Source organism: Chryseobacterium sp. SORGH_AS_0447, from assembly GCF_030818695.1.
GTDB lineage: Bacteria > Bacteroidota > Bacteroidia > Flavobacteriales > Weeksellaceae > Chryseobacterium.
Genome location: NZ_JAUTAR010000001.1, coordinates 4,322,790 through 4,374,394 on the forward strand (window position 1 = coordinate 4,322,790; position 51,605 = coordinate 4,374,394).

General features: G+C 37.8%; 64 protein-coding genes and 2 pseudogenes (1 of these 66 only partly in view). 13 read left to right on the plus strand and 53 right to left on the minus strand.

All coding sequences use genetic code 11. The annotated features are described in order from the left end of the window. The 6 genes from QE422_RS19665 to QE422_RS19690 all read right to left on the minus strand — a co-directional run. Positions 1–438: the 5' portion of a DUF58 domain-containing protein gene (locus QE422_RS19665; RefSeq protein ID WP_307462122.1), read on the minus strand. Its footprint begins 885 nt before the window's first position; the window shows 438 of its 1,323 coding nt (coding positions 1–438); it begins with the start codon at positions 436–438; the stop codon falls past the left edge of the window. 50 nt (positions 439–488) lie between these two features. Further along, positions 489–1,520 (minus strand): MoxR family ATPase, encoded by a 1,032-nt coding sequence (locus tag QE422_RS19670; RefSeq protein ID WP_307462125.1) that lies wholly within the window; start codon positions 1,518–1,520, stop codon positions 489–491. 145 nt (positions 1,521–1,665) lie between these two features. Beyond that, on the minus strand, positions 1,666–2,823 hold the full coding sequence (locus tag QE422_RS19675) for a hypothetical protein (protein WP_307462128.1): 1,158 nt from the start codon (positions 2,821–2,823) through the stop codon (positions 1,666–1,668). A gap of 11 nt (positions 2,824–2,834) precedes the next feature. Then, positions 2,835–3,635 (minus strand): DUF4129 domain-containing protein, encoded by an 801-nt coding sequence (locus QE422_RS19680; protein ID WP_307462131.1) that lies wholly within the window; start codon positions 3,633–3,635, stop codon positions 2,835–2,837. Next, a complete protein-coding gene (locus tag QE422_RS19685; protein WP_307462133.1) occupies positions 3,628–4,587 on the minus strand; it encodes a DUF4013 domain-containing protein in 960 nt (319 codons plus the stop codon). The genes QE422_RS19680 and QE422_RS19685 overlap by 8 nt, the downstream gene beginning before the upstream one ends. Beyond that, positions 4,574–5,557, minus strand: a complete 984-nt coding sequence (locus tag QE422_RS19690) for a stage II sporulation protein M (RefSeq protein WP_307462136.1) — start codon at positions 5,555–5,557, stop codon at positions 4,574–4,576. Before QE422_RS19690 ends, QE422_RS19685 begins: the two co-directional genes overlap by 14 nt. A gap of 27 nt (positions 5,558–5,584) precedes the next feature. Between QE422_RS19690 and QE422_RS19695 the strand changes: the two genes are divergently transcribed. Further along, positions 5,585–6,334, plus strand: a complete 750-nt coding sequence (locus QE422_RS19695) for an RDD family protein (protein WP_307462139.1) — start codon at positions 5,585–5,587, stop codon at positions 6,332–6,334. A 198-nt stretch (positions 6,335–6,532) separates the two neighbouring features. Beyond that, on the plus strand, positions 6,533–6,823 hold the full coding sequence (locus QE422_RS19700) for a GNAT family N-acetyltransferase (protein WP_307462141.1): 291 nt from the start codon (positions 6,533–6,535) through the stop codon (positions 6,821–6,823). Here the strand turns inward: QE422_RS19700 and QE422_RS19705 are convergent. The 5 genes and pseudogenes from QE422_RS19705 to smpB all read right to left on the minus strand — a co-directional run bounded on the left by QE422_RS19705 (position 6,812) and on the right by smpB (position 11,520). Further along, a complete protein-coding gene (locus QE422_RS19705) occupies positions 6,812–7,783 on the minus strand; it encodes a glycosyltransferase family protein (RefSeq protein WP_307462143.1) in 972 nt (323 codons plus the stop codon). The two genes, QE422_RS19700 and QE422_RS19705, sit on opposite strands and share 12 nt — an antisense overlap. Beyond that, on the minus strand, positions 7,780–8,607 hold the full coding sequence (locus QE422_RS19710) for a UDP-2,3-diacylglucosamine diphosphatase (protein WP_307462145.1): 828 nt from the start codon (positions 8,605–8,607) through the stop codon (positions 7,780–7,782). The genes QE422_RS19705 and QE422_RS19710 overlap by 4 nt, the downstream gene beginning before the upstream one ends. 57 nt (positions 8,608–8,664) lie before the next feature. After that, positions 8,665–9,405: a YebC/PmpR family DNA-binding transcriptional regulator gene (locus tag QE422_RS19715; RefSeq protein ID WP_307462147.1), complete on the minus strand. Its 741-nt coding sequence runs from the start codon at positions 9,403–9,405 to the stop codon at positions 8,665–8,667. 93 nt (positions 9,406–9,498) lie between these two features. Next, positions 9,499–10,984: pseudogene (locus QE422_RS19720) on the minus strand (OmpA family protein). A 77-nt stretch (positions 10,985–11,061) separates the two neighbouring features. Then, complete coding sequence (gene smpB, locus QE422_RS19725; protein WP_294301811.1) at positions 11,062–11,520, minus strand: SsrA-binding protein SmpB; 459 nt, start codon at positions 11,518–11,520, stop codon at positions 11,062–11,064. Between the two features lie 190 nt (positions 11,521–11,710). Between smpB and QE422_RS19730 the strand changes: the two genes are divergently transcribed. The 6 genes from QE422_RS19730 to QE422_RS19755 all read left to right on the plus strand — a co-directional run bounded on the left by QE422_RS19730 (position 11,711) and on the right by QE422_RS19755 (position 18,322). Beyond that, complete coding sequence (locus tag QE422_RS19730) at positions 11,711–13,333, plus strand: ABC-F family ATP-binding cassette domain-containing protein (protein WP_294286245.1); 1,623 nt, start codon at positions 11,711–11,713, stop codon at positions 13,331–13,333. 79 nt (positions 13,334–13,412) lie between these two features. Continuing rightward, positions 13,413–14,786 (plus strand): alpha-amylase family glycosyl hydrolase, encoded by a 1,374-nt coding sequence (locus QE422_RS19735; RefSeq protein ID WP_307462151.1) that lies wholly within the window; start codon positions 13,413–13,415, stop codon positions 14,784–14,786. A 66-nt stretch (positions 14,787–14,852) separates the two neighbouring features. Beyond that, positions 14,853–16,565 (plus strand): single-stranded-DNA-specific exonuclease RecJ, encoded by a 1,713-nt coding sequence (recJ, locus tag QE422_RS19740; protein ID WP_307462155.1) that lies wholly within the window; start codon positions 14,853–14,855, stop codon positions 16,563–16,565. An 18-nt stretch (positions 16,566–16,583) separates the two neighbouring features. Continuing rightward, positions 16,584–17,168: a nicotinate (nicotinamide) nucleotide adenylyltransferase gene (gene nadD / locus QE422_RS19745; protein ID WP_307462158.1), complete on the plus strand. Its 585-nt coding sequence runs from the start codon at positions 16,584–16,586 to the stop codon at positions 17,166–17,168. A 5-nt stretch (positions 17,169–17,173) separates the two neighbouring features. After that, on the plus strand, positions 17,174–17,977 hold the full coding sequence (locus QE422_RS19750) for a hypothetical protein (protein WP_307462161.1): 804 nt from the start codon (positions 17,174–17,176) through the stop codon (positions 17,975–17,977). Between the two features lie 6 nt (positions 17,978–17,983). After that, positions 17,984–18,322, plus strand: a complete 339-nt coding sequence (locus tag QE422_RS19755) for a DUF3817 domain-containing protein (protein ID WP_307462163.1) — start codon at positions 17,984–17,986, stop codon at positions 18,320–18,322. A gap of 48 nt (positions 18,323–18,370) precedes the next feature. Here QE422_RS19755 and QE422_RS19760 read toward each other — a convergent pair whose 3' ends face one another. Beyond that, positions 18,371–20,158 (minus strand): hypothetical protein, encoded by a 1,788-nt coding sequence (locus QE422_RS19760; protein ID WP_307462165.1) that lies wholly within the window; start codon positions 20,156–20,158, stop codon positions 18,371–18,373. A 326-nt stretch (positions 20,159–20,484) separates the two neighbouring features. Here QE422_RS19760 and QE422_RS19765 point away from each other — a divergent pair, with 326 nt between their 5' ends. Further along, the gene (locus QE422_RS19765; RefSeq protein ID WP_307462169.1) at positions 20,485–22,764 is read left to right on the plus strand and encodes a TonB-dependent receptor domain-containing protein; all 2,280 of its coding nucleotides are present in this window, start codon (positions 20,485–20,487) and stop codon (positions 22,762–22,764) included. 97 nt (positions 22,765–22,861) lie between these two features. After that, complete coding sequence (locus tag QE422_RS19770; RefSeq protein ID WP_307462172.1) at positions 22,862–23,713, plus strand: alpha/beta hydrolase; 852 nt, start codon at positions 22,862–22,864, stop codon at positions 23,711–23,713. A gap of 198 nt (positions 23,714–23,911) precedes the next feature. Here the strand turns inward: QE422_RS19770 and QE422_RS19775 are convergent, their stop codons facing one another. The 3 genes from QE422_RS19775 to QE422_RS19785 all read right to left on the minus strand — a co-directional run bounded on the left by QE422_RS19775 (position 23,912) and on the right by QE422_RS19785 (position 27,919). Beyond that, positions 23,912–25,669, minus strand: coding sequence for a discoidin domain-containing protein (locus tag QE422_RS19775; protein ID WP_307462175.1), 1,758 nt, complete (start codon positions 25,667–25,669; stop codon positions 23,912–23,914). 279 nt (positions 25,670–25,948) lie between these two features. After that, entirely contained in the window at positions 25,949–26,872 is a 924-nt protein-coding gene (ctlX, locus tag QE422_RS19780; protein ID WP_307462177.1) for a citrulline utilization hydrolase CtlX, read from the minus strand. Between the two features lie 132 nt (positions 26,873–27,004). Beyond that, the gene (locus QE422_RS19785; RefSeq protein WP_307462179.1) at positions 27,005–27,919 is read right to left on the minus strand and encodes a dimethylarginine dimethylaminohydrolase family protein; all 915 of its coding nucleotides are present in this window, start codon (positions 27,917–27,919) and stop codon (positions 27,005–27,007) included. A 293-nt stretch (positions 27,920–28,212) separates the two neighbouring features. Here QE422_RS19785 and QE422_RS19790 point away from each other — a divergent pair, with 293 nt between their 5' ends. Beyond that, positions 28,213–28,374 (plus strand): hypothetical protein, encoded by a 162-nt coding sequence (locus QE422_RS19790; protein ID WP_307462181.1) that lies wholly within the window; start codon positions 28,213–28,215, stop codon positions 28,372–28,374. 96 nt (positions 28,375–28,470) lie between these two features. Here the strand turns inward: QE422_RS19790 and QE422_RS19795 are convergent, their stop codons facing one another. From QE422_RS19795 to QE422_RS19840, 10 genes are all read right to left on the minus strand, one after another. Then, positions 28,471–29,757, minus strand: coding sequence for a citrate synthase (locus QE422_RS19795; protein ID WP_307462183.1), 1,287 nt, complete (start codon positions 29,755–29,757; stop codon positions 28,471–28,473). Between the two features lie 86 nt (positions 29,758–29,843). Next, entirely contained in the window at positions 29,844–31,136 is a 1,293-nt protein-coding gene (gene eno, locus QE422_RS19800) for a phosphopyruvate hydratase (protein ID WP_307462186.1), read from the minus strand. A gap of 191 nt (positions 31,137–31,327) precedes the next feature. Beyond that, entirely contained in the window at positions 31,328–32,554 is a 1,227-nt protein-coding gene (locus QE422_RS19805) for a hypothetical protein (RefSeq protein ID WP_307462187.1), read from the minus strand. Further along, a complete protein-coding gene (locus QE422_RS19810; RefSeq protein ID WP_307462189.1) occupies positions 32,460–32,777 on the minus strand; it encodes a hypothetical protein in 318 nt (105 codons plus the stop codon). The genes QE422_RS19805 and QE422_RS19810 overlap by 95 nt, the downstream gene beginning before the upstream one ends. A gap of 12 nt (positions 32,778–32,789) precedes the next feature. Further along, positions 32,790–33,122 carry a hypothetical protein gene (locus QE422_RS19815; protein WP_307462191.1) on the minus strand — a complete coding sequence of 111 codons (333 nt, stop codon included), beginning with the start codon at positions 33,120–33,122 and terminating at the stop codon, positions 32,790–32,792. 132 nt (positions 33,123–33,254) lie between these two features. Continuing rightward, a complete protein-coding gene (locus QE422_RS19820) occupies positions 33,255–34,055 on the minus strand; it encodes a sensor histidine kinase (protein ID WP_307462194.1) in 801 nt (266 codons plus the stop codon). After that, complete coding sequence (locus QE422_RS19825; RefSeq protein WP_307462197.1) at positions 34,015–34,419, minus strand: hypothetical protein; 405 nt, start codon at positions 34,417–34,419, stop codon at positions 34,015–34,017. Before QE422_RS19825 ends, QE422_RS19820 begins: the two co-directional genes overlap by 41 nt. Positions 34,420–34,676: 257 nt before the next feature. After that, entirely contained in the window at positions 34,677–35,435 is a 759-nt protein-coding gene (locus QE422_RS19830) for a hypothetical protein (RefSeq protein ID WP_307462199.1), read from the minus strand. Between the two features lie 6 nt (positions 35,436–35,441). Beyond that, on the minus strand, positions 35,442–36,074 hold the full coding sequence (locus QE422_RS19835) for a response regulator (protein WP_307462201.1): 633 nt from the start codon (positions 36,072–36,074) through the stop codon (positions 35,442–35,444). 56 nt (positions 36,075–36,130) lie between these two features. Then, positions 36,131–36,337, minus strand: coding sequence for a hypothetical protein (locus tag QE422_RS19840; RefSeq protein ID WP_307462203.1), 207 nt, complete (start codon positions 36,335–36,337; stop codon positions 36,131–36,133). A 223-nt stretch (positions 36,338–36,560) separates the two neighbouring features. On the opposite strand from QE422_RS19840, the gene QE422_RS19845 reads away from it, so the two are divergent. Then, positions 36,561–36,995 carry a hypothetical protein gene (locus QE422_RS19845; protein ID WP_307462205.1) on the plus strand — a complete coding sequence of 145 codons (435 nt, stop codon included), beginning with the start codon at positions 36,561–36,563 and terminating at the stop codon, positions 36,993–36,995. A 55-nt stretch (positions 36,996–37,050) separates the two neighbouring features. Here the strand turns inward: QE422_RS19845 and rplQ are convergent, their stop codons facing one another. The 28 genes from rplQ to rplC all read right to left on the minus strand — a co-directional run bounded on the left by rplQ (position 37,051) and on the right by rplC (position 50,867). Beyond that, complete coding sequence (gene rplQ / locus QE422_RS19850; RefSeq protein ID WP_294301717.1) at positions 37,051–37,575, minus strand: 50S ribosomal protein L17; 525 nt, start codon at positions 37,573–37,575, stop codon at positions 37,051–37,053. Between the two features lie 6 nt (positions 37,576–37,581). Continuing rightward, the gene (locus QE422_RS19855) at positions 37,582–38,577 is read right to left on the minus strand and encodes a DNA-directed RNA polymerase subunit alpha (protein WP_307462209.1); all 996 of its coding nucleotides are present in this window, start codon (positions 38,575–38,577) and stop codon (positions 37,582–37,584) included. A gap of 33 nt (positions 38,578–38,610) precedes the next feature. Beyond that, positions 38,611–39,219: a 30S ribosomal protein S4 gene (gene rpsD / locus QE422_RS19860; RefSeq protein ID WP_027381319.1), complete on the minus strand. Its 609-nt coding sequence runs from the start codon at positions 39,217–39,219 to the stop codon at positions 38,611–38,613. A gap of 19 nt (positions 39,220–39,238) precedes the next feature. Beyond that, positions 39,239–39,628 (minus strand): 30S ribosomal protein S11, encoded by a 390-nt coding sequence (gene rpsK / locus QE422_RS19865; RefSeq protein WP_034694697.1) that lies wholly within the window; start codon positions 39,626–39,628, stop codon positions 39,239–39,241. 12 nt (positions 39,629–39,640) lie between these two features. Beyond that, positions 39,641–40,018, minus strand: a complete 378-nt coding sequence (gene rpsM / locus QE422_RS19870) for a 30S ribosomal protein S13 (protein WP_076444023.1) — start codon at positions 40,016–40,018, stop codon at positions 39,641–39,643. A 9-nt stretch (positions 40,019–40,027) separates the two neighbouring features. Further along, positions 40,028–40,144 (minus strand): 50S ribosomal protein L36, encoded by a 117-nt coding sequence (gene rpmJ, locus QE422_RS19875; protein ID WP_007839480.1) that lies wholly within the window; start codon positions 40,142–40,144, stop codon positions 40,028–40,030. A gap of 68 nt (positions 40,145–40,212) precedes the next feature. Beyond that, positions 40,213–40,428: a translation initiation factor IF-1 gene (gene infA / locus QE422_RS19880; RefSeq protein WP_055861802.1), complete on the minus strand. Its 216-nt coding sequence runs from the start codon at positions 40,426–40,428 to the stop codon at positions 40,213–40,215. Between the two features lie 3 nt (positions 40,429–40,431). After that, on the minus strand, positions 40,432–41,811 hold the full coding sequence (gene secY / locus QE422_RS19885; RefSeq protein ID WP_146939925.1) for a preprotein translocase subunit SecY: 1,380 nt from the start codon (positions 41,809–41,811) through the stop codon (positions 40,432–40,434). A gap of 9 nt (positions 41,812–41,820) precedes the next feature. Then, the gene (gene rplO, locus QE422_RS19890) at positions 41,821–42,270 is read right to left on the minus strand and encodes a 50S ribosomal protein L15 (protein ID WP_307462223.1); all 450 of its coding nucleotides are present in this window, start codon (positions 42,268–42,270) and stop codon (positions 41,821–41,823) included. Positions 42,271–42,289: 19 nt separating this feature from the next. After that, entirely contained in the window at positions 42,290–42,466 is a 177-nt protein-coding gene (rpmD, locus tag QE422_RS19895; RefSeq protein ID WP_007839493.1) for a 50S ribosomal protein L30, read from the minus strand. Positions 42,467–42,477: 11 nt separating this feature from the next. Further along, positions 42,478–42,999, minus strand: coding sequence for a 30S ribosomal protein S5 (gene rpsE, locus QE422_RS19900; RefSeq protein ID WP_149246717.1), 522 nt, complete (start codon positions 42,997–42,999; stop codon positions 42,478–42,480). A 19-nt stretch (positions 43,000–43,018) separates the two neighbouring features. Continuing rightward, the gene (gene rplR / locus QE422_RS19905; RefSeq protein WP_029297764.1) at positions 43,019–43,372 is read right to left on the minus strand and encodes a 50S ribosomal protein L18; all 354 of its coding nucleotides are present in this window, start codon (positions 43,370–43,372) and stop codon (positions 43,019–43,021) included. Positions 43,373–43,387: 15 nt separating this feature from the next. Then, positions 43,388–43,933, minus strand: a complete 546-nt coding sequence (gene rplF, locus QE422_RS19910; RefSeq protein WP_307462228.1) for a 50S ribosomal protein L6 — start codon at positions 43,931–43,933, stop codon at positions 43,388–43,390. Between the two features lie 17 nt (positions 43,934–43,950). Then, positions 43,951–44,349 (minus strand): 30S ribosomal protein S8, encoded by a 399-nt coding sequence (rpsH, locus tag QE422_RS19915; protein ID WP_002983236.1) that lies wholly within the window; start codon positions 44,347–44,349, stop codon positions 43,951–43,953. 144 nt (positions 44,350–44,493) lie between these two features. Beyond that, entirely contained in the window at positions 44,494–44,763 is a 270-nt protein-coding gene (gene rpsN, locus QE422_RS19920; RefSeq protein ID WP_027387207.1) for a 30S ribosomal protein S14, read from the minus strand. Positions 44,764–44,766: 3 nt separating this feature from the next. Beyond that, positions 44,767–45,318, minus strand: a complete 552-nt coding sequence (gene rplE / locus QE422_RS19925) for a 50S ribosomal protein L5 (RefSeq protein WP_307462232.1) — start codon at positions 45,316–45,318, stop codon at positions 44,767–44,769. Positions 45,319–45,331: 13 nt separating this feature from the next. Next, positions 45,332–45,658: a 50S ribosomal protein L24 gene (gene rplX / locus QE422_RS19930; RefSeq protein WP_307462234.1), complete on the minus strand. Its 327-nt coding sequence runs from the start codon at positions 45,656–45,658 to the stop codon at positions 45,332–45,334. A gap of 19 nt (positions 45,659–45,677) precedes the next feature. Then, positions 45,678–46,046, minus strand: a complete 369-nt coding sequence (gene rplN / locus QE422_RS19935) for a 50S ribosomal protein L14 (RefSeq protein ID WP_007839504.1) — start codon at positions 46,044–46,046, stop codon at positions 45,678–45,680. Between the two features lie 2 nt (positions 46,047–46,048). Beyond that, entirely contained in the window at positions 46,049–46,303 is a 255-nt protein-coding gene (gene rpsQ / locus QE422_RS19940) for a 30S ribosomal protein S17 (RefSeq protein WP_027387210.1), read from the minus strand. Positions 46,304–46,315: 12 nt separating this feature from the next. After that, on the minus strand, positions 46,316–46,501 hold the full coding sequence (rpmC, locus tag QE422_RS19945; protein WP_115973411.1) for a 50S ribosomal protein L29: 186 nt from the start codon (positions 46,499–46,501) through the stop codon (positions 46,316–46,318). Between the two features lie 12 nt (positions 46,502–46,513). Beyond that, entirely contained in the window at positions 46,514–46,939 is a 426-nt protein-coding gene (gene rplP, locus QE422_RS19950) for a 50S ribosomal protein L16 (protein WP_292009953.1), read from the minus strand. A gap of 99 nt (positions 46,940–47,038) precedes the next feature. Then, a complete protein-coding gene (gene rpsC / locus QE422_RS19955) occupies positions 47,039–47,794 on the minus strand; it encodes a 30S ribosomal protein S3 (RefSeq protein ID WP_072883925.1) in 756 nt (251 codons plus the stop codon). Positions 47,795–47,801: 7 nt separating this feature from the next. Beyond that, complete coding sequence (gene rplV, locus QE422_RS19960) at positions 47,802–48,200, minus strand: 50S ribosomal protein L22 (RefSeq protein ID WP_055987504.1); 399 nt, start codon at positions 48,198–48,200, stop codon at positions 47,802–47,804. A 2-nt stretch (positions 48,201–48,202) separates the two neighbouring features. After that, positions 48,203–48,481: a 30S ribosomal protein S19 gene (rpsS, locus tag QE422_RS19965; protein WP_002983209.1), complete on the minus strand. Its 279-nt coding sequence runs from the start codon at positions 48,479–48,481 to the stop codon at positions 48,203–48,205. A 2-nt stretch (positions 48,482–48,483) separates the two neighbouring features. Next, positions 48,484–49,305 carry a 50S ribosomal protein L2 gene (gene rplB / locus QE422_RS19970; RefSeq protein WP_034678013.1) on the minus strand — a complete coding sequence of 274 codons (822 nt, stop codon included), beginning with the start codon at positions 49,303–49,305 and terminating at the stop codon, positions 48,484–48,486. A 21-nt stretch (positions 49,306–49,326) separates the two neighbouring features. Then, entirely contained in the window at positions 49,327–49,617 is a 291-nt protein-coding gene (rplW, locus tag QE422_RS19975) for a 50S ribosomal protein L23 (protein WP_042720941.1), read from the minus strand. 3 nt (positions 49,618–49,620) lie between these two features. Next, complete coding sequence (gene rplD / locus QE422_RS19980; RefSeq protein ID WP_307462252.1) at positions 49,621–50,250, minus strand: 50S ribosomal protein L4; 630 nt, start codon at positions 50,248–50,250, stop codon at positions 49,621–49,623. After that, positions 50,241–50,867 carry a 50S ribosomal protein L3 gene (gene rplC / locus QE422_RS19985; protein WP_042720943.1) on the minus strand — a complete coding sequence of 209 codons (627 nt, stop codon included), beginning with the start codon at positions 50,865–50,867 and terminating at the stop codon, positions 50,241–50,243. Before rplC ends, rplD begins: the two co-directional genes overlap by 10 nt. 450 nt (positions 50,868–51,317) lie before the next feature. Here rplC and QE422_RS19990 point away from each other — a divergent pair. Beyond that, positions 51,318–51,605, plus strand: a pseudogene (locus tag QE422_RS19990) (hypothetical protein); the annotation flags it as partial.

A 51,605-nucleotide genomic window follows, 5' to 3' on the forward strand; every position in this document is an offset into this window, starting at 1 on the left:
GCCTAAAGGTGACGAAACATAAATATGCAAGCTTCCGAAATTGTATTCCCCTCTTTCTTTGGGTTCGAGAATATACTGGAAGAAAGTATTTTTACCCGGTTCGATCCGTTTCTTAATCAAAAAATCCCTCTTCTGAAACTGGAACGGAATTTCATCAATCACATTGGCATGGATAGGAAAGCTATAATTATTTTTAATATCGATTTTTACCGGATTTTCATCGCCATTCGATAATTTTTCAGGCAGAATTCTCTGGGCCGAAATCCCCTTTTTCTGATTGAATATAAGAAGCCAGTCTACCATTGCCGCCAGAAAGCACAACAGCAGAAGAATATGAGCAGCCACCATAACGACCGGAAAGAAAAATGCAAAAACATACAGTATCCCCACTGCAATGAGTGCGAAGAAAAAGCGTGTATTGATATATAAGTTCTTCATAAACTATATGCTTAATTTAAGTTGCCGGCCAAAGACCTGCAACCGTTTTTTTACCTTGGAATTTCTATTCCTTCCAAAATCTGCCGGATGATTTCATCAGCCGTCAGACCTTCCATTTCTCTCTCAGGCGAGACGATCACTCTATGCCTCAATACGGCATAACTTGCTTCTTTGATGTCTTCCGGTGTTACAAAGTCTCTTCCTCTTAAGGCGGCGAATGCTTTAGAGGCCGTTAATAAAGCGAGACTTGCCCTTGGAGAAGCTCCCAGATACAGGAACTGGTTTTCCCTTGTATTGATAATGATCTTCGCAATATACTCCATCAGCTGGGCTTCCACAATGATTTCTTTTACCAGCTGCTGGTAAGTCTTTAACTGCTGAGCGGTGATTACCTTGTTCACCACTTCGGTCTTATCTTCCTGTTTACTTTCATGCTGATTCCGGATGATCGCAATTTCCTGCTCAAGATTCGGATAACCAACATTGATCTTGAATAAAAAACGGTCGAGCTGTGCTTCAGGAAGCCGGTAGGTCCCTTCATGCTCGATCGGGTTTTGGGTGGCGACTACCAGGAATGGTTCTTCCATTGTATAGCGCATTCCGTCCATCGTGATCTGCCTCTCTTCCATTACTTCAAACAAAGCGGCCTGGGTTTTGGCCGGTGAACGGTTGATCTCATCAATCAGAATGAAATTTGAGAAAATCGGGCCTTTTTTAAATTCAAACTCGGAATTTTTGACACTGAAAACGGAGGTTCCTAAAATATCGGAAGGCATAAGATCCGGCGTAAACTGAATCCTGCTGAATCCTACATCAATTGTTTTGGCCAAAAGCTTTGCCGTAATGGTTTTGGCAACTCCCGGAACCCCTTCGATCAGGACGTGTCCATTAGACAGAAGCGCGGCTAAAAGATGCTCAATCATGCTTTCCTGACCGACAATAACTTTGGCGATTTCGGATTTTACTTTTTCAAGGCTCACGCGAAGCTCAAGCATATCAATCCGCGAATGAAACGGCTCTTCTTTTTTATCCAGATTAATGAAGCTTTGAGGCTCTGTATTCGGGTTATCTAAGTTTTCCATATGTATCATTTTTTAAATGCAATTTTCAATATAGCAATTTACCAATGTATCAATGTACCTAGTTTAACAATCATCTTAAACTATTATACTTTATATTGTTACATTATTAAACTGTTACATTGCTACATTATCATGTTGTTATGTTTTAAATTATTTCATCAAGTAATTTATTCATTCTGGCAAGATCTTCTTTCATGACCTGCGCGTAGGGATCCTGTGCTTTTTTAATCAGGATAATGGCTTCATCAATCGTTTCCAAAGGCTTCCCGGTTTTCAGGTGCAGTTTTTTAGCAAATTCCTCTTCGAGATTCTGCGTATCAATCAGGAGATCCATTCTCACTTTATTCAGGAAATACTGGGCTTTCTTAGCCATCATATCGTGAAAATCGCCTTCCTGTAAATACAGATTCCCAATGCTTTTTACAAAATCTACCGAAGTATTTTTCAATGGCTCGATAATCGGAACAATGCGCTGTTTTCTTTTCGCATTAAAGAAAATAAACAGGAGCAATCCGCCCAAAAGAACCCACCATGCATATTTCAATGCAGGATTTGATAAAATGAACCTCAGAAAAAACCTTGACTCTGTTGAATTGCTTTCGTCAAACCATACTGTTTCCCTGTTGTCCAGATAGGAAAAAACATCCTGCGCATATTTTACATTTCCTTTCTTCAAAAGATAATAGTTGGTGATGAAAAGGGGTTCACAGTGAACATAAAAGTGGCCTCTTCCGTAATTTACCTTAATAAAATTAGCCTGATCGGTATTGTTTTTTTCAACGGTTTTTCCAAGCACTTCCGTTCCCGGCCGAATGAAGGTGAATCCCCGTCCGGATGGAAACTTATCCAGTTTTATAAAATCATTCCGGTATTTTTTGTCGGTAAGCTTCAATACATTCTCCTCCTCGAAAGAGATTTTAGAATCGTAATACCCGATGCTGTCGGAAACCTCTTTCGGAATATCACTGACAATCAACATAGCGTCCGAACCATTGGAAACCTGTTCAAAAACCTGGTTCCAGGATTCCCCGTCTACTTCATGCTCGATAATGAGAATATTGTGCGGCTTTTTCGTTTTGTTCTGGTTATAATAATCGTAAGGCGTCTGGTCGCTCTTTGTTATTTTATTTTTGAAAAGATCCCTGGCTTCATTGTTAAAAACAAAGAGTCCGAACGGTGATTTCTGGTAGGTTTTGAAATTTTTCCGCCAGTCTGTGCTTTCCGTTTTATTGACCTCAAACAATGCCAGAATAATCACCACTACGATGAAGATTACAGCATATATTTTAAAAGTTTTGTTCATGATCAGGATAATTACGGTTTAAATGACTGGTACTGGTCCTTGAATTTCATATAGCTCGCTTCATCGATGGTAAATTCTCCGTACCATACATAATCGAAAATATAGGAAAGATCGTAGAACTGGTTTTTCAGATGGGGAACTTTCAGTTCTGCCAGATAATCTTTATTTGTTTTTTCAGGGTTCCAGGTGATTAATTTTTTATCACTCAGTTTTTTCAGGATAAATAAGAACTGATACCGTACCGCCGAACGGAAATCACCAGATTTCTCAAACTTCAGGATGCTCTCCGGAAAATTGATCTCGTGAATGTTTTCATGCAGCTCTTCCTCTCTGATGTCTACTTTCCTGTTTTTCTTGCCAAACAGTGAAAATCCACCGTTTGCAATTAAATATTTAACAATAAAATACAATAGGAAACCGACAAGCAGAATGGCAAAAAACCGGATTAAAACACCAGCTACGTTTCCTGTTTTCGTAAAAATGGTTTTTCCGAAAATACTATCCAGCAGCCGGCCGATTTTATCCATTAGTTTTTCCCAGAAAGACATCCGGGGCTTTACTGTCGTATAATCGAAATCTTTCCCGTTATAACGGGATGGCACATTAGGTTTAAAATTTTTAGGATATACTGTATTTTCACTGACCGGATTTTTCTGCAGAACAGAATCCGCACGGTACATATTTCGGTAATGTCCGGTATCGATAGAATCAACATATACTTCTGCTGACGTCGGAGGCGGGCCACTTTCCGTCTGAGCAGAGGTATGCCCAACGGTGAAAAAAATCAGTAATAAAAAAGTCAGCTTATTCATTATTCCCGATGGTTTCTATTTCTGCCAGTTCCACTTTCTGGTGCAGATCAGTACGGCTATCATAATACATCAGTCCTGAATTTATGTATAAAACATTCATCAGCAAAGTAGAAACAAGTGACGAGATGCCATAAATAACAAAGAATACCATCCCGAAATTTCCAGCCATAGGATTCTGCTCAAAATTTCCGTCAGGAGCAGTTGTACTTAGCTTTACGATATAAATAATCATTGGTACAGCCGTAAAAATACTGCTTACAACATAAAACAGGAGCCCCATGATAAGGGTAGAACCCCAGTATTTCCAGTAGGGTGAACTTTCGCGTCCATTTGGGTATGAAAACTGTGAACGGATGGCATAGCTTAAGCTTTCGAAAAAGCCTCTCTTTCCGTTAAAATAATCATAGCATAGAAAAGTGACCGTATTAAACAGATTGGGCAGCAAAAAAAGCATTAAGGCAATACCAATAATTAGGAAAACAAGGATATAGGTAATCCCGAAAAGCACAGTTGCACCTGGCATTACCAATAAGGTTAAACCTGCATAAAGTATAAAGACTTTTCTGATATTGCTTTTAAAATCAGTTAAAATGTCATCTGTTTTTATAACAGTTTTCCCTTCTGCGATTCTTTTCATGTAAAAAACGGGAAAAAGAAGATTGATCGTCATTAACGCCGTTGAAAGAATAAACAGAAAAATTCCCAACCCCACAAACATTCCCAAGTTATCGGTTAAATACTGTTCCAGATAATAGCTCTGCCCGCTGATATTCGAGCCGACAAGTGCCCCGAAAAATTCTCTGAAACCTAAGACGATCACAATAACCATCAGGATCAGGAGCAATCCGTTCAGGAGAATAAAGTTTTTAAAATAATTTTTTCCGTATTGTTTAAAGAAAGCAAAACTGTCACTGATAAAAGTTCCGAAATCTCTTTTTTTATAAAGCTGCATGATGAATCTGGTTATTAGTTTTTTTATTGACGATAGCAGGATATACGAAATAATAAAATCCGATGATCACCAGTGAGCCGAAAATAATAATTAAATTCAGAAACAGGGGCATGGTAAGCGCGTGACGGGTTACATATCCTTCGATGATGCCTGCACAGATGGTAAAAGGAACCGTACTTAAAAATATTTTAAATGAATCCCTAAATCCGTTTTTAAAAGAATTGAACCTTGAATACGTTCTCGGGAATAAAATTGAAGTGCCTAAAATCAGCCCGCACATCGCCTCTACCACCATCGAAAAAATTTCGAAGACCCCATGAAGCCAGATTCCCCTTGCACTGTCTTTCAAAGCTCCGTAATCATAAAAAAAGTATTGAAATGAGCCGAGCATTACGCTATTGGACAGCAATGCGTATAATGTTCCTACTCCTCCGATGATTCCGTAAATATAAAGCTTTGCACCGACGCCGATATTGTTGAAAATAATCCCGATCGTACTTCCCCAAGTTGAGCCGCTCTGATATACCCCAACGGCATTTCCGCTCTTGATATTTTCGATGGTCTGATTGACATAGTCTTCCCCTAAAATGATTTTAGCGAAATCTTTATCGTAAACGGCCGAGAGTATGCCGATCAAGGTAAATAAGGTAAAAAACAGAAAAGCATATCCCAGATACCTCCTGTACTGAAAAACCAACAAAGGGACTTCCGTTTTAAAAAAATAAACCAGCCTGTTTTCCTCTACTCTTTTGGTTTTGTAAATTTTCTGGAAAATCTGAGCCGAAAGATGGTTCAGATAAACGGTGGTATTGCTTTTGGGATAATAGGTCTGCGCAAAAGAAAGGTCATTCACCAGGTTGATGTACAGCGAAGAGAGGTCATCGGGATTTTTTTTAATTTTCCCCTGGATAACCTGTTCGATTCCCAACCATTTTTCTTTATTTTGTTTAATGAAATAAACTTCTCTCATAATTGTAAGGCTAAAATAATAAAAATTATGTCTCAAATTGCCATTAATACCTCACAAAATGTAAATATTAATTTCAACACAGCCAGTGTCGGAGACCGGATGATTGCATTTATTCTCGACCTTCTCATCCAGGTAGCTTATACCATTGCAATTTTTTACATTTTCTTCAATATTCTGGATTTGGGGTATCTGCTGAATGGCCTGGATCCCTGGTCTATAAGGGCTGTATATGTGATCCTTCTTTTTCCTACCTTCGTTTATCCTTTGGTGTTGGAAAACTTAATGGAAGGACAGACGCCGGGAAAAAAAATTATGAAGATTCGGGTGGTTAAAATCGACGGTTACCAAGCGGGATTCGGCGATTATATGATTCGCTGGATATTCCGGATTATTGACACCACATTTATGGGAGTGGTGGGATTGATCGCTATGATTGTATCCAAAAACAACCAGCGGCTGGGTGATATTGCAGCCGGCACAGCAGTTATTTCATTGAAAAACAGCATTAATATTTCCCATACGATTCTGGAAAACATTAAAGAGGATTATATTCCTACTTTCCCGCAGGTTATTGCCCTTAGCGACAATGATATGAGGATTATCAAAGACAATTATATAAAAGCCATCCGCGTAGACGACCGACAGATTATCAGCAGGCTTTCCGACAAGATTAAAAGTATCCTGAAACTTGAAGTAGACCCTACTAAAATGACGGAAAGACAATTTATCGGAGTGGTGATTAAAGATTATAATTATTATACCGGCAAGGACAGCTAGAAAGGAATGGTGAATTTTTTATCTTTTATAAAATTCCATTGATCAACATCATTTAAAAGCAATGTTATTCTTTAAAGGACCTGATAGTGTATTGTCGTATATAAAAATTGACAGCGAAGCTGATCCACAATTCACCATCGACTCTTCACCTTTAGCCATACGGTGTGGTTTTTGTACTTTTAAGACTAAAATTTCATTATGCGATTCGAGAATAACAAATCAGGAAACGGTGGGGTAATTACGTTAAATAACGAAATTAAAGAAGTCGGAAGATTAACATATACTATTTTCCCGCAGGATCATAAACTGGTGATCTCATTTGTTCTGGTCCACCGGGAGTTTGAGGGCCGGGGAATGGGAAAATACCTGGTTGAGGAAGCGATTAAGTTTGCCAGAGAAAATAACTGGAAGGTGTATCCGCATTGTTCCTATGCAAGATCGGTGATGATGCGTATGCGTGATGTCGAGGACGTATTTCTACAACGTTAAAACTTCATTGACCAAGATCTCTTCAATGTCATTTGGATAATCTACTCTGAGATGCTGATCAGAAGCGACCCAACTTCGGATTTCTTCCACTTTCAGAATCTTGGAATTCGGAATTCCCATTTTATCAAGAGCGCAGGCATTACATTCCTGTTCATATTGATTGTGAATCGGGATGACAAATAATTTTTTATCCATGAAAAGAGCTTCTGCAGGGCTTTCGAAACCGGCATTACAGAGAATTCCCTCACAACTTTCAAAAGCTTTTAAATATTGAATTTCGTCAATCGGGAAGATTTCAACGTTTTTCTCTTTAAACTGAAGTCTCGAATATTTAGAAAATACCTTCCATTCTACCGGAATTTGTTTTAGTACCTTCGTAATATTTTCATCTGAAAAACTGGGAAGATATACCAGATAGAAGCCTTTCTTTTCCGGATGAAGATTTCTGATTTTTTGACGGATAACCGGCTTTTTGATTTGTGGATGATAATTCTCAAAATGAAAACCGATTCTTTTCTTACTGGGAACATAATATTTTAGAACTAATTCTCCAAAAAAGTCTTTCTTGTCAGGCTTGGGTGTTTCTTTAAATAACATCGAAGCCTGATGACTCAGTTCGATCATCGGAATGTTTTTTAGTTTGCATGCCCAGCCGGTTAAAGGTTCATAATCATTGATAATTAAATCATATTTCGAAAGATCGATTTCCTGAATATTACGAGCCGCTTCCAAAAATTTATTATCCGTAAACGTTTTGCGGTAGGATAAACCGCCTGTTTTGTTATAAAGCAGAGAAATACCTTTATATTGGAAATTAACGTCAAAATCAGCTTTTAACTGCGACTGGTGCCCGCTAATGAGGGTATCTACTGCTGCATATTTTTTTAAGATCGGAACGATTTCCTGTGCACGAGCGACATGCCCGTTACCGGTTCCTTGGAAAGCATATAGGATTTTCATGTTGTGAAATTGGTTACAATTTTTAGAAGGTCAGTATGGTCTATGTCCTGAATTTCTTCAGCTCCATCGTCTTTTAGCAGATGTTTGTGATCCTCATAATAAAAAATCTTCCATTCATTTTCATTGTATTCCAGTGCCGATAGATTTTCGATCCAGTCTCCGGAATTCATATAGATACACGAACCTTTCTTATTAACAACTTCCCGAATTTGCGGCTGATGAATATGGCCGCAAATTACATAATCATAATGATTGTCGATAGCCAGTTCAGAAGCAGTCAGCTCGAAATCTCCGATATATTTCACCGCTTTTTTCACGTTATTCTTGATCTTTTTCGAAAAGGAATATTTTTCTTTACCCATCTTTTCTAAACACCAGTTAACAATATTGTTGATAACGATAAGCAGATCATATCCTTTACCGCCTAGCTTAGCAATCCATTTCGAATGCTGTACAGAAGCGTCAAAGACATCACCATGGAAGATCCATGTTTTTTTATCGTTAATGTTAAGACAGATTTTATTGCAGACTTTCAGCTTACCCAGTTCGAAGTCGGTAAACTTCCGGAACATTTCGTCGTGATTTCCGGTGATGTAGAATACATCGGTATTTTTTGTAGCCAAAGAAAGGATCTTTTTGATCACTTTCAGGTGAGGCTTAGGGAAGTAAGACTTTTTAAACTGCCAGATATCGATGATATCACCGTTCAGTACCAAAGTTTTAGGCTGAACAGAATTGAGATACCTCAGCAATTCTTTAGCCTTACATCCATAAGTTCCCAAATGAACATCCGATATAACAACCAATTCAACGTTTCTTTTCATAGTTTTATGCAAAGAAACTATTTGAAAATTAACTGTATATGAATGCTATATTATTTTTTATAACGTTTCCATCAACTCTTCAGTGACTTCCATGTTGTGATATACGTTCTGAACGTCATCATCGTCTTCAAAACGCTCCAGCATTTTCATATTTGCTTTGAACTGTTCTTCATTTACTTCTTTGGTGTTATTAGGAATTCTCTGAAGTTCCGCGCTTTTAGCCTCAATTCCAAGTTCATCCAACTTATGGGATAATGAACCAAAATCTTCAAAAGCTGTAGTGATCATTACTTCCTCTTCATCTTTTTCCACATCTTCTGCACCACCGTCGATCATTTCCATTTCGAAATCATCCCAATCCATTTTAATCTGTGCTAAGTCGATTGTAAAAATTCCTTTTCTATCGAAGATGAAAGCAAGTTCACCATTTTTACCCAGGTTACCGTCAAACTTATTAAAAACAGCTCTTACATTGGCTACGGTTCTTGTGGTATTGTTGGTCGTGCACTCGATGAAAAAAGCAACTCCGCCCTGGCCATATCCTTCGTAAGTAATTTCCTCATAATTTTCAGCATCTGCGCCACTCGCCTTTTTAATAGCTCTTTCTACGTTATCTTTTGGCATATTGGCCCCCTTGGCATTCTGGATACATCTTCGCAATGCAGGATTCGATTCCGGATCCGCTCCGCCTGCTTTTACAGCTAATGCGATGTCTTTACCTATTTTGGAGAAAGTTTTGGCCATCTTATCCCATCTGGCCATTTTAGAAGCTTTTCTATATTCAAATGCTCTTCCCATTTTTATTTTTAATTTTCAACAAAATTAATTAAAAGTCAACGAAAAAAAAATACCCCCAGAACACTGGAGGTATTTATATTTAGAAAACTTTAATTATTTTCTTCTTTTAGCAGCAGCTTTTTTCTTAGCTGGAGCTTTTTTAACTTTTACCGGAGTCGGATCTTCGTAATCTCTTTTCTTAAGAGCTTCCCACTGAGCCGCATCTTCGATAGCTGTTACTACCACTTTTCTGTCTACTTGTCTTTCAGCATCAGTAGCTGTAGCTGGTACAGTAGCTTTCGCTTTACCAACACCGATAGATTTAAGAGCGTTAGCATCTACAACCTCTAGCATCTAAAGCAGCAACTACCGCAGCAGCTCTTTCTCTAGATAATTTCAAGTTGTAAGCTTCAGAACCTTTAGCATCGGTTCTACCTTCTAATAGGTAGTTACCTCCGTCTTTTTTGATCAATTCTGCTGCATTATCAAGAGCTGCTTTAGATTCAGCTTTGATTGTAGCTTTGTTGAAATCGAAGAATACACTTCCGAATTGTTGTTCTAATTCAATAGCAGTTTGCTTTTTAGGCTTAGGACATCCGTTGTATTCTGGAAGACCTGGAACTGTAGGACAAGCATCATCTTTATCTAGGATACCATCTCCATCAGTATCTGGCCAAGGACAACCATTGTTTTCAGCTGGACCTGCAACTGTAGGACAAGCATCATCTTTATCGATTACACCGTCACCGTCAGTATCTGGCCAAGGGCATCCGTTGTTTTCAACTGGACCTGCCACGTCTGGACATTGATCATCTTTATCTGGAACACCATCACCGTCAGTATCAGGACATCCCTGGAATTCTGGTAAACCTGGTGTATCTGGACATAAATCGTCTTTATCTAAGATACCATCTTTATCTCTATCTCTGTTTCCGAATCTGAAGTTAAGAGATGCGGAAGCTTGCCAGAAATTAGCAACGTTTGATTTGTCACCTGGAGTTGATACGTAATCTCCTTGTACACCTAAACCGAAGTTTTTAGTTAACCAGAAGTTAACACCAGCACCAGCAGCAACCGTAAAGAAATTAGCTTTACCATTTTCGTTACCGTTCTCACCGTTGCTCACCATTACACCGTTAGCATCCATTCTTGGGAATGTTAACGAAGTATAATCGTGTCTTAGGTAGTTAGCACCAACTCTTAAATATGGATCGAACCAAGATTCTTCATTCCAGATAAGCCCTGCAGCTTTAGCCTGGAAACCAAGACCTGTCATTAACATGAATTCTTTACCCATATTGAATCTCTTGTTCTCCACGTTACCAACGGTAGTTTGCCAGTCGATAACCAAACCTTTACCGATGTTCCTAGCTACGGTAAGTTTTGACAATGGAGGTGTAATAGAGAAATTGTTCACATTGAACATTGTTTTTGTCAAGTTTCTAGCAGAGAATGTATTACTGAAATTACTTCCCTGTGCAAGGTGATTTTCCGCGTGAGCACCAACTCCGATCAACCACGGATTGTTGGTAGTCTGAGCGAACACAGTAGAAGCAACAGTAAGTGCCAATGCTGAAATTCCTAATTTTAGATTTTTCATAGAATTAAATGATTAAATAATTGATAATGCAAAATAAATATAATTTTTCTTTATATACAAAGTTTTTACGCTGATTTTTAACTTTTCTTTAATATTCTGTCGAGGTTTCGTTTATTTTCTCTATCTTTTATGCTTTCCCTTTTATCAAAGAGTTTTTTCCCTCTACCAAGCGCAATCAGGACCTTTGCTTTACCCCTGTCATTGATATATAATTTTAAAGGTATGATCGTGTTGCCTGCATCCTTTAACTTTTTTTCAAGTTTTTGTAATTCTTTTTTGTGCAAGAGCAATTTCCGTTCCCTTTTTGTTTTATGATTATAAAAAGTTCCCAATTTATATTCATCAATCATCATGTTAATAATGTATAATTCCCCATCAATAAACTGACAGAATGATTCTGCAATGGATGCTTTTGAAGAACGCAAAGATTTGATTTCCGTACCTGTTAAAACCATTCCCGCTTCAAATTCTTCAAGAATTTCGTATTCAAAACGGGCTCTCCTGTTGAGTATATTTACTGTTTTTTCAATCTTCATTTTAATTTGTTGTATTAGGATCAATGCAGAAGGATTGCATTTCCGGCAAATCGGTCAAAGACTTCTCACCATCCTGTTATTTATCTTATGGAATATATAAAAAATATCCCATATTTAAAAACTTGACAATTACATTATTACGAAATACCCAAATTCTTTTCGTATTTTTGCGCCAAATTTACAAAACTATATGTTAACAGTATCTAATTTATCTTTACAATTCGGGAAAAGAGTTCTTTTTGACGAGGTAAACATTATGTTTACGAAAGGAAACTGCTACGGGATTATCGGAGCAAATGGTGCAGGAAAGTCTACATTCCTTAAAATATTGACCGGAAAACAGGACCCAACTACAGGACACGTATCTCTGGAGCCTGGAAAAAGGATGTCGGTTTTGGAGCAGGATCACTTTGCTTATGACCAGTATACGGTGCTTGAAGCGGTTTTGAGAGGTAACAAAAAATTATTCGAGATAAAAGAGGAGATGGATGCGCTATATGCGAAAGAAGACTTCTCTGATGAAGACGGAATCAAAGCCGGTGAGCTGGGTGTAATCTATGACGAAATGGGAGGATGGACTGCAGAATCCGATGCACAGACCATGCTTTCAAACGTTGGGATTAAAGATGATATGCACTGGCAGATGATGAGCGAGCTTGAGAACAAAGACAAAGTAAAAGTTCTATTGGCTCAGGCCCTTTTCGGAAACCCGGACGTTTTGATTCTCGATGAGCCTACCAACGACCTTGATATCGATACGATTTCATGGCTTGAAGATTTCCTTGCAGATTACGAAAATACCGTAATTGTCGTATCTCACGACCGTCACTTCCTGGATACCGTTTGTACCCACATCGGTGACCTTGATTATGCTAAGTTAAACCTTTATACTGGTAACTACTCATTCTGGTATCAGGCTTCCCAGTTGGCAACAAGACAGAGAGCTCAGGCCAATAAAAAAGCGGAAGAAAAGAAGAAGGAACTTCAGGACTTCATCGCCAGATTCAGCTCTAACGTTGCCAAAGCTAAGCAGGCTACTGCAAGAAAGAAAATGATCGACAAACTGAACATCGACGATATTAAGCCTTCTTCCAGAAGATATCCTGCGATTATTTTCGAAATGGAAAGAGAAGCGGGAGACCAGATTCTTGATGTAAAAGGGCTTGAGAAAACAAAAGATGGGGAATTGCTATTCTCAAATATCGATTTAAACCTTAAAAAAGGAGATAAGGTTGCGGTTTTATCCAAAAACTCATTGGCCATTACTGAATTTTTCGAGATTCTAGCCGGAAATGTTGAAGCAGACAAAGGAACCGTTGCATGGGGCGTTACTACAACACAGTCTCACATGCCTTTGGACAACACCAACTTCTTCCAGGAAGATTTAAGCCTGGTAGACTGGTTAAGACAATTCACAAAAAACGATGAAGAACGTCACGAAGAATTCGTAAGAGGATTTTTGGGAAGAATGCTTTTCTCCGGTGATGAAGCGTTGAAATCATGTAAAGTACTTTCTGGAGGTGAAAAAATGAGATGTATGTTCAGCAGAATGATGCTGCAGAAAGCCAACATCCTTTTGCTTGACGAACCTACCAACCACTTAGACCTTGAAAGTATCACGACATTGAACAACTCTCTGTCTAACTTTAAAGGAAACATTTTGCTGTCTTCTCATGACCACGAAATGCTTTCAACAGTCTGTAACCGAATCATCGAGCTTACACCGAACGGAATCATCGACCGTGAAATGACGTACGACGAATATCTTGCTGATAAAAAAGTAAAAGAATTAAGAGAAAAAATGTATTCATAAAATACATTACCTAGAATTTTAAAAGCGTTTCATTCCGAAACGCTTTTTTATTTATACATTAGGGTAAATATCTGATCTCATGAAAAAAATATATTCACTCATTATACTGTTGCTCTTTCTTTCTGTTCAGGGGCAAACGAACGATCCGCGGTACCAGCCGAAACCTTACGTAGAAATTACCCATCCCGAGTGGACAAAAAATGCGACTATTTATGAGGTCAATATTCGGCAATACACTCCTGAAGGGACTTTTAAGGCATTTGAAAAACATTTGCCACGGCTGAAAAAAATGGGTGTGGACATTGTCTGGCTCATGCCGATTCACCCAATCGGGCAACTTCACAGAAAAGGTAACCTCGGAAGCTATTATTCCGTGAAAGATTTTAAGGGAATCAATCCTGATTTCGGATCTTTAGCAGATTTTAAAAGTCTGGTTAACAAAATCCACGGCATGGGAATGCATGTGATCATCGACTGGGTAGGAAACCATTCGGCGTGGGACAATCCTTTGACAAAGCAGCATCCGGACTGGTACACCAAAACCCGGGAAGGGAAATTTCAGTCGACGCCGTGGTACGATTGGGATGATGTAATTGATTTTGATTATAACAAACCGGCTTTTAGGGAATACATGACCGGTGCGCTTAAATATTGGGTTTCTGAAACAGATATTGATGGATACCGGTGTGATGTAGCCGGCTTTATCCCGGTGGATTTCTGGGAAAATGCAAGAGCGGAACTGGACCGTATAAAACCGGTATTCATGCTCGCTGAATGGGAATCCCGGGATCTTTATAAAAAATCGTTTGATATGACATATTCCTGGACTCTCTGGGACAAACTGAAGCAGGCGACTATCGAGAAGAAAGGAGCACCGGCGCTGTTTGAATATATGGCTCATGATGTCAACAGCTTTCCGTTTGATTCTTACCGGATGACCTTTACCGACAACCATGATAAAAATTCCTGGGAAGGAAACCAGTTTTCCAATTTTGGGAACGGGCTGGAGGCAGCAATGGTTTTATGCAGTACCGTAAACGGAATGCCTTTGGTATACAGTGGCCAGGAAGCCGGACTGAACAGAAGCCTTGCCTTTTTCGAAAAAGATCCGATTCAATGGAAAGACCATAAGTTTTACCCGATGTATGAAAAGCTGTTCCGTCTTAAGCATAACAATCAGGCGTTATGGAATGGAAAATGGGGCGGTGAAATGGAAAGAATTACCAATGACACCATGCAGTGGATCCTGTCATTTTACCGTGAGAAAAACGGCGATGCCGTACTTACCGTTATCAATTTTTCCGATCAGGAAACTGACGTGAAGCTGGATACTAAATACATTAAAAACCGTTATACAGAACTGTTTTCAGAACAGCCTCTCGTAATTTCCGAAGACAAAACTCCCCTGAAACTCAAAGCCTGGGACTATAAGGTTTTTGTAAAAGATAAATAAATTTAATCCCGCCAGGCGGTCAGAATTTTGCGCAGTTTCTAAAAAAATTTTCCCTATTTTTGTGAAATGAGTCAAAAATGGATTTACAAGCCCGAACCCGATGAAGAAATTGTGGATGGATTAAGTTCGTCTCTTGGTTTTGGAACTTTTGAATCTAAACTCCTCGTTTTGAGAGGAATTGACAATTATCAAAAGGCCAGAGAATTTTTCAAACCGAATCTTACCGACATCCACAGCCCATTTTTAATGGCCGATATGCAGAAAGCGGTAGAGCGTATTGCCACAGCGATTGAAAACGGAGAAAAAATACTGGTTTACGGAGATTACGATGTGGATGGCACTACTGCCGTTGCACTGATGTACCTGTACCTCAGCAAAATTGTTCAGAAAAAATATTTAGATTTTTATATTCCCGACAGAAATTCCGAAGGCTATGGAATTTCTACCGAAGGTATTGATTTTGCCAAAGAAAATGGCTTCTCTCTGATTATCGCATTGGACTGCGGAATTAAGGCGCTTGATATGATAAGTTATGCCCAGAGTCTGGGCATCGATTTTATTATCTGCGATCACCACTTACCCGGTGAGGAAATACCGAATGCGGTTGCCGTACTGGATCCGAAAAGAAGCGATTGCCGCTATCCTTTTAAAGAACTTTCTGGATGTGGCGTCGGCTTTAAACTATGCCAGGGACTAAATACCATTTATAAACTTCCGGAAGCGGAATTGTTTGAATTAACCGATCTTCTCGCCATTTCCATTGCTGCCGATATTGTATCGATGACCGGTGAAAACAGGGTTTTGGCTAAAATGGGACTGAAAACACTCCGTAAAACGAGAAATTTAGGTCTGCGTTTACTGATCCCGGAAGACAAACTTTCTCATTTTGAAATTTCAAATATTGTTTTTGAAATTGCTCCTAAAATTAATGCCGCCGGAAGGATATCCCACGGGAAAGCTGCGGTTGAGCTTATGGTTTCCGATAATCTGAAGCATGCGCATCAGATCGTTAACGACATTATGAATCTTAATGACGAAAGGCGGGAACTGGATATGAACTCTACCCTTTCAGCTTTGAACCAGGTTATTGAATCCCAGCAGGAAACCAAATACACCACGATCGTTTATCATCCGGAATGGAACAAAGGCGTTATCGGGATCGTAGCCTCCAGGCTGATCGAAACCTACTATAAACCGACCTTGGTCTTCACGGACGGAAATAACGGGGAAATGGTGGCCTCGGCACGATCTGTTTCCGATTTCGACGTTCACGAGGCGTTGGATATGTGTTCGGAATACTTTTTAAAATTCGGGGGACATCACGCAGCAGCAGGACTTTCGATGGAGAAAGCGAAATTTGATGCTTTTAAAGAAAAATTCGAAAGAGTAGTTTCTGAAAAAATAAAAGATCATCAGAAAGAGCCATCCATTACCATTGATTCCGAAATCCAGATCGACGAAATCAACCGGGAATTTATTAATTTCCACCGGAAGCTTGCCCCTTTCGGTCCGCATAACATGAAGCCGATCCTGACGTTAACCAATCAAAAAGTTTCAGGTTACATTAAAACGATGGGAAAAGATAACAATCACCTTAAATTTTATATCCGACAGGAATCTACCGGTAGAAATATCGAATGTGTAGGCTTTAAGCTGGGGCAGTTTGCCGATGATTTCAGGAATAAATATTTCGATCTGGCATTCACGCTGGAAGAAAACCACTGGAAAGGCAATGTAACGCATTACTTGAATATCAAAGATGTGAAATTCAGGGATTAATCCTGCAATCTATTAGCAATGAAAAAGATCGGACTTTTTTTCGGTTCATTCAATCCAATCCATATTGGGCATTTAATCCTGGCCAATTATATCCTGGAGCATTCGGATATGGATGAATTATGGTTTGTGGTAAGCCCTCAAAATCCTTTCAAGGAAAAAAAATCGCTGCTGAAAGATCATAACCGTCTGGATATGGTACAGCTTGCGGTGAAAAATTATCCCAACATGCGGGCTTCCAATGTAGAGTTTTCATTACCACAGCCCAGCTATACGATCGATACCCTCACCTATCTTCATGAAAAATATCCCGATTATTCTTTCAGTTTAATTATGGGCGAAGATAATCTGGCGGGTTTACATAAATGGAAAAATGCAGAGGCTTTAATTAAAAATCATCATATCATTGTATATCCGAGGATTTTTGAAGGAGAGAAAAAAGACTCAGAACTTTTGCAGCATGAGAACATTTCTCTTATTAAAGCGCCTGTAATCGAGCTTTCCGCAACCGAAATCCGAGATATGATCCGGACCGGAAAAAATGTACGGCCGATGCTTCCGCCGGAAGTTTTCGAATATTTGGACGGAAGCAGTTTTTATAAATAGTTTCAATGAAATTTTATTTAATTCTTTTCAGTTTTTTTACCCAAATTTTTATTTGCAGACAAGTTTTCTCCAAAGAATATTCCATCAAAATTATAAAAGAAACAGAAACAAGAAAATGGAGAGAAGAAGTCGCTAATTATCAGAAAGAACAATGTTATAGAGATTCATTAAGAGCTGTTAATGAGTCAAAGCTTAAAAATAAATATTATATAAATATTGCTGCTCCGTATGGTGACCGTTTTATTCCTTCTGAAGAGTTAAAAATACTTCTAAAAAAATATGATATTATTTGGGGTGGAGAATGGATGGGAAGTGATATTGGAGGGTATGCTCCAAATTCTTGCTATTATACATACATGACGAAGCTCACAAGAGAAAAATTTGGCGAAGAATTTATTGATAATCTAATAAAAAAATCTGTTTCAAATTATGTTAAAAAGCATCCGGATAAAATTTTTGATGAAGATGAACATACTGACTGGAAATATAAAGGAACATATACAGATGTTTCGGGAAAAGACGTTTTAAATAAAGATTTTTCTAATGCCTTTTTATATCCTAAAGATTACGATTACACAAAAAATAAGTATAATTCTCAAACCATTGCGATAATAAATCTTGATAATACAGGAAAGGTTCTAAAAATTGAAAAATTTTATCATCATATTTATAATGAAAACAATCAAAAATACATCCCTTATTTTGAAAAGGAAATTAAAAAGTTTATACAAAACTGTAAATTTGAACCCCTAAAATATGCTGGCTATCCTGTAAAATCTAAAATTGGCTTAAGATTTTTTTATAAATAGTTAACTATGAATTTCATCGAAAAATTATTCTCAAAATATCCGCAGGAAAAAGTAATTAAATGGTTTAAAAATATTTGCCTGGCGGAAGCGGTTTCCTGGTTTTTCCTGTTTACGGCAATGATCTGGATCCGTACCAATCCCAACGATATTTTCCCGATTGTTTATATCAGCACGATCGGCAGCATCCACGGTTTATTTTTTACCCTGTATCTTGTGTTTCTTCCTGCCGTTAGAAAAATATTTGCCTGGGATGACGAAGACAGCGTCTTTGCTTTAATTGCAGCTTTCTTTCCTTTCGCCACCATCTGGATTGATAAAAAGCTTGCGCGTTTTGACAGAGAATAAACATAAAAAAAGGACCTTTTCGGTCCTTTCTTATTTCTTAATTTAATACTAGAAATCACGTTTCACATGGCCTGTAACCGTTAGGGTATGACTTCCAGAGGTGTTAGTATACGTACCGTTGACGGTAAAATCTATATAGTCCCCTACTGCGCCGAAGCTGGAGATATTGACCACCAGATTACTATTCACAGGCATAATATCAGTATTAGAAATTCCAAAAAAATAATCTGTTGTAAAACTTGCGGGAACTCCCATCATATTATTCTGTTTCATGCCAAAAGAAGGCCCTGAAGGATTCTGTGAATTTATAATTAACTGTTTGGAAGGTATATTCGGAGCAGCTGGCATCGGGGAAAGTCCGGACCATTGTGCATTGAACGTGCCAATCACATAAGTTACCGGCTGACTATCAATCTTATAACTGATAAATTCGCTTACCGAATTACAAACGGTAATATTTCCCAGATTGACCGTATTGGCAGTCGCCGTAAAAGTAATTTCCCCGGTGGTCTGAACATTCGTCATATCGAATCCTTCATATATAAACTGAGGATTCGCAACACATGCGTAGGTATTGAAAGTAAAATTTCCGGTACTGCTTACAGGTACAGACAGATAATTGAAATAATTTGATCCTGCCACATTCCGAAGTGTTACATAACCGTCTGTTACATTGGCATTTGCACACGTTTTCAGATTTCCCTGGATGATATAATTCATAGATGCCGACGGATTCACGATAATATCCGGAATCGTTGTTGTACTTCCTGTAGCAAAAGGACCTACACTGGACGTGTAAATTGCATTGTTGCAGACATCATATACTTTCAGGGTAAGTACTTCACCTGCGGGAACAATTCCGGAAACCATTCCTGCATTATCCGATATACCGTTGGTCTCGTAAGTCTGGGACGCTCTTTTTAAAGTTACCTTAATATTCGGTAAAGCCACACCCGCAGAATTTTTTACAGTCACTTTCATGGTTGCCTGCTCAAACTGGGCATCACAATTCCACCAAGAGAAATGGCTTACCGTTCCTACATAAGTGTTTCCAACTTTCGTCGCAGAACCTTCTTCATTCCACATTCCCGTCTCTTCATTATAAGACCATAGCGGAATCGTATTCGGCGAAGATGAATTTTGTGAAGCATCAACAGGAACTGTAATTTCTGCCGTATGACCGTTAGCGATCTGAAGGTTTTGTCCGGAGCTTCCCGTTAGCTGTACATGCAGCATTCCGAAAGTTTCCATGACTCTTGCATTCCCTCCTGAATTTGCAGCCAGAAACGAGCCGGGCATTAATTCATTCAGATAAGGATTTGAGGAAGCCAAGCTGAACAGAGCGACACTCACACTTCCTGAATACACATTTCCACTTGCATCTTTAAAGCTCCCGTCAAACTTCACTTTCGTTCCGTTAGGCAAAGAAACAGTAGAAGTTGAGCCTGCAGCGACAGTAGAAGTTGTTGTCGCAGGAATCATCATAATGTTCACCCGGTTCATTCCATTCGTAGGAACCAACACTCTCGACGCATTCACATAACCTGCTTTGGTTACTTTTACATGAGCAAAATTTTCTTTTACGGAAGCATTTTTAAATACAAAAAGTCCTTTAAAATTGGTTGTTACCGTACCTGTTCCTATGGTTACTGTCGCTCCCGAAACAGGATTTCCATTTATATCCAGAACGACACCCTGAAAGCTCTTTTGCGTGGCATTTCCAAAATTGTAATTGGCTTGGGGGTTTGAAATATTTTCGTCTATTTCCAACAAAGTTTCTTCTTTACAAGAAATGATGAATGAAAATAATAAAAGTAAAAGATAGAATTTTCTCATAAGCTATTAATTTTAAGTTTTGACTAAATTAATTATAAAATTTTAAACACACCTTATTTTCTTATTTGCAAAAGAAAACATTTAAAATTTTCTCAAAATTATAGTTTGGATGTAACAGAATTTTAGATTGAATTGTCTAATAAATAACAAAAGAATACTATTTAAAAATTTTAGCTTAAAATTTTAATCGCTGAAAATCAATAAATTAAAACAAAATCAAAAACATTTTAAGTACTTTGTATTGCATGATACTAAATTTATTATATATCTTTGCAATGTTAAATAATAACAAATACAAGCTATTAAACTCTCTAAAAGATAAAGTCATGAAAACTCAAATTCTTATTGCCGCCATATTTTTCAGTGGATTCACTTTTGCCCAGGAAAAAAAACAGGATACTGTAAAAACAAAAAGTATAGAAGCCGTTACGCTTACAAAACAGGTTTTTAAAAAACAAAGCGACCGTTTTGTGTATGATGTAGCCTCTTCTCCGGTAGCGAAAGGCAACACAACCTTTGATCTTCTAAAGCAGACTCCCCTGCTCTCGACTACCGACGACAAGACCTTTAAGATTGTAGGAAAGAACAATGTGCTGATTTATATTAACGGCAGAAAAAGCAATATGGATTCCGAATCTCTGACGCAGTTCCTGAAAAATACCCCCGCAGAAAACATCCAGAAAATAGAAGTCATTACGATTCCCGGAAGCGAATACCAGGTGGAATCTTCAGACGGGATCATCAATATTGTGTTGAAGAAAAAAATGAGTGACGGAACCAGCGGAAACATGAGAATGTCTAATACGCAGAATAAATACAATGCCAGCAACGCCAGCTTCTCCGTGAATTACAGAAAAGATAAGCTTGGAATTAACGCTAATCTGAGCGGCGGGGAAAATATCAATCCGCAGTCTTATGTATTGAGAAACGGAATCGGCCAGGTAAGAAACGAATCGGTAGGAAATATCGATGATCCTAACAAAAACCTTGGAGGCTACCTGAATATCGATTATCAACTGACAGAAAAAAGCAATCTTGCACTTTCCTGGAATTCCTGGGCTAATAAAAGCTATAATTCAACCATCGACTTATTAAACACGTTAACTATGCCTGATGATAAGGGGATTCTTGAGACCAGTTATACGAAGACTAAAAACAAGGAAGATGCGAGAAATTATAACAATTCGGTAAATTTAAATTATGAAGTAAAACTCGATTCTCTGGGAAGTAAATTCAATGCCAATGCGGCTTATCTTATTTACAAAAGATTTCAGTATTCCGACAACAACACCATGATTTCTGATGTTCAGGGCAGCACATCCGGCTTTTCGAGAACAGGGAAAAAGATCATCCAGAACATTCCGCAAATTGTAAACAACTTTTCGGGAACAGTAGATTATATTCAAAAGTTTAAAAATGACTTCACATTTTCTGCCGGAGGTAATTTTAATAAGACTAAAACCGATAACGACACCAAGAATTACAATTACGCCTATGATTATGATAAAAACACCGGCATCCTGAAAGGTATAAAAAGCCAAACCGATTTTAATCATTTTATTTATGATGAAAATATTTACGGCCTCTACATCACATTTGAAAAGAAATTTTCCGATAAGTTTTCCGGAAAATTGGGTGCCCGATATGAGATCACCAACAGCCTGGGAACAGCAGACAGCCGGAAAGATGATGTTCCGTCGAATCAGGAAATCAAACAGAACTATCAGAACCTGCTTCCTTATCTGAGTTTCAGTTATGCTATTAATGACAAGAATAATATTTCTTATGCATTTTCCAGCAGGATGGGAAGGCCAAGTTTTTGGGAACTGAATCCGGTAAGGAATATTATTACAGAAGACAATTACACACAGAACAACCCTTTTGTAAAGGCATCTTCGAACTATAATCAGGAACTGACCTATATGTACAAAAATTCTTATTTCCTGATCTTAAATCATACCTACGAAAAAGACCAGATCACCCAGGTTCCTTTGCAGAAAAAGTATGTGGATAATAATGGTATGGAAAGGGTAAGACTGGCCTACATCCGGACCAATTTCGGAGACAAGCAGGAAATGTCGGCCATGCTGGGAATTCAGAAATCACTGTTCAAACAATACCTGACGATGAATTTTAATGCAGGAATCCAGCATAATATCAACAAAGGAACTTTAAATACAGATCCTACGACAGGAGAAGTTTTCGACACTTACATCAACAACAGAAAATCTACCAGTCTTGTTATTAACAGTAATAATACCCTGCGTCTCGATAAAAATAAAACATGGTTTCTGGGCGTCAACTTCTTCTACGTAGACAAGCAGCAGATCGAGCTGGGTGTTCTGAAAAATTTAATGAGCCTCGACCTGAGCATCAAGAAAAACTGGAACGACTGGACTTTTGCCGTAAATGTAAATGATGTCCTGAGGACCAATATTGTGGAAATTGAGGACTACCAGAGCAACGGCAACTATAATTACATTAAAAACGACATGTACAGAAGAAACATCACGGTAAGCCTTACCTACAATTTCGGAAACAAAAAGGTGAAAAAGGTAAGAGATATTGAAAGCGCTTCGGATGCTATTAAAAACAGAACAAGATAAAATCATTCTTCATATAATCAATTATTTTTTGTGGTGACCCGTCGAGAAATCGGCGGGTTTTGTTTATTTTTAAACTCAATATTATAAAATGTTTCTGATGAAAAAGCAGGCCTTCATTTACATAAGCCTCTTCCTGTTGATCCTATCAGGCTGCCGGCAAAAAACGATTGAGCTAGGAAAAGGCATTTCTTTTAAAGCAGAGCAGAATATTTCTTACGGAAAAGACACTGCTCAAAAAATGGATCTCTATATTCCGGATAAGAATGCAGATTCCGGGAATGTATTCATCATTATTCACGGTGGCGGCTGGCAGGGCGGAAGAAAATCTCAGCTCACCAGTTTTACATTTGATCTGATGAAAAAGTTTCCTCACACTATTTTCGTAAATCTTGAGTACCGGCTGGCTTCATCCACCCGTTTTGCGCTTCCGGACCAAACCGACGATATAAAAACGGCGATGACGTATGTTGAGAAAAAGTTAAAAATCAAACCCAAATATATTCTTCTCGGAAACAGTGCCGGCGGTCACCTTTCAATGTTGTATGCTTATCATTATGATCAGGAAAAGAAAGTAAAAGCTGTTGTTAACATCGTAGGACCGGCAGACCTGAATGATCCCGGATTTAAAAATTACGACGATTATGCTTTTTTGGAAAAGCACCTCATCAATCCTAAACTAGTTGATGGTAAGCTTTCATTGATGGACTTCGGAAACCCGGTTCATTGGATTACACCAGCCTCTGCGCCCACCCTTTCCTATTACGGTACGGCTGATCATGTGGTTCCGGTTTCCCAAAAAAAGATTCTGGATTCGGTTTTAACCAGAAATAAGGTTTATCATGCATCGTATGAATTTAACGGAGACCATGTGGGATGGGAGCGACCGCCTCATGCATCGTTTCTAGTTGGGAAGATTGAAGACTTTCTTGAAACGGTGGATAAAAAATAAGAATAAATTTAATGCTACCGACGCAAAGAACAATCTATATTGCAGCCGCGGATTTTCGTTTGCAAAGATGCTTCGACAAGCTCAGCATGACACGTTCATTCAGCAAATAATAGCTACAAATATTATTAGATTTCTTAAATCCTGTATTTTAAAATGTTTCAAAAACAAACGCTTTGATATTTTCAAAGCGTTTGTTTTTTATTCTGATTTAAAAATTTCTGACCTTTCCGAAGTGCCGTTGGCATTGAAGGCTTCGATCTGGAAATAATAAGTATCGGTCCTGTCGGCTCCTGTGAAGAAATATTCGTTTTTACCGTACACCATAATGCTTCCGTATAATTTCTCCGGTGATTTTCCCCAATAGATCACATATCCGTCGGCATCGGAATTCTGTTGCCATTTCATCCAGATGCTTCTTCTTTCGCCGTACTTTTTAGGATCCGCTCTCAGCGGTACAAAGTTCTGAACTTTCCCAGGAACTGCACCGGCTCCTTTTCCAAAAACCCGGAATCCGCTTAGGGCAAATTTACCGGTCGGCATTTTCAGGTTTTCCATTTTCAGGAATCTTGCTTTGGCAGGCTTTTCCAGCTCGACGTAATCATGCGGGACATCTTTAGTATTTTTGCTTTTATCCACAATCACACTCCATTTTTTACCGTCGTTGGAACCGTAGATTTTATACTGATGCATTTTACCGAAAGTTTTACCCATAAACTCGGCATCCTGATCGGCATAGTTGATCTGAATGGCATTAATGGTTGAAACTTCTCCCAAATCCGTCTGAAACCATTCCCCTTTATCACCGGTTTTTGCACTCCAATAGGTTTTAATATCTTCATCCACCGCATAATTCGAGTGATAACCGCCAAGTGTTGACGATACCTGAACGGGCTTGTTGTAGTTAAGCAACATCCATCCGGCGAAAAGACCTTTTGAAAAATCTTTTCCCTGCGCATATTGCGGAAGATAGGTTGGATAATCACCATATGCTGTATTGCAGTACATTACATCATCCTTGTCGAATCCTGCCGGCCAGATGCCCAGCCTTCTTTCAAAATTATTTTTGGTTGAGATAAAAATGGTTGAGATATGCCACCAGTTTTTATAGTTGTCCTCAAAGGTGGCACCATGCCCCGCTCCTCTGGCAAAACCTCCCGGCTTATAAGAAAACGGATTGTGCTGCTGGTATTCGAATCCTTCCAAAGGTTTATTGCTGACATACACACCGTCGGAATATCCACTGAACTCCGTGGCCGGTGCTCCATATTGCATATAATATTTCCCGTTATGCTTTGTCATCCAGGCTCCTTCCACGAAAGGCTGCAGGAAAACATTGTCGTTGTATTCCCCAAAGCGCTCCCAGCCGTGGTCTTCAGGCTTTAATTTAACGATCGGTTTCACAAAACCTTCCGACTGGAGGGTATTGACTTTCACTTCGGTGCCCAGCAAAGGCCATTCGTTGCTGGATCCCCAGTACAGGTATAATTTATTCCTATCTTCATCATAATGAAAAGCCGGGTCCCATGCTCCCACTTTCAGCGTATCTACTGCTATTTTCCAGTCGTCTTTGGTCGGATTCGTGCTTTTCCAGATCGGGAAATCCTGTTCCCAGGTGGAACCGAAAACATACAGCGTATCTTTCATCGCCCAAACTGCCGGTGCATTCAGGTCATGAATGTATTTGTTGTTTCTCAGAAATTTCCTTTTCACGAATTTCCAGTCGAGCATATCATCACTGTACCAATACCCTTCCTGATTGGTTGAAAAAAGGAAGAGCTTGTTTTTAAAATTAACGATCACCGGATCGGCCGTTGCACGGTGTTTCCCCTGCTTTGAAAAGACTTCAAACGGGGTATAGCCGTAATCGATATTGATCGGGTTACAATAGGTCTTCTCCTGGGCCTTCATACCCATCATCCCGAACAGCAACATGAACATCAGGAAGTACTTCTGCATAATCTATGGTTTCTTATTTCACAAAAATAGGTAAGTTTTTCAGAATAAGAATATTATTTTATAATTCATAAATTATATACCTGTCATATTGAAAAGATAGCCATTGGCAAATCATTCGTTCTATCTATTCAGCTCTAAAGTGATAATTGGAATTAAATATCTCATTTATTGATGCAGAAAAACCTTAAATGAAAATTCCGGAATTCAATCAGACTATTCTGATCAGATCCAGGAATTTTTTATAGTTCAGGTAGAAACCTGGATGTAATAGTTGAACTTTTATTTTTTCGGAAGAAAAACCTCAGCCAGCATACAGCGCGCACTTCCGCCTCCGTTTACTTCGATGGTATTCAGATCCGAATAGATGATTTCACAATATTTTTCAATCGCAGAAATCTGATCCTGGGTTAAGGATTGATAGGCCGTTTCGCTCATGATCAAAAACTTTTCACCATCTTTGTTCTGTACCTGAAGCATGTTTCCGGCAAACTGCTGCATCTGGTCTTCCGAAATTTCGATGATTTCTTTTCCTGAATTTTTAATGGTTTCAATGACTTTGCTTCTCTCCAGCTCATTATCGATACAATCCAGACAAATTACGACAAACTGATCCGCCACGCACATCATAACATTGGTGTGGTAAATCGGCAGCCTTTCTTTACCTACAGTCTGGAATGAGTGGAAAACCACCGGTGTAAAACCATATTTTTCGCAGAATTCTCTAAATAGGTTTTCATCCAGCCTTAAAGAAACCGATCCATAAGCGATCTTTTTATCGTGGTCGAAGATCATGCTTCCGGTACCTTCCAGAAAATGCCCCTGGGTTTCCGGGAAAGACCAATCGTCGATTTCAGCGACTTCAAATCCTTGTTCTTTGATGGTTTCAATAATATCATCCCTTCTTTCCACTCTTCTGTTCGAGGCGAACATAGGATACAATACTACTTTTCCGTCCCGGTGAAAACTTACCCAATTGTTTGGGAAAATGGAATCCGGGGTATGTGGATCTAGGGTATCTTTTATGGTAATGACATTGATTCCCTTACTTCTCAGTTTTTCAACGAACATCTTAAACTCGGACAAAGCTTTAAACTGGATGTCGAAGCCTTTCTGCTCGGTCTGAAAATAGTTGTTTTTTGCGGTCTCTTCATTAAAGCCGAAAGCTATTGGCTCTATCATTAATACGGTATCTGTTGTCTGCATAGTTTGGGTGGAAGGTTAATGGTTTTTAGTGTTTAGTGCAAATTTATTTTTTATTGTTTGTAATTGAAATATGTACCAATTTTTGATTAAATCATCATATTTACCAGCATTTCGATTATTTGATTGTACTGATTATTCCCTCACCAACGGCATAGTAGAACACCTCAGCAATCCGCCCATCTTGGAGATCTCGCGGTACGGAATCTCTACTACGGTCATTCCCCACTCATTACGGAGGTGATTGTTCATTCGGGTAAAAGTCTTGTCTGAAACTACGATTTCCGGGGAGATAGAGAAGATATTCGGGTTCATTTCAAACATTTCTTCTGCCGTTACGTGGAAACAGTTTTCCTCACCAAAAATATCAATGATCAGGCGGTAATCGCTTTCATCTACAAATCCGTCTTTATAGATGATGCATTTGTCTTTACCGATAGGATTGAAAGTACAGTCCAGATGCAGAATCCCTTCATACGGAACCTTATCGTTTTTTCTTAATTCCAGATCGATGATCCTTTTCTTGGGAAAATATTCTTTCAGGATCTCAATCGCATACTCATTGGTTCTGGCAGTTTTATAGTTTCTGTAGTCTTCGCTGAAACACGTTCCGATAAACAGGAAATCATCCCATACAATAACATCTCCCCCTTCAATATGAGCCGTTTCCGGAAGGTTGATGATCTTTCTCCAGGCTACCTTTTCAAAAACTGTTTTATAAGCCTCCTGCTCATCCGCACGGTCTGCAATGACATTGGAGATAATCATTTTATCATCAATTACGAAAGCGACATCCCTGGCAAAAACCTGGTTATAATCTTCAATAATATCCGGGCGCAGTACTTCCACATCATACTTTTTTAAAACTGCTTCAAAAGCATTCATCTCCCGGATGATTTCCGATTCGTTCGGATAAACATTATTTTCGATTGAATAGTAGGATTTTGCATCATAGCTTTCCAACAGCGTAGGAACCGGCCCCATTGAATTGGGCTGCCCTAAAACCACTGATTTCAGCCTGCCTGTTTCGTTTTTTATATTTAGTTTCATAAAGATTTATGCAATGCTACAAATATAAGTAAAGGCCTGAATCTGGGAAACTTTCAGGCCTCTTTTAAAGGTATACAGAGAGATAATTCTACCTTTCTTCATGATACCAGTTTTTTATTAATGCGAGATCAGATTTCCGCATGTTTTATCTCTGACTGAAGTGGATTTAGCAGATATTTTTTGAACCTAATTTTTTTTCTAAATTTTTATTTAAAATTAAATTAAAATTCATACTTTAGTGATATATTAATCATGTTAAATTACTAAACATCAATCATCAAAACCATTAGATTATGAAAACACAGAATCCAGTGCTGAAAAATGCACAAAAACTCGGAAGAGATCAGCAGAAAACAATTATCGGAGGTGCTTCCGCAGCAAGACGCTGCTGTGAGCGGGATGACCAGACCGGAGCCTGTACCGTATGGACATGCGACCGTTGCCAATGTCCTTAACAAATTGAAACCTGTTACTCAGGTAGGTTATTTTTTAATTTTACAAAAAAATCCCGAAGCCAAACTCCGGGATTTCTTTATATGTTGAGATATTGATTATCTGTTTACCATATCGATATAGTCTCTTTTCTGAGCGCCTTGGTACACCTGTCTCGGTCTTCCGATCGGGTCTCCTTTCATTCTCATCTCTTTCCATTGAGAGATCCATCCCGGAAGTCTTCCTAACGCAAACATTACGGTGAACATTTCGGTAGGAATTCCCAATGCACGGTAGATAATTCCTGAATAGAAATCCACATTCGGATATAGCTTTCTTTCCACGAAGTATTCGTCTTCCAAAGCTACTCTCTCTAACTGCATTGCAATATCCAGAGCTTTATCCTGAATACCTAGTGCATTAAGGATATCATCAGCTGCTTTCTTAATGATCTTAGCTCTAGGATCAAAGTTTTTGTATACTCTGTGTCCGAAGCCCATCAAACGGAAACTGTCGTTTTTATCTTTGGCTTTTGCTACCCATTTGTTTACGTCTCCACCATCTTTTTCAATAAGCTCAAGCATTTCGATTACGGCCTGGTTTGCTCCTCCGTGAAGCGGACCCCAAAGAGCGGAAACCCCAGCTGAAACAGAAGCGAAAAGACCGGTGTGTGCAGAACCTACCATTCTTACGGTAGAAGTAGAACAGTTTTGTTCATGGTCTGCGTGAAGGATTAATAATTTATCCAATGCCTGAACAACTACAGGATCGATTTCGAATTCCTGGTTTGGCATTCTGAAAGTCATTTTGTAGAAGTTCTCTACATAATTCAGGCTGTTATCACCGTGGTTAAGCGGCAATCCCTGAGTTTTTCTGTAGGTCCACGCGCAAAGGTGAGAGAATTTGGCAATCATCAGCTCTGCAGCAAGGTCCATTTCTTCTTTGGAATTTACATTAACTGCTTTTGGGTTAAAAGCCGTTAAAGCGGAAGTTAGAGAAGATAAAACTCCCATAGGGTGAGCAGAACGAGGGAAAGCATCAATGATCTTCTTCATCTCCTCTGCTACGAAATTATATTTTTTAATGTTTGATTCGAAAGAATTGTACTGATCTTGAGTTGGCAATTCACCTTGTAGTAAAAGGTACATTACTTCTGTGAAGTTCGATTTATCAGCAATTTGCTCGATCGGATATCCTCTGTAGAATAATTCTCCTTTATCTCCGTCCAAATAAGTGATTTCACTAAGTGTTGCCCCGGTATTTTTATATCCTAAATCTAATGTGATTAAACCGGTCTGATCTCTTAATTTTGAAATATCGATTCCTCTGTCTCCGATAGTACTATCCACAATTGGATATTCATACGAATTACCGTCGTAATTCAATATTACTTTGTTGTCTGACATTATTTATTTTTTTTCTAAATATACTACTTATTACAAAATACGGCAAACTAAAAATCTCGCTTGCCGTAATTTATAATTTCGATTGATTATCTTTTGATTTTAAAAGCATCCAGGCCAGGGAAAACGGCTGTTTCACCAAGAGCTTCCTCAATTCTCAGCAATTGGTTGTATTTTGCCATACGGTCTGATCTTGAAGCAGATCCTGTTTTGATCTGTCCGCAGTTCATTGCTACAGCAAGATCAGCAATGGTAGAGTCTTCCGTTTCTCCTGATCTGTGAGACATTACGGAAGTGAATCTGTTGTTCTGAGCCATCTGTACGGCAGCCATCGTTTCAGAAAGAGAACCGATCTGGTTTACTTTTACCAGGATCGAATTGGCAATACCTTCTTTTACGCCTCTAGACAATCTTTCAACGTTCGTTACGAATAAATCATCACCAACTAACTGTACACGGTCTCCGATTTTATCAGTAAGCATTTTCCATCCTTCCCAGTCATTTTCCTGCATTCCGTCTTCGATGGAGATAATTGGATATTTATTTGCCAATTCAGCAAGGTAAGAAACCTGCTCGCTGCTGGTAAATTGAGCAGCATCCGGCGTCTGGAATTTTCTGTAATCATAAACTCCGTCTTTATAGAATTCTGAAGCCGCACAGTCTAATGCGATCATGACATCATCACCAGGCTTGTAACCTGCTTTTTCGATAGCCTGAAGCAAAGTATCCAAAGCATCTTCCGTTCCTGTGAAAGTCGGTGCAAAACCACCTTCGTCACCTACTGCGGTTGATAAGCCTCTTGAATGAAGAATCGCCTTTAAGTTATGGAAAATCTCCGTTCCTTTTCTCAAAGCATGAGAGAAAGAATCCGCTTTTACCGGCATTACCATAAATTCCTGGAAAGCGATCGGTGCATCGGAGTGAGAACCTCCGTTGATCACGTTCATCATCGGAACAGGAAGGGTGTTGGCGTTAACACCACCCACATATTTGTACAAAGGCATTTTAAGATCAGCGGCTGCAGCTTTAGCGGCTGCTAGAGAAACCCCAAGAATTGCATTCGCTCCAAGGTTCCCTTTGTTGTTGGATCCGTCAAGATCGATCATAATCTGGTCGATCAAATTCTGATCGAAAACCGGAAGACCTACCAATTCAGGTGCGATTACTTCTCTTACATTTTCTACAGCCTTGGAAACTCCTTTTCCCATCCATTCCGAACCGCCGTCACGCAGTTCTACCGCTTCATGTTCTCCGGTAGATGCTCCGGAAGGTACAGCAGCACGGCCCATCGCCCCGCTCTCTGTAAATACATCTACTTCTACTGTAGGATTCCCTCTTGAATCCAAAATTTGTCTCGCTTCTATGTAAGAAATGTAACTCATTGTTCGTTTTTTTATAGTTCAGACAAATTTAATCAATTTTTAACGTTTGGAAGCAAATGAAGAGTAATTTATACGTTTATTCAGAGTTAAATTTTAGTTAATTTTAGTATTGTGATAATTCAAGTTAAAAACAATAAAAACTTTTTCGAAATTAAAATAGAAAAAATTTTTAAGCTTATATATCGCCTTACCTATTCATTTTTTATAGCATCAAAATTAAAGCTAATATTTAGAAATCCGAAGAGGTTATTGTTTTCAATATCATATTTCAAAACTAAAGGAAGCCAAAGATTTTTTAAAACTTTTATCCTTAAATCTGCATTTGCCAGAAACTGATTGTTTTTTTCATCTTCCATTAAGCCTGAGAAAATTCTTTTAAATTCAAAATTCGGTTTAAACTCTATTAAAGATTCTTCTCCTTTTTTGAGAACAGAAATATTCAATCCTAGCTGAGATGAAAATTCTCTTCTTTTAAATACAGATTCTGCAATACTGTCTTTTGCTTTAAACTGATTTCTGAAATCAATTTCCATTTTATTGCCTTTTTTCGTGAGTCCCTGCAGATAAATTAAACTGGCATCATATTCATCCAGAAACTTAGATTCTTTTTTAAAATTGCTATGAAAACCTACCGTAAGTAAAGGGCGCATTCTTATGGCTTCAATTTCGTCATTAAATTTTTTTTCAAATGCTTTTGTCATTTGGATATAATTTTCCGGTAAAGTATTTAAAAAAGCTTCAGGAAAATTTTCACGAGGAATATATTGCCCTTTCTCATACGCATCGTTTATAATTTGTTTTAATCTTATAAACTCATCATTATTATGGGTTTGCCTGTAGGCCTGAAGCTTATCAATTAGCATAGAATTACAGGTTTCAAACATATGTTCTAATTCCTTTGAAGTTTTGGCTATGCTCAAATCTCTTTTGTTCACAATTGCCCAATCAAAACCGTACTGAAAACCATCAAATTTGTAGTCATTATCAAGATTTAATCCTACCGTAATCTGAAAATTTCTGCTGAAAGTCTCTTGGGCATAATTGTAATCAGCCAGCAAGGTGCTGTCAGCTCTAGACTTTATTGAAAAAAGACTTGCCTTATACTGGAATGATTTTTTATCGCCGGTAAGATCTTTCACAGCCGCCTGCATAAAATCTGTCATGACATCTTTCCAGTTTCCTGTTTTTGTTTCCTGAATTCTTTTATAAACTCCGGCTGAATTTATTGTTTTCTCATTCAGCTCAATTTCCTGAGCAATAATTATGGTGAAGTTTTGAATAAGAATTATGAAAAATGATTTAAAGATTAGATTTTTCATGACTTTAGTTTGTATTAAATGAATAAGTGACCAGATAAGCTTTTCCTGTTTTGGTAACGGGATTTTTATCAGATGTCGAATCAAAAGTGAAATTGTCACAGTCGAGTTTAATGACTGTTTTTTTGTTATCCGCAATTGGATTGGATCCAATGATGTAAAGATCATATTCCGTCTTATCCTCCAAGTCGAATTCGTGTGAAAAAGACCCGTCTTTTGTCATTTCAATGATTGGAACTGTACTTCCTTTTTTAAAAATTTTAAAAACAATTCCTAAAATTGAAGTTCCGCCAGTTACAGTGAGGTTTAATGTCAAAGGTTTCATTATTATTAATTATTATTTAGAATTGTTAGGTGAAGGTGCAAGAAGTCCCGCTAAAGCTCCTATTGCTCCGGAAGAGATTGCTGTAAAAATCGTGATAACCTGTGCATTTATCTGATCTCCATCTTTCATTGACATTATGGTAAGTGCTATAATAATGGTGAGAATCGCCAGTCCCAAAGAGATAACAATAATTCTGTAAATCCATGAATCTGTTTCTTTTGGATTGGTAATTACAAGATTTTCTGCAGCTTTTACCGGATCTGTCTTGAATTCTTCCTGAAGTGCGGGATTATTATTTAATGCTGTTTTAAAGTCTTCAAATGTGTTATCAATTTTTATTTTCATGATTATTTGTTTTTAAGTTTTATATCTCAAAGTTCCCACAAAAACAAGCTCCTGTCAATTACACAAACGGGTGATTTACAACAAAAAACAGCATCATTTTATGATGCTGTTTCTAATTACCTATAAATTTTTCTACAGTTCTATTCTGAAGAATAAGTGTGTTCCGTTTTCGGTGGTGACTTCACAGTGCCCGTTCTGTTCCTGCATCCGGCGTTTCATGTTGCGTAAGCCGTTACCTTTCGGTTTACCGGGATCAATACCGACTCCGTTATCCGAAATTTTCATCATGAACTCTTTTTCGTGTTGGATAAAGGCAAGGGTAAGCCTGTCAGATCGGCTGTGTTTGTAAGCGTTATTAAGCGATTCTTTAAGGCATAGAAAAAGATTGCGCCGCTGCTCTGTGGTGATGGAGGTTTCAGCAATCACATTTTCGTTTTCGATGTGAAGGACAATCGTTGTTTTTTTGAGGAAGTTCTGTGCGTAGGATTTCGCATAATCGATAAAGCTTCCGAGGGTATCGTTTCCGGAATTCAGACTCCAGAGCATTTCCCGCATGGAGAGGTTCATGTCTTCGGAGGTTTTTAGGAGTTCATCGATGTCGGTTTTTAAGTCCTCATCTTCGGCTCTTTGCTTTAAAAATTCCGCTTGGAGTTTCAGGGCAGAAATTCCTGCTCCAAGATCGTCGTGCATATCGTGGGAAATACGTTCCCGTTCTTTCTCGATCAGTTTTTGTTTCTCCAATTCTTTCTGGAGAAGCTGGTTTTGGTGTTCGGATTCTTTGAGTTGTTGTTCTTTCAGATATAAAAGCTGTTTTCTGTTGTACATTAATACAACGAAAATGATGAAAGTAACGAAGAAAAGTACAATAAGTATGGCCAAGATATAAGTACTCTTAATGATCTGCGGCAATTCTTCCTTTAAAATTATAATCATATTTGGAGAGGGAGATAAACAACATTATATAAAATACAATATTAACCAGATCAAAATTACTCTTGAGAAAATCTGAAAATTCTTTATCATTATAATAAAAATAATACATCGGTAAACATCTAAAAATACCAAAGCTTCCCCATATAAGCAGTCCCGAACTAACCCAAAAATTAGGGTCATCAAAAATCCTTGTTTCATCTGCAGTGAGAATTTTATTGTAATACCAAAGAATAGAGTGGAAAATTAAAAACAGCATCACTGAAATAGCTATTTTTTCGTCAAAATCTAATCCTAGGAACTTTGTGTAGAATAATATGAAAGTAAGGCTTATTAAAAATGATATTCCGGAGAAAGTTTTAAGCATTTTCGTGGTTAGTGATTTCTTATAAGAACAATAGAAAAAAATAGCTACGAAAATCAGGTATAAATTATATTGTAATCCAATCATTATATTTTCATCAATTATATTGATTACAAAGGAATAGCTTTCCACTACAACAGTTACCAACAGATATATAAAAAGATTATTCTGAATAGAAAAACCATATTTTCTATCCAGAATAAAAGATTTAACGAAGACAACAATTAGTAATATGTTGTATATATAATTTAATATCAATCTTATGGTTTTAAATTTCCTAGATCATAATATCCATCATAAACCGGACTAAGTTTTCCCAATTCATCAAGTTCAATATGATGAATTCTATTTGAATCTTTTATATAAACAGCCAAACCTAATCTTTGATGCTGATCACTTTCTTCAAATACTATAGTTTCAAATTCAAGATTGTCTTCAAAATCTTCGAATGCCCGTATAGCTTCCATTTTATAAACTATGTATTCGGTTATTCTATACTTTTGCAGAGTTGCCATTATTAGGTTATTAACAACTCCTTCTCTAAAATTTTCAACTATACTTGTAAAACTTGGGATCGCCGGCATATCCTCTACAAAACCATCAGTCTGTAACTGATAAGCTTTATCATCACCTAAATCCAAATTTCCTCCTTGGTAATCAAATTCTTCTATATCTGAAAACCTAAAAATGATGTTTAGAATCCCATGATCATCCGTAAAAAAAATGTGCATGTAATTTTTTTCAATATTGTCATTTACTATTCTATTGATCTCATTCTTAGAGATAATAAATTTACTTACTAATTTACACTCTTGTTTATTGCAGAAATAGTTCTCAAATTTCTTTTTACACTTTGTATACATTTCCAAACTCATTGGCTTACCAACTAAAATGTACCTGTTCCAATCTGGAGTTATGAAATCTAAAGATTTATTGTTTTCACACCTTGCATTCAAGATTTCAGTAATTAGCATTAATTTGAAATTCATACATGATTGTTCGTCTTTACTGCTCTTCATAATTTCTTAGTTTTTAAAATGGTTAAATTTATTAATAGCCTCCACTTTGTTGTTGACGTGGAGTTTCCGATAGATGTTGCCGACGTGTTTTTTCACGGTATCGATGCTGATGAATTTTTTGTCGGCGATTTCTTTGTATAATAATCCCTGGGAGAGAAGCTCCAGGATTTCCTTTTCCCGATCCGTGAGCGTGTCGAAGCCCTGGATTTCGGGAAGTTTACGTTCAAAGTGGCTCAAGACTTTGCGGGCGATAGAGAAACTCATCGGGGCGCCGCCGTTGTAAGCATCGCGGATGGAAGAAAGAATCTTATCCATGCTTTCGCCTTTTACCAGATAACCCATGGCACCTGCTTTTAAAGAATTAAAAATCTTATCATTATCTTCAAAACTGGTACACATAATAAATTGTGTGGAGGGCATTTCTTTTTTTAGCTTTTCGATAATTTCAATGCCCAGCATATCCTGTAGCTGAATATCCATCATTACCACATCCGGAGAAAGATTGGTGAGCTGCTGCAGAGCCTCGCGTCCGTCAAAAAACTGGGCAACTACCTGCATGTCGTGCTGATAATCGATCACTTTTTTCAAAGCATTGTTGTAATTTTTTTCATCTTCTACAATGGCTATTCTAATTTTCATCGTGACAGGGTTTGAGGAATATTCAATTTCGGAATTCGATTTTTACTTAACTGGTCTTATCCAAAATAGAGAGGGTCTCTGGATTCATTATTTTGAAGGACAAACCCGTCTCCAAGACTGACGACTGTTCCAATTAAACTTTTTAAAATAGGATTATTAATAATATCTTTTAAAAGCTGAAGACCGGTTTTTGCAGCGCAGAAATTAACGCTATCCGGGCTTTTTTCCAATGATACATTTTTGATGTCTAATTCTGTTAACATAGTAATATGATTTAAATAAGCTTACCCTGTGCAATTTTCGGCGTCCCTGATTTATTATTGTAAAGTTCAGAATCTTAATGAAGCGGGGCAATTACCCGTTTGTGTAATTTTGAAGCATTTGAGATCATAGGCGTTGGTTTAGTTTTTGTTTTTACTAAATTTAGGAAAAATTCTTTTATACTAAAAGATATTTAACAATCAGTACATTAAAAAAATTAACATCATGAAAAAGGTAATTTTAGTCGCAGCTTCAGTGACTTTTCTCTTTACGGTAAGCTGCAAAAAGAGTGAAGGAGGAAATAAAGAAGTCATCCAGTCGGAAAGCTCCGAAAGTTCGTATGTGGACAACAATGGTAAAATTGATTCGACAAGTACAGCCTCATCAATGACGGAGGTGAACGGCGAAAAAACAGAGAAAATCAGCAATATTTATAAAGCAACCGACGGAACGTTGGTAAAGGTTATCTTTGAAACGACACCGAAAGAAAGCACGCTTTCGATAAGAAACAACAATAAAACATTTATTCTGAAAAAAACGGGTGCTGCCGGTAATGAAACAACTTATACAAAGGATGATATGACGGCAAAAGTAACGCAGGACAGCATCCATCTTATTCAGGGAAATAATGTTATCGAACTGAAGAAAACGAAAATCTAAAGCATAAAAAAACCGTTCAGGATCTGAACGGTTTTTCTTTTATATCTGACGAATATTATTCTTCAGTTTTCTCTTCTGTAGAATCAGCAGCTTCAGCCGTTGGCTCAGCAGCTTTTTCTTCTACTACAGGAGCTTCAGCAACTACCGCTTCTTTTTTAGCAGCCGTAGATCTTCTGCTTCTTCTTGTCGCTTTTTTCTCTTCCGCATTTGGATTGTAAAGCTCATTGAAGTCTACCAATTCGATAAGAGCAGTATCAGCAGCATCACCTGGTCTGAATCCTGTCTTGATGATTCTTGTATAACCACCGTTTCTCTCAGCGATTTTAGGAGCAACGGTTCTGAACAATTCAGCAACCGCTTCTTTATTTTGAAGATATGAAAAAACAATTCTTCTGTTGTGTGTAGTATCTTCTTTTGCTTTTGTTAATAGAGGCTCAACATATACTCTTAAAGCTTTAGCTTTAGCTACAGTAGTGTTGATTCTTTTATGCTCAATTAGAGAACAAGCCATATTAGAAAGTAAAGCACTTCTGTGAGAAGCTGTTCTTCCTAAGTGATTGAATTTTTTACCGTGTCTCATTATTAATTATTTATCAGCGTCTAACTTATATTTTGCAACGTCGAAACCGAAGTTAAGACCTTTTGAATGCACTAATTCTTCTAGTTCTGTCAAAGATTTTTTACCAAAATTTCTGAATTTCATCAAATCAGACTTACTGTAAGAAACCAGTTCTCCAAGAGTTTCCACTTCAGCCGCTTTCAGACAGTTCAGGGCTCTTACGGAAAGATCCATGTCTGCTAATTTAGACTTAAGGAGTTGTCTTGTGTGAAGGGTTTCTTCATCATATTGGATCGATGCTTTTACCGCTTCCGTTTCAAGGGTGATTCTCTCATCGGAGAACAGCATGAAATGATAAATTAATATCTTGGAAGCTTCTGTTAAAGCGTTCTGAGGACTGATAGATCCGTCAGTTTCGATATCCAATACAAGTTTTTCGTAGTCTGTTTTTTGCTCTACACGATAATTTTCAATGCTATACTGCACTTTCTTAATTGGCGTAAAAATAGAGTCGATTGCAATGGTACCTACCGGTGCATTGTTTGACTTATTTTGTTCAGAAGGCACATACCCTCTTCCTTTTTCTATATTGAAAGTAATTTCGAAAGTTACATCATTGTTTAGGTTACAAATCACTAAATCCGGGTTCAATACCTCAAATCCGTTGATCGATTTTCCTAAATCCCCAGCAGTAATAACCGTCTGACCCGATACTTTGGCAACAACCTGCTCATTCGTCTGGTTTTCTGCCGTAGCTTTTAATCTTACCTGCTTCAGGTTAAGAATAATTTCGGTAACATCTTCGATTACTCCTGGAATAGTTGAAAATTCGTGCTCTACACCTTCTATTTTGATAGATGAAATAGCGTATCCTTCCAGAGAAGAAAGCAACACTCTTCTCAAAGCATTACCGATTGTAAGCCCGAAACCTGGTTCTAGTGGTCTGAATTCAAACTGACCTCTAAAATCATCAGAGTTAAGTAAAATTACTTTATCGGGTTTTATGAATTGTAAAATTGCCATATTATTGGGTTGAGCAAAAATTTGATTAAAAAATTATTTAGAGTAAAGTTCGACGATCAGCTGTTCCTTGATGTCCTCCGGAATCTGGATTCTTTCAGGAGCAGAAACGAAAGTACCTTCTTTCTTCTCATCGTTGAATTGTAACCACTCATAATTTGCTTTAGAAGCCAATGCATTGGTAACTACTTCAAGAGACTTCGATTTTTCTCTTACTGCAATTACATCACCTGCTTTTACCAAATATGAAGGAATGTTCAGAATTTCTCCGTTAACAGTGATGTGTCTGTGAGAAACCAATTGTCTTGCAGCAGATCTTGTCTTAGCAAAACCTAATCTGTAAACTACATTATCCAATCTTGATTCGCAAAGTTGCAAAAGAACTTCACCTGTTACACCTTTACTTCTGTGTGCTTTTTCGAATAGGTTAGCAAACTGTCTTTCTAAGATACCGTAAGTATATTTAGCTTTTTGTTTTTCAGCCAACTGAACTGCATATTCAGATTTCTTAGCACCTCTTCTTTTGTTAGGACCATGTTGTCCTGGCGGTTGGTTTTTTCTTTTCTCGAAGTTTTTGTCATCTCCGTAGATTGCAGCACCAAACTTTCTAGCAATCTTAGTTTTAGGTCCAATATATCTTGCCATAATGGGTAAATTCTAAAAATTAAACTCTTCTTCTTTTTGGTGGTCTACATCCGTTGTGCGGCATAGGCGTCACATCAACGATTTCGCTAACTTCGATACCTGAATTGTGAATTGATCTGATGGCAGATTCTCTACCTGCACCCGGACCTTTTACGAACACCTTTACTCTTCTTAAACCAGCTTCGTGAGCTACAGCAGAGCAATTTTCAGCTGCCATTTGAGCAGCAAATGGAGTATTCTTTTTAGAACCTCTGAAACCCATTTTACCGGCAGAAGCCCAAGAGATAACCTCTCCGTTTTTATTTGTTAAAGAAATGATGATGTTATTGAAAGAAGCCTGAATATGAGCTTCACCAATAGCTTCAACTTTTACTTTTCTTTTCTTAACTACTTTAGTTTGTTTTGCCATAATTCCTAACGATTATTTACTAGCTTTTTTCTTGTTAGCAACAGTTTTTCTCTTTCCTTTACGGGTTCTAGAGTTGTTTTTCGTTCTCTGGCCTCTTAAAGGTAATCCAAGTCTGTGACGTATTCCTCGTTGGCATCCTATGTCCATTAATCGCTTAATGTTCAATTGCACTTCAGATCTCAATTCTCCTTCTACTTTGATGTTTTCGGAGATGTATGTTCTGATGGCAGCCAATTCATCGTCATTCCATTCGTTGACTTTCTTGTCTTCGCTGATACCGGCAGCTTTAAGGATTTCTGAAGAAGTACTTCTTCCGATTCCGTAGATGTAAGTTAAACCGATAACGCCTCTTTTGTTTTTTGGTAAATCAATACCTGAAATTCTCGCCATAATTTAATGTTAGCCTTGTCTTTGTTTAAATTTTGGGTTTTTCTTGTTGATTACGAACAGTACACCTTTTCTGCGTACGATCTTGCAATCAGCGCTTCTTTTTTTAATTGATGCTCTTACTTTCATTTTGTTTGATAGTATTTATTTTTTTAACAATAGCCAAACAGAACTTACGCTCCATTTGGCATTGTTTTTTAATATCTGAATGTAATTCTCCCTTTGGTTAAATCGTAAGGAGACATTTCCAGTTTCACCTTATCACCAGGTAAAAGTTTAATATAATGCATTCGCATTTTACCGGAAATATGAGCAATGAGTACATGCCCATTTTCAAGCTCTACACGGAACTGGGCGTTGGAAAGTGCTTCCGTAATCACGCCGTCTTGTTCAATATGTTTTTGTTTCGCCATAAATTAATATCCAGTCGTTCTTGATAATTTAGACTGCATTAACCCATCATAATGATGGTTCAGCAGATAAGTATTAATCTGTTGAACGGTATCTAAAATTACTCCAACCATAATCAATAGTGATGTTCCCCCGAAAAATAGGGCGAACGCATCTGTCTGAACAAAGGTTCCATGCACAATTGCTGGAAGGATTGCAAAGATAGACAAAAATATTGCACCTGGCAAGGTAATTTTTGATAAAATATCATCTAAATAATCAGCCGTTTCTTTTCCCGGTCTTACTTTAGGTACCAGACCTCCATTTCTCTTCAAATCATCAGCCATCTGGTTTACCGGAATCGTAATTGCAGTATAGAAAAACGAGAAGATAATAATCAATAGCGCGAACAATACATTGTACTGCCAGCTAAAAACATTCTTGAAACCTGCAAGAAAAGTATTGGATTCATCTACTTTCGTCAATAGCCCCGGAACGAACATCAATGCCTGCGCAAAGATGATCGGCATTACACCGGCTGCATTTACTTTCAATGGAATCCACTGTCTTGCTCCCTGCATGAGATTTCTGTTTACACCTCCTCTTGCCTGAGCTCTGCTTACATACTGGATCGGGATTTTTCTTACCGCAACGGATAATACCACTGCCAGAAGAACCACCAGCATCCAGAAGATTACTTCAATAAGGATCATGATTGATCCCATTCCTCCTTTTCCGTTCTGCACGGCCATTTCCTGCACGAATGCTTCAGGCAGTCTTGAAAGGATCCCTACCATAATCAGGATAGAGATACCGTTCCCGATACCTTTGTCGGTGATTTTCTCACCCAACCACATTGCGAACACTGAACCGGCAACCAAAATAACAATACTTGGCAGCCAGAACATGATGGAATTCGGCTCTACATAGTAGGCAGACTGGAACTGAGCATATGGTAAAAACAGCTGAGTGATCGAGGTTAAATAAGAAGGGGCCTGTACAAGACAAACTCCGATTGTTAACCATCTGGTGATCTGGTTCAGGGTATTTCTACCGGACTCTCCATCTTTCTGAAGCTTCTGAAGATAAGGAATAGCCATCCCCATCAACTGAACAATAATAGAAGCAGAAATATAAGGCATGATTCCTAACGCCATTACGGAAGCGTGGCTGAAAGCCCCCCCCGTAAACGACGAAAGCAAGCCAAGGAGACCTGCTCCTTGCTTGTTACCGCCTTGATTTTTATAATGCTCTAAGAGATCCCCTACTTCTGCAAGGTTAATTGCAGGTAAAGAGATATAAGATGCGAATCTATACACAAGAATAATCCCTAAAGTGAAGATAATTTTATCCCGTAGTTCTTTAAGGCTCCAAATATTTTTGAGTGTTTGTATAAATTCTTTCATTAGTAATTATTATAAGGTAATTGCTTTTCCACCTGCTTTAGAGATCAACTCTTCAGCAGATTTAGTGAATTTGTCAGCAGAGATTGAAACCGCAGATTTCAATTCTCCTCTACCCATAATTTTCACTAATTCGTTTTTAGAAATTAAACCGTTCTCGATCATTACCTCTCTTGTAATATCTCCAGTGATGGATTTATTTTCAATTAAAGTCTGGATCGTATCAAGGTTAATTCCTCTAAACTCTTTTCTGTTTACGTTTTTGAATCCGAATTTAGGTAATCTTCTTTGTAAAGGCATCTGACCTCCTTCAAAACCGATTTTCTGAGAATATCCGGCTCTTGCTTTCTGTCCTTTATGTCCTTTTGTAGAAGTACCCCCTTTTCCACTACCTTGCCCTCTACCGATTCTTTTTGAATTGAAAGTAGATCCTGCAGCTGGCTTTATGTTGTTTAAATTCATTTTAAAATTATTTTAAAAATTATTTTTGAACTTCAAGTAAGTGACTAACTGCAGCTATCATTCCTAAGATAGAAGGAGTAGCTTCGTGTTCTACAACTTGGTGAAGTTTCTTAAATCCTAATGCTTCAAGCGTTCTCTTTTGGGTTTTTGTTCTTCCAATAGCGCTTCTTACTTGCTTTACTTTGATTGTTGCCATTGTTTTATATATTAACCGTTAAACACTTTACTTAGAGAAACTCCTCTCATTCTAGCGATTTCTTCAGGTCTTCTGATATCCAATAACGCTTTGAAAGTAGCTTTCACCACGTTGTGAGGGTTAGAAGATCCTTTAGATTTTGAAAGGATATCGTGTACACCAGCAGACTCCAATACCGCTCTTACCGCACCACCGGCGATAAGTCCTGTACCGTGAGAAGCAGGTCTTAAGAAGATATCAGCACCACCATATCTGGCAGAAGTCTGGTGAGGAATCGTGTGGTTCATTACAGGAACTTTTACTAAGTTTTTCTTAGCATCTTCTACCGCTTTAGCAATAGCAGAAGCAACTTCCTTAGATTTTCCCAAACCGAAACCGATAGTTCCCGCTTCGTCTCCTACAACTACGATTGCAGAAAATCCGAAAGCTCTACCTCCTTTGGTTACTTTTGTTACTCTGTTAACAGCTACGAGACGATCTTTAAGTTCTAATCCTCCCGGTTTTACTCTTTCTATATTATCTAGTCCTAACATATTTTCCGAAATTTAATGATTAGAATTTAAGTCCGCCTTCTCTCGCACCGTCAGCAAGAGCTTTTACTCTTCCGTGATATACGAATCCGTTTCTATCAAATACAATATTTTCGATTCCTGCAGCGATGGCTTTGGCAGCGATAGCCTTACCTACGGCAGCAGAAACTTCAGTCTTTGTTCCGTTAGCTTCAACGCCTTTCTCTCTGGAAGAAGCAGAAGCCAAAGTTTTTCCACTGTTATCGTCGATTAACTGAGCGTAAATTTCCTTATTACTTTTGTATACAGATAATCTTGGCAATTCAGAAGATCCAGAGATTTTTCCTCTTACTCTTCTTTTGATTCTTATTCTTTTTTCTACTTTACTTAATGCCATAATACTTATAATTTATTAAGCAGATTTACCAGCTTTACGTCTAACAATTTCTCCTACGAATCTTACCCCTTTTCCTTTGTATGGTTCAGGCTTTCTGAAAGAACGGATCTTTGCAGCTACCATCCCTAGAAGTTGGTTGTCGTGAGACGTTAAAGTAATAATTGGGTTTTTACCTTTTTCAGTCAATGTATCTACTTTTACTTCACTTGGAAGTTCCAATACGATACCGTGAGAGAATCCTAAAGCCAACTCAAGTTTTTGACCTGCGTGTGAAGCTCTGTATCCTACCCCTACTAATTCCAGTTTCTTTTCGAAACCTTGGTTTACACCAACAATCATATTGTTGATCAGCGCTCTGTATAAACCGTGAAGCGCTTTGTGTTGTTTAGCATCAGATGGTCTGTTTACGTTCAGTTCTCCATCCTTCTGTTCTATAGTAATTCCTGCTGTAAGCTCCTGAGAAAGTTCTCCTTTTGGACCTTTTACCGTTACTACACCGTTGTTTTCAGTGATGGTAACTCCTGCTGGAACTGTTATAATTGCTTTACCAATTCTTGACATTTTCCTGTGATTAAAAATTAATAAACATAGCAGATTACTTCACCGCCTACTTTTTCTTCTCTAGCTTTCTTGTCAGTCATTACTCCTTTAGAAGTAGAGATGATAGAAATACCCAAACCGTTTAGTACTCTTGGAAGTTCTGCTGAACCTTTGTACTGTCTCAAACCTGGTCTAGAAGCTCTTTGGATAGACTTGATAGCTGGTTTGTTGGTTTGCTTGTCGTACTTTAAAGCGATTTTGATCACACCCTGAACAGCGTTATCCTCAAACTTGTAGTTTAAGATATACCCCTGATCGAATAAGATCTTAGTAATCTCCTTTTTGATTTTCGATGCAGGAATTTCCACCACTTTGTGGCCTGCGCTTTGTGCGTTCCTTACTCTTGTTAGGAAATCTGAAATTGGATCTGTTACCATTTTTCTTTTATAAATTATTGGTTAAAGAACAATCAGTATTGCTAAGACTTAAAGAGTAAAATATCAGACCTCAGAAATTTCGGTCTGATATTTTTATCTTTAGTTTCCGAACAACTTAATTGTCCCGATTTTTTTAGTAATAAATTACCAGCTGGCTTTTTTAACTCCCGGGATAAGACCGTTGTTTGCCATTTCTCTGAAAGTTACTCTGGAAATTCCGAACGTTCTCATGTATCCTCTTGGTCTTCCTGTTAATTTACATCTGTTGTGTAATCTTACAGGAGAAGCATTTTTTGGTAATTTCTGAAGTCCTTCATAATCACCAGCTTCTTTTAAAGCTTTTCTTTTATCAGCGTATTTAGCAACTAACGCTTCTCTTTTGCGCTCACGCGCTTTCATTGATTCTTTAGCCATTTCTTAGTTCTTTTTGAATGGTAAACCGAAGTGAGTTAATAATGCTTTAGCTTCTTTATCTGTTTTCGCAGTAGTAACGAAAGTGATGTCCATCCCCTGGATTTTTTTCACTTTGTCGATTACGATCTCAGGGAAGATGATCTGCTCGGTGATCCCTAAGTTGTAGTTACCTCTACCGTCGAAACCGTCTGCCTTGATTCCAGAGAAATCTCTGATACGTGGCAATGCAGAAGAAGTTAATCTGTCTAGGAACTCATACATTTTGTGAGCTCTTAGAGTAACTTTAGCACCTACAGGCATTCCTTTTCTTAGTTTGAAAGCAGCCTCATCTTTCTTAGAGATTGTACCAACAGCCTTCTGACCAGTGATGTTCGTTAGTTCTTCAACAGCATAATCGATGATTTTCTTATCTGCAGTAGCATCTCCTAAACCTTGAGACAATACGATTTTCTCTAATCTAGGTACCTGCATTACAGATTTGTATCCGAATTCTTCCATCATTGCAGGAACAATCGTTTCTTGATATGCTTTTTTGGGTCTTGCTATATATTCCATGTGTTCTTAAAAATTATAAAGTTTCACCCGTTTTTTTGTTGATTCTTACTTTCTTATCTCCTTCGATTTTGTAACCTACTTTGATCGCTTTTCCGTCTTTACCAACTAAAGCAACGTTTGAGATATGAATAGAAGCTTCTTTTTCAGTAATTCCACCTTGAGGGTTGGAAGCTGAAGGCTTAACGTGTTTTTTAACGATGTTAAGTCCTGCAACAACTACTCTAGGGTCTTTTCCTTCTTTTTTGATCACTTCAATAACTTCACCGGTACCACCTTTAAGACCTTTCTTACCTGTAGTTACGATTACGTTATCTCCTCTTTTTATTTTTAACTTTGACATTTTTTTACAATTTTAAATATTAAAGTACTTCAGGAGCTAATGAAATGATTTTCATATATTCTTTGTCTCTCAACTCACGAGCAACCGGTCCGAAAACACGGGTTCCTCTCATTTCTCCCGCTGCGTTTAGCAATACACAAGCATTGTCTTCGAATTTGATGTATGAACCATCTTTTCTTCTAACCGCTTTTTTAGTTCTTACTACGACAGCTTTAGATACCTGACCTTTCTTAGCGTTTCCTGATGGTGTAGAATCTTTGATAGTAACAACGATTTTATCACCAACTGAAGCATATCTTCTTCTGGTTCCTCCCAGAACTCTGATAACCAATACTTCTTTAGCACCTGTGTTATCAGCAACTTTTAATCTTGATTCTGTTTGTAACATTATTACTTAGCTTTTTCAATGATTCTTACTAATCTCCATCTCTTGCTCTTGCTCATCGGTCTAGTTTCCTGGATCAGAACTGTATCTCCCTCTGTGCATTCGTTGTTCTCGTCGTGTGCAGTATATTTTTTCGTTTTCAAAACGAATTTACCGTACATCGGGTGCTTTACTCTTGTAGTTTCACTAACAACAATAGTTTTTTCCATTTTATTGCTGGAAACCACTCCGATTCTTTCTTTTCTTAAATTTCTATCCATTGTAAAATGAAATTATTGTTTGTTAGTTAACTCAGTGTTTAGTCTAGCGATTGTTTTTCTCAAATCTCTGATTTGGATCGGGTTTTCAATTGGGCTGATTGCATGAGCCAATTTCAATTTAGAATATTGAGCTTTTGCTTCAGTTAATTGAGTTTGAATATCACCCGCGCTTAAATTTTTAATATCAGCTTTTTTCATTGTATTCAAAGATTAAAGAGGTTTAACAAAATCGTTAGCAACGATGAATTTGGTAACTACCGGTAATTTTTGTGCAGCAAGCCTAAGAGCTTCTTTGGCTACATCGTAAGGAACACCTCCGATTTCAAACATAATTTTACCAGGCTTTACTACAGCTACCCAATATTCCACGGCACCTTTACCTTTACCCATCCTTACTTCGGCTGGTTTCTTTGTAATCGGCTTATCCGGGAAGATTTTGATCCATAGTTGACCTTCTCTCTTCATATATCTTGTCGCAGCGATACGAGCAGCTTCAATTTGTCTTGCAGTGATCCAAGCACCTTCTGTCGCCTTAATCCCGAAAGTTCCATAAGCAAGTTGACTACCTCTCTGGGCATTCCCCTTCATTTTCATCTTATGAACTCTACGGAATTTGGTTCTTTTTGGTTGTAACATAATTTCTAAATTTTAGATTTTAGATTTTAGATTTTAGATTTTTTTTATTTTAAAAAAGTAACGGTAATTTAAAATTCAAAATGGTCTAATCTAAAATTTTTAATTATTATTGTTATTATTGTTATTGTTCTTTCTAGGTCTTCTGTTGTCTCTGTCTCCTCCTCTGTTATCTCTTCTGTCAGACTGACCACCTTTTTTCTGTTGTCCCACTAGTGGAGAAAGTTCTCTTTTACCGTAAACTTCTCCTTTCATGATCCAAACTTTAACCCCTAGTTTTCCGTACTGAGTCAATGCTTCACCGATATGGTAATCGATATCTGCTCTGAAAGTAGACAATGGAATTCTTCCTTCTTTGAAAGATTCTGATCTTGCCATTTCAGCTCCGTTCAATCTACCAGAGATCTGAACTTTGATACCTTCTGCACCCATTCTCATGGTACCTGCCATCGCCATTTTAACAGCTCTTCTGTAAGAGATTCTGTTTTCAATTTGCTTAGCAATGCTATCTGCAACCAATACGGCGTCAAGCTCAGGTCTTTTGATTTCGAAGATGTTGATCTGAATATCCTTTTTAGTCAATTTTTTCAACTCTTCTTTCAGTTTATCAACTTCCTGACCTCCTTTACCGATAATAAGTCCCGGTCTAGCAGTAGTGATTGTAACTGTAACTAATTTTAATGTTCTTTCAATATAAATTCTTGAAATTCCACCTTTAGATAATCTAGCTTCAAGGTATCTTCTGATTTTGTAGTCTTCCGCGATTCTGTCTCCATAATCGTTTCCGCCAAACCAGTTAGAATCCCATCCTCTGATGATACCTAATCTATTACCAATTGGATTTGTCTTCTGTCCCATACCTTGATTAATTTTCTTTTGTACCTAAGATTAGCGTAATGTGGTTCGATCTTTTTCTGATTCTGTACCCTCTTCCTTGTGGAGCTGGTCTCAGTCTCTTCAATTGTCTTGCACTGTCTACAAAAATTTCTTTAACGATAAGGTTGGCTTCTTCGATATCCGCCCCTTCGTTTTTAGACTGCCAGTTTGCCATTGCAGAAAGAAGAACTTTCTCCAACTTGTTCGAAGCGTCTTTTTTAGAATATTTTAGAATATATAAAGCTTTATCTACTTCTACTCCTCTGATGATATCAGCTACCAATCTCATTTTTCTTGGAGAAGAAGGGCAATCATTATGTAATGCTTTTACTACATCCTGATTTGTTAATTTACGTGCTAATGCACTTTCTCTTTTTCTTGATCCCATGATTATCTGCTTCCTTTGTTTTTGTTACCACCATGACCTCTGAAAGATCTTGTTGGAGAAAATTCGCCTAACTTGTGACCTACCATGTTTTCTGTAACGTAAACAGGGATAAAAGATTTCCCGTTGTGTACAGCAATAGTTTGTCCTACGAAGTCCGGAGAGATCATCGATGCTCTAGACCAAGTTTTGATAACTGTCTTCTTACCAGACTCTATATTTGCCTGAACCTTCTTATCTAAAGTATGATGAATGAACGGTCCTTTTTTAAGTGATCTTGCCATAATTATTTTCTTTTAGATACGATGTAACGGTTAGACACTTTGTTTTTCTTTCTTGTTTTGTAACCTTTAGACGGCATACCGTTTCTAGATCTTGGGTGACCTCCTGAAGAACGTCCTTCACCACCTCCCATTGGGTGATCTACCGGGTTCATTACAACCGCTCTTGTTCTAGGTCTTCTACCTAACCATCTGCTTCTACCAGCCTTACCTGATACTGTTAACTGGTGATCAGAGTTGGAAACAGAACCGATCATGGCCATACATTCAGTAAGGATCATTCTGGATTCTCCTGAAGGCAATTTGATGATGGCATATTTTCCGTCTCTTGAAGTTAATTGCGCTGAAGAACCAGCACTTCTTGCTAAAATAGCACCTTGACCAGGCTTCATTTCAACACAAGAAATTACCGTACCCAATGGAATGTTTTTCAATTTCATTGCGTTTCCTACGTTTGGTTCTACGCTCTCACCTGAAACTACTTTCTGATCTACTTTGATACCGTTTGGAGCGATGATATATCTCTTCTCTCCGTCTGCGTATTCTAATAAAGCGATAAATGCAGTTCTGTTTGGATCGTATTCTACAGATTTTACAGTGGCTTCAACGTTTGCTTTGTTTCTTTTGAAGTCAATAATTCTGTATTTCTTTTTGTGTCCACCTCCGGTGTAACGCATGGTCATTTTACCTGTTTGGTTACGTCCACCTGACTTTTTAATACCAACGGTTAGAGATTTCTCTGGTTTGTTGGTAGTAATTTCCTCAAAATTGTTTACAATTCTGAATCTCTGTCCCGGGGTGATAGGTTTTAATTTTCTAACAGACATTACTATTATTTATAATTATAATTAATTTACAGCAAAAATATCGATAACCTCACCTTCAGCAAGTTTGATTACCGCTTTTTTCAATTTGTTTGTCTTTCCAACCTGAAGACCTTTTTTAGTGTATTTCGAAGAAACCTTCGGAGCATAAATCATTGTGTTAACGTCTGCTACTTTTACACCGTAAGCTGCTTCCACAGCCTTTTTAATCTGGATTTTATTCGCTTTGGTATCTACCAAGAAAGAATAAGAACCTCTTAAATCCGTAAGGTAATTAGCCTTTTCTGAGATAACTGGTTTAATAATAATAGACATGATTTATTTCTTTAAATTTTCCTGGAATTTTTCAACTGCACCTTCGAAGAATACGATCTCACCTGCATTTACCAAATCGTAAGAGCTTACTTCGTTGAAGTTCATTACTTTGGTTTTAGGTAAGTTTCTTGAAGATAAATACACATTCTTGTTAGCTTCAGGAAGAATGAACAAAGATTTTTTACCGTTTAATGTTAATGCATCTAATAAAGTAATGAAATCTTTAGTTTTAGGAGCATTTAAGCTCATATCTTCTAAAACTTTAATGCTGTTGTCTCTTAATTTCTGAGATAAAACAGATTTTTTAGCCAATCTCTTAAGCGCTTTGTTCAATTTGAATCTGTAGTCTCTTGGTTTAGGACCGAATACTCTACCCCCACCTCTGAAAGTTGGAGATTTAATATCCCCGTATCTTGCAGAACCAGATCCTTTCTGCTTCTTAAGCTTTTTGGTAGAAGCAGTAATTTCGCTTCTTTCTTTTGCTTTATGAGTTCCTTGTCTCTGTGCGGCAAGGTACTGTTTAACTTCTAAGTAAACCGCGTGCTGATTTGGCTCAATTCCGAATACTGTTTCGTCTAGAGTTACTTTTCTTCCGGTCTCTTTTCCTGATGTATTTAATACTACTAGTTCCATTTTCTGATAATTACATAAGAATTTTTAGCTCCCGGAACAGCACCTTTTACTACTAAAAGATTTTGTTCTTGATCCACTTTTAACACCTGAAGGTTTTGTACAGTCACCTGCTTACCTCCCATTCTTCCAGCCATTCTCATCCCTTTGAATACTCTTGAAGGGTCTGATCCAGCACCGATAGAACCTGGAGCTCTAAGTCTGTTGTGCTGACCATGAGTTGCCTGCATTACACCTCCAAAGCCGTGTCTTTTAACAACACCCTGGAAGCCTTTACCTTTTGAAGTACCTGTTACATCCACGAATTCTCCTTCGTTGAACAAGTCTACTTTTACTTCTTCTCCTACTTTTACTTCATCAACGAATTCTCTGTAGAATTCTACCAATTTAGCTTTAGGAGCAGAACCAGCCTTTTTGAAATGGCCAGCTAACGCTTTACCAACGTTCTTCTCACTCTTGTCATCGAAACCTAATTGAACTGACTTATAACCGTCTTTTTCAATGGTTCTGACCTGTAAAACCGAGCACGGACCAGCTTGGATAACTGTACAAGGAATGTTTTTTCCTTCTTCGTTAAACAAAGATGTCATACCGATTTTTTTACCAATAATACCTGACATTGTTTATATTATAATAAAATTTATCCTTTATTTATCATCATTTCCTGGAAGTCTGAAGTAATTTCTACGTTTGATATAGGCATACTACGCCCCTAAAATGAGTGTGCAAATTTATGAATAATTTTATAACTGGCAAATATTTACAGCAAAATATTTTGATTTTTAATGATTTAGAAACTTTAGATAAAATCAAGGTTAAATTTCAGCACCATTTTCTTTGAATTACAAAAAATTTAAAATTAAGTTGGTTTTAAATTAAACCTGTCAGCAGAATCAACACAGTGATCCTCGTTCTAAAATCACCGTAATTTTACGGTTTCAATTGTACCCGGAATTTTTTACTTTTGAGAAATTAATAGGAAAAGTTTACTTTTACGGTAAAAAGGAAATATTTTAACCTATTTCTGAAATAACCAAAACCAATCACAAACGCTGACGCATTTTATACTAATGAAAATTATATATTTTCTTTTTATTTTGTTTCTGACTGTTTCCTGCAGCGAGCAGCAGAATCACCGATACACTTTCTATTACTGGAAAACCGATCTTCACCTCGATCATACGGAAAAAGACGCTTTACAAAAAGCCTCGCTCCCTTATTTATACACGCGGTTTTTCGATGTGGATAAAATAAACGAAAAATTTCAGCCCATTGGCGTAATTACCAGAGATAAAAGCTTTACAACCGACAAGCAGATTGTTCCGACCGTCTTTATTATAAACAGGGCTTTCCTTCAT

Coding starts and splice junctions, on each gene's coding strand:
- QE422_RS19670 (WP_307462125.1), bottom strand. CDS start 1,520: ATGGAAAACTTAGATAACCCGAATACAGAGCCTCAAAGCTTCATTAAT.
- QE422_RS19675 (WP_307462128.1), bottom strand. CDS start 2,823: ATGAACAAAACTTTTAAAATATATGCTGTAATCTTCATCGTAGTGGTG.
- QE422_RS19680 (WP_307462131.1), bottom strand. CDS start 3,635: ATGAATAAGCTGACTTTTTTATTACTGATTTTTTTCACCGTTGGGCAT.
- QE422_RS19685 (WP_307462133.1), bottom strand. CDS start 4,587: ATGCAGCTTTATAAAAAAAGAGATTTCGGAACTTTTATCAGTGACAGT.
- QE422_RS19690 (WP_307462136.1), bottom strand. CDS start 5,557: ATGAGAGAAGTTTATTTCATTAAACAAAATAAAGAAAAATGGTTGGGA.
- QE422_RS19695 (WP_307462139.1), top strand. CDS start 5,585: ATGTCTCAAATTGCCATTAATACCTCACAAAATGTAAATATTAATTTC.
- QE422_RS19700 (WP_307462141.1), top strand. CDS start 6,533: ATGCGATTCGAGAATAACAAATCAGGAAACGGTGGGGTAATTACGTTA.
- QE422_RS19705 (WP_307462143.1), bottom strand. CDS start 7,783: ATGAAAATCCTATATGCTTTCCAAGGAACCGGTAACGGGCATGTCGCT.
- QE422_RS19710 (WP_307462145.1), bottom strand. CDS start 8,607: ATGAAAAGAAACGTTGAATTGGTTGTTATATCGGATGTTCATTTGGGA.
- QE422_RS19715 (WP_307462147.1), bottom strand. CDS start 9,405: ATGGGAAGAGCATTTGAATATAGAAAAGCTTCTAAAATGGCCAGATGG.
- smpB (WP_294301811.1), bottom strand. CDS start 11,520: ATGAAGATTGAAAAAACAGTAAATATACTCAACAGGAGAGCCCGTTTT.
- QE422_RS19730 (WP_294286245.1), top strand. CDS start 11,711: ATGTTAACAGTATCTAATTTATCTTTACAATTCGGGAAAAGAGTTCTT.
- QE422_RS19735 (WP_307462151.1), top strand. CDS start 13,413: ATGAAAAAAATATATTCACTCATTATACTGTTGCTCTTTCTTTCTGTT.
- recJ (WP_307462155.1), top strand. CDS start 14,853: ATGAGTCAAAAATGGATTTACAAGCCCGAACCCGATGAAGAAATTGTG.
- nadD (WP_307462158.1), top strand. CDS start 16,584: ATGAAAAAGATCGGACTTTTTTTCGGTTCATTCAATCCAATCCATATT.
- QE422_RS19750 (WP_307462161.1), top strand. CDS start 17,174: ATGAAATTTTATTTAATTCTTTTCAGTTTTTTTACCCAAATTTTTATT.
- QE422_RS19755 (WP_307462163.1), top strand. CDS start 17,984: ATGAATTTCATCGAAAAATTATTCTCAAAATATCCGCAGGAAAAAGTA.
- QE422_RS19760 (WP_307462165.1), bottom strand. CDS start 20,158: ATGAGAAAATTCTATCTTTTACTTTTATTATTTTCATTCATCATTTCT.
- QE422_RS19765 (WP_307462169.1), top strand. CDS start 20,485: ATGAAAACTCAAATTCTTATTGCCGCCATATTTTTCAGTGGATTCACT.
- QE422_RS19770 (WP_307462172.1), top strand. CDS start 22,862: ATGAAAAAGCAGGCCTTCATTTACATAAGCCTCTTCCTGTTGATCCTA.
- QE422_RS19775 (WP_307462175.1), bottom strand. CDS start 25,669: ATGCAGAAGTACTTCCTGATGTTCATGTTGCTGTTCGGGATGATGGGT.
- ctlX (WP_307462177.1), bottom strand. CDS start 26,872: ATGCAGACAACAGATACCGTATTAATGATAGAGCCAATAGCTTTCGGC.
- QE422_RS19785 (WP_307462179.1), bottom strand. CDS start 27,919: ATGAAACTAAATATAAAAAACGAAACAGGCAGGCTGAAATCAGTGGTT.
- QE422_RS19790 (WP_307462181.1), top strand. CDS start 28,213: ATGAAAACACAGAATCCAGTGCTGAAAAATGCACAAAAACTCGGAAGA.
- QE422_RS19795 (WP_307462183.1), bottom strand. CDS start 29,757: ATGTCAGACAACAAAGTAATATTGAATTACGACGGTAATTCGTATGAA.
- eno (WP_307462186.1), bottom strand. CDS start 31,136: ATGAGTTACATTTCTTACATAGAAGCGAGACAAATTTTGGATTCAAGA.
- QE422_RS19810 (WP_307462189.1), bottom strand. CDS start 32,777: ATGAAACCTTTGACATTAAACCTCACTGTAACTGGCGGAACTTCAATT.
- QE422_RS19815 (WP_307462191.1), bottom strand. CDS start 33,122: ATGAAAATAAAAATTGATAACACATTTGAAGACTTTAAAACAGCATTA.
- QE422_RS19820 (WP_307462194.1), bottom strand. CDS start 34,055: ATGATTATAATTTTAAAGGAAGAATTGCCGCAGATCATTAAGAGTACT.
- QE422_RS19825 (WP_307462197.1), bottom strand. CDS start 34,419: ATGCTTAAAACTTTCTCCGGAATATCATTTTTAATAAGCCTTACTTTC.
- QE422_RS19830 (WP_307462199.1), bottom strand. CDS start 35,435: ATGAAGAGCAGTAAAGACGAACAATCATGTATGAATTTCAAATTAATG.
- QE422_RS19835 (WP_307462201.1), bottom strand. CDS start 36,074: ATGAAAATTAGAATAGCCATTGTAGAAGATGAAAAAAATTACAACAAT.
- QE422_RS19840 (WP_307462203.1), bottom strand. CDS start 36,337: ATGTTAACAGAATTAGACATCAAAAATGTATCATTGGAAAAAAGCCCG.
- QE422_RS19845 (WP_307462205.1), top strand. CDS start 36,561: ATGAAAAAGGTAATTTTAGTCGCAGCTTCAGTGACTTTTCTCTTTACG.
- rplQ (WP_294301717.1), bottom strand. CDS start 37,575: ATGAGACACGGTAAAAAATTCAATCACTTAGGAAGAACAGCTTCTCAC.
- QE422_RS19855 (WP_307462209.1), bottom strand. CDS start 38,577: ATGGCAATTTTACAATTCATAAAACCCGATAAAGTAATTTTACTTAAC.
- rpsD (WP_027381319.1), bottom strand. CDS start 39,219: ATGGCAAGATATATTGGACCTAAAACTAAGATTGCTAGAAAGTTTGGT.
- rpsK (WP_034694697.1), bottom strand. CDS start 39,628: ATGGCAAAACAAACTAAAGTAGTTAAGAAAAGAAAAGTAAAAGTTGAA.
- rpsM (WP_076444023.1), bottom strand. CDS start 40,018: ATGGCGAGAATTTCAGGTATTGATTTACCAAAAAACAAAAGAGGCGTT.
- rpmJ (WP_007839480.1), bottom strand. CDS start 40,144: ATGAAAGTAAGAGCATCAATTAAAAAAAGAAGCGCTGATTGCAAGATC.
- infA (WP_055861802.1), bottom strand. CDS start 40,428: ATGGCGAAACAAAAACATATTGAACAAGACGGCGTGATTACGGAAGCA.
- secY (WP_146939925.1), bottom strand. CDS start 41,811: ATGAAAGAATTTATACAAACACTCAAAAATATTTGGAGCCTTAAAGAA.
- rplO (WP_307462223.1), bottom strand. CDS start 42,270: ATGAATTTAAACAACATAAAGCCAGCTGCAGGATCTACTTTCAATTCA.
- rpmD (WP_007839493.1), bottom strand. CDS start 42,466: ATGGCAACAATCAAAGTAAAGCAAGTAAGAAGCGCTATTGGAAGAACA.
- rpsE (WP_149246717.1), bottom strand. CDS start 42,999: ATGTTAGGACTAGATAATATAGAAAGAGTAAAACCGGGAGGATTAGAA.
- rplR (WP_029297764.1), bottom strand. CDS start 43,372: ATGGCATTAAGTAAAGTAGAAAAAAGAATAAGAATCAAAAGAAGAGTA.
- rplF (WP_307462228.1), bottom strand. CDS start 43,933: ATGTCAAGAATTGGTAAAGCAATTATAACAGTTCCAGCAGGAGTTACC.
- rpsH (WP_002983236.1), bottom strand. CDS start 44,349: ATGGTAACAGATCCAATTTCAGATTTCCTAACAAGAGTAAGGAACGCA.
- rpsN (WP_027387207.1), bottom strand. CDS start 44,763: ATGGCTAAAGAATCAATGAAAGCGCGTGAGCGCAAAAGAGAAGCGTTA.
- rplE (WP_307462232.1), bottom strand. CDS start 45,318: ATGGAATATATAGCAAGACCCAAAAAAGCATATCAAGAAACGATTGTT.
- rplX (WP_307462234.1), bottom strand. CDS start 45,658: ATGTCAAAGTTAAAAATAAAAAGAGGAGATAACGTAATCGTAACTACA.
- rplN (WP_007839504.1), bottom strand. CDS start 46,046: ATGTTACAAACAGAATCAAGATTAAAAGTTGCTGATAACACAGGTGCT.
- rpsQ (WP_027387210.1), bottom strand. CDS start 46,303: ATGGATAGAAATTTAAGAAAAGAAAGAATCGGAGTGGTTTCCAGCAAT.
- rpmC (WP_115973411.1), bottom strand. CDS start 46,501: ATGAAAAAAGCTGATATTAAAAATTTAAGCGCGGGTGATATTCAAACT.
- rplP (WP_292009953.1), bottom strand. CDS start 46,939: ATGTTACAACCAAAAAGAACCAAATTCCGTAGAGTTCATAAGATGAAA.
- rpsC (WP_072883925.1), bottom strand. CDS start 47,794: ATGGGACAGAAGACAAATCCAATTGGTAATAGATTAGGTATCATCAGA.
- rplV (WP_055987504.1), bottom strand. CDS start 48,200: ATGGGATCAAGAAAAAGAGAAAGTGCATTAGCACGTAAATTAACAAAT.
- rpsS (WP_002983209.1), bottom strand. CDS start 48,481: ATGGCAAGATCACTTAAAAAAGGACCGTTCATTCATCATACTTTAGAT.
- rplB (WP_034678013.1), bottom strand. CDS start 49,305: ATGTCTGTTAGAAAATTAAAACCTATCACCCCGGGACAGAGATTCAGA.
- rplW (WP_042720941.1), bottom strand. CDS start 49,617: ATGTCTATTATTATTAAACCAGTTATCTCAGAAAAGGCTAATTACCTT.
- rplD (WP_307462252.1), bottom strand. CDS start 50,250: ATGGAACTAGTAGTATTAAATACATCAGGAAAAGAGACCGGAAGAAAA.
- rplC (WP_042720943.1), bottom strand. CDS start 50,867: ATGTCAGGTATTATTGGTAAAAAAATCGGTATGACATCTTTGTTTAAC.